We start from the raw sequence: 57,671 nt of genomic DNA, 5'->3' as shown, positions 1-57,671 counted from the left end.
TGGCAACTACCGCTAAGACGATAATTCCCAGAACATCATCAATTACGGCAGCACCGAGAATAATCTGCCCTTCTTTAGAATTGAGTCGCCCCAGTTCTGATAGCACTTTGGAAGTAATTCCAATACTAGTAGCAGTCAAAGCCGCCCCCGCAAAAATCGCCGGCACAGCACCGATACCAAACAAAGTCATCAGTCCCACGGTACCAGCTGCAAATGGAACTGCTACCCCCACCACTGCGACGATGGTGGCTTGGATACCCACTGCCATTAAGTCTTTTAAGTTTGACTCCAAACCGATTTCAAACAGCAGGATGATCACGCCCAATTCTGCCAAAACAGAAACGACCTCAGATTGTGCTGCAAACACCGCAGGAGTGGCTTCAGAAGATAAACCAGCAGTAGTTTGCAGAAAGGTCATAATCAAAGAATTAGAAGCGTCTGTGCCACCTTCTGGAAACACCAAAAGATGAAAAACCGAGACACCGACTACCACACCACCTACCAGTTCGCCTAACACCGGTGGCAAACCCACTTTGTTGGATAACTCCCCGCCAACTTTGCTGGCGAGGTAAACGACTATTAAACTCAGTAGCACCGCTGCTACTACCATTGAACTGTCTGCGGCTTCTGTGGCGCTAGCCAGCAGAGGAAAAGAAAAGTTGTTGGGATTTAACAAATGCATTGGGTTCTGTGAAAATCCTTCTCTTTGATTTTGACGCGTTTCTGAAAAACGTCCATCTATGGAGATATGTTGACAGGTTGTAAAAAATATGGGGCATTGGGCATTGGGCATTGGGCATTGGGCATTGGGTAGAAGAGGCTGCCAGGAGCAGAGGGGAAAAACTCATCCCCCCCCCCCCCCCACCCCCCCCCCCCCCCCCCCCCCCCCACCCCCCCCCCCCCCCCCCCCCCCCCCCCCCCCCCCCCCCCCCCCCCCCCCCCCCCCCCCCCCCCCCCCCCCCCCCCCCCCCCACCCCCCCCCCCCCCCCCCCCCCCCCCCCCCCCCCCATCTCCCCATCTCCCCAGCTCCCTCTCCCTCATCTCCCCATCCCCAGTAACTCTGTCAACCGCTGCCAATAAATTTGAGAAACTGGGACTACAGACAGTCGAGGAAGTCGCAGTAAGTCAAAGTCTGTAAATTTTTCATCTTGCTTAATTTGGGCTAAGGTGACTGGTTGCTTTACTCTTTGCACTGCCCGCACATCGAAAACTACTCGTTTGCTGTCGTTGAGTGCTGGGTCAATATAAGGTTGACTAATTATTTCTGCTACACCGATAACTTGTCGTTCTTTACCTGTGTGATAAATCAACGCCAAGTCACCAATTAGCATGGTGCGTATATGTTTGAGGGCTAGAGGATTGTTAACTCCATCCCAAGTTGTACTGCCGTCCCGTTCCAAATCGAAGTAAGAATAATTGTCGGGTTCAGTTTTCAGCAGCCAATACGCCATACCCAAATCTCCAAACAGATTGATGTAATTTTTTTAGTTTCCAAAAATGTAACCATTCCCGCTTTTGATGCTGGTGGTGTCAAAGTATAAACATACAAATCGTATCTAGCGATCGCATTTAAATTATGAAAAACTTGTGGTGGCTGTTAACTTTCAACAGTTACCAAAGGATTGCTATGTACGCTTAATTAAAAACATTTGTTCTGAGGAGTGCAAATCTTATGACTAGAGCCGCTTTATCCGGTTCATCTTTTCCATCTGCAAATTTGTGGAAAATACTGTCTTTAACGTTACTTTTATGTACAACTTTTACACTGCCTGCGTTGGCACAAGAAAAGGAGAAAATGTGGCGGACTTTGACTGTTAATGGCCGCGGAACCCAAGAAATTCCCACAACCATAGCGCAAGTCAGTTTGGGAGTGGAGATTCAGGCTAAAACTGCACAGGAAGCACAGCAAGAAGCCGCCCGTAGGTCATCGGCTGTGGTTGCGTTCCTGAAAAACCAAAATGTGGACAAATTACAAACCACTGGTATCCGACTCAATCCAGTTTATAGCTACACCAATAATGTGCAGCGGATTACAGGCTATGCTGCCAATAATACCGTGAGTTTTCGCATTCCCATTGAGCAAACTGGTACATTATTAGACGGTGCAGTGAAAGCCGGCGCAACACAAATTGAGGCTGTTAGTTTTGTTGCCAATGATGAAGCAATCACTAGGGCGCGAAATGAAGCATTAGCAGAAGCCACTCAAGACGCTAGACAGCAAGCTAATGCTGTTTTCAGTGCTTTGGGTTTGTCACCCAAAGAAGTGGTGAGCATTCAAGTTAATAATGCGAGTCAGCCTCCACGACCTGTGTTATACCGCGCCGAGGCTGCCAAATCAGATCTACAAGCTAATGTTTCTACCCCTGTAGTTGGTGGCGAACAGGAAGTAGAAGCATCTGTAACGTTGCAAATTAGTTATTAGTCATTAGTCATTAGTCATTAGTCATTAGTTTTTTGTCGTGACTGATGACTATTGACCAATTAGAAATTCTCTGGCGAAAAATCTCCGCCGCCTTCGGCATCGCGCTTAGAGCCTAATAACTCTAATTGGTCTACTCGAATAAATGGTGAAGAACGCAGTATTCCTGTTTGGCGATCGTTCCAACTGTTAAACTTCAATGAGCCTTTAATTCCAATTAGGCTACCTTTACGCACATAATTACCTGCAACTTCAGCTGTCTTATCCCATAATTCTAAATTAAACCAGTCGGGTTTATCGTTGTTGCGCGAGCGGCGATCGACAGCTAGTGTTAGCTTACACACAACTTTTCCAGACTCGTAATACTTCATCTCTGGGTCGCCGCCTACGCGACCGACGAGGGTGACAACATTGATACTCATGTGCGTTACCTTTTAGTACAATTGTACTGATTAATCTTGACTCCCATCATAGCTGATTACCAAACTATTGAAAATAATCCCTTAAAGAGTTAACAATATATTGAATTGAAAAATTATACATAAAACTGGGAGAAACACATAAAAGTATACGGATATACTAATTTCACGAGAGAATATCAAAAAATAGATGCCTGAGACATAGTAAATATTGCTGGGAATTATATAAAAATATAGTCTAGTTTACTGGACTCAGGATAGAAACAAATAGCATATAACACTATTAACTCTTAACAGTTGTAGTCAAAAAGTAGCACATAGGGGGCTTAGAGACGCGTGGGTCTTTTCAGGAACTTTCGCACATCATGGGATATGGGTATCGACCTCGGTACCGCAAATACTCTTGTTTATGTATCTGGTAAAGGTATTGTACTTCAAGAACCTTCAGTGGTTGCCATAGATCAAAATGAAAAGGTGGCTTTGGCTGTAGGTGAAGAAGCCAAGAAAATGCTTGGTCGGACGCCTGGAAATGTAATTGCTCTGCGCCCCCTGCGTGATGGCGTAATTGCTGATTTCGAGGTTGCCGAGCTGATGCTCAAAAGCTTTATTCAACGTGTAAATGAAGGTAGATCCCTAATTTTACCACGAATTGTCATTGGTATTCCTAGTGGCGTCACAGGAGTAGAAAGGCGAGCTGTGATGGATGCAGCTCAACAAGCCGGAGCAAGGGAAGTTTACTTAATTGATGAACCTGTGGCAGCAGCAATTGGAGCTGGACTCCCTGTTACTGAACCCACTGGTAACATGATCATTGACATTGGTGGCGGCACTACAGAAGTTGCGGTGTTAAGTCTTCAAGGTACAGTACTGAGCGAATCGGTACGCATTGCTGGGGATGAACTAACTGACTCCATCGTTCAGTATCTCAAGAAAATGCACAACTTAGTTATCGGCGAACGTACTGCGGAGGAGATTAAGATTCGGCTTGGTTCTGCGTATCCCACTAACGATGACAACGATCTCATGATGGAAGTCCGGGGCTTACACTTACTTTCTGGTTTGCCACGAACTGTAACCATCAAGGGGCCAGAAATCCGTGAAAGTATGCTGGAGCCGTTATCGGTAATTGTAGAAGCTGTGAAGCGAACATTGGAACGCACACCTCCAGAATTAGCAGCAGACATTATTGACAGAGGTATTATGTTGGCTGGTGGTGGCGCTTTGCTTAAAGGTATAGATACCCTAATTAGCCATGAAACAGGGATTGTCACCCACATTGCTGCCGATCCCTTAAGCTGTGTTGTGCTGGGGACAGGCCGTGTGCTAGAAAACTTTAAGCAAATGGAACGAGTTTTCAGCGCTCGCTCTCGCAATATGTAGCGAAAAAATATCAGACTTGAGTTCTATTTGAGTTCTATTTGGGTTTTATATAAATAGAATCCAGGTAGAACTTAATTATTAAGTATATAAAGGTATATATGGTTACAGCAAGGCGTTGGTGGGATCGTAAAGGGTTGCAAATCGGGGTATTAGCTCTAATAGCTGGTAGTGCTTGGATATTGCGGCAGACTCAAGGTGAGTTAATACTTGAGACATACTACACAATTACTCGTCCGTTGCAGATGTTACAGTCAGGGCCAACTCCAGAAGAACGCCTCAGAGATGCTCGGATATTAGAGTTACAAACTCGTATAGTAGATTTGGAAAGTGAAAAGAAAAAGTTACAAAATTTATTAGGTTATGTAGAAAAAGAACCACTGGCATCAAAGCCAATTCCAGCGCGGGTGGTGGGACGTAGTGCTGACCAATGGTGGCAACAAGTTACCTTGAATCGGGGTACTAATTCTGGGATTCAGGAAGGCTATATAGTCAAGGCGGATGGGGGATTGGTTGGTTTAGTAGAAAGTGTAACTCCCAATACTAGCCGGGTGTTGTTAATCAGCGATCTTAAGAGCCAAGTAGGTGTAACAATTAGCCGCACGGCCGCTAAAGGTGTTTTGCGAGGAGATTTTTCTGCGGACGCTGTGTTGGAGTTTTATGAAAAAGTTCCAAATGCAAAAGTAGGAGATTTAGTTTCCACATCTGCTTATAGTAAGAAATTTCCATCCGGGTTGGCAGTAGGACGAATCAAGTCGCTGGATTTAAAGAAACTCCCAGCCTCAGTAGCAAAAGTTGAGCTTTTTCCGCCGATACGCTTTCTAGATTGGGTAGCTGTCTATCCCAAGCCAGAAAACCAAGATGCAGAAACCCAAAAGTCAGCACAGCAAAAGTCTAAGTAAATTCTTCCTTGAAAATCCACAAAAAAATGAAGATTCCTGCATTTGTTGGCAGCAGACAAAAAAAGTCAAAATCATCAAAGCGAAAATCGAAAATCCAAATTCCACCGCTTTCTCGTTGGCATCCTGCTGTACGTAGGTTAATGGGTTTGATGGTGACAGTCTGTTCTGTGCTGTTATGTTTATTGTTGTTACCAACCCGCCTACCAGGTATGGAATTATTGGGAATTGGCCCAAACTGGTTGTTAATTTGGGTGGTGGCTTGGAGTGTGAAGCGCACAATGTTTAGCGGAGCATTGGCGGGGATTATTTTGGGGCTACTTCAAGATGGAATGACATCGGCATTACCCACTCATGCCCTAAGTTTAGGTATGGTGGGATTTTTGACTGGTTTGCTCCAGAAACAGCGCTTTATGGAAGAAGATTTTATTTCTATTGCTGTAATTGTCTTTGTAATGGCAGTTTTGGGAGAAACTATCTTTGCTTTGCAATTAACTTTTATGGGTGATGCCCACGGTGGTTACAGCTTACAACAAGCCGGAAATATTTGGATATATTACCAACGCGTCGCCCTTGCTTCAGCGATTCTGAGTAGTCTCTGGGCACCTGTGGTTTATTATCCCTTGAATGTTTGGTGGCAGCGGATGAAATTGTTGGAGCAATAGTTTGGGTGTTGATTGTTGATTGATGACTGATGACTGATGACTGTTAACTGTTAGGGTGAAATTCCATTCCCTCAGGACTTATATCAATTCTGTATGAAGATGCGCCAAACTATATGAGGAACAAACCGCAAAGGGCGCATTCGCGCAGCGTCTCGTCAGAGAAGGACACAAAGAAAGAAAGAAATAGGACTTACGCAACTGGCATATTATTTTAAGTTTGTAGTAAGGACTTTAGTCCTCTAATAAGGACTGAAGTCCTTACTACAAGCAAAAAAAATTGATTTTTTGTGACACTTGCGTAAGTACTGAGAAAGAAAGAACATTTGGCGCAGCCTCACAAAGAAATGGTATTACGCACAGCTAACGGAAAACTAACCACAGAGAAGCGTGCGTTGGGGGGTTCCCTGACTTGTTCGCCCTTGGCGTTTCCGTTCGCGTAGCGTCTTGCAGAGAGGACTTTAGTTCTAGCTTTGAGGACTGAAGTCCTCACTACAAACTTTTTATTATGTGTGATTTGGTGGATATGATGTAACTTTTTCTTGGAGAAAAGCATCAAATGTCAACTTATTTGGTAGCGAGGTTTGTGCACCTGGTTTTGTGGCGGCTAAAGCGCCTGCTGCTGCGCCCCAAATTACTGCCTGATGTAAGGATATTTTTTGAAAAAGTGCTGCTGCTAAAGCGCCGTTAAAAGCATCGCCAGCTGCTACTGTGTCTACTACATGAACTGGAAATGCAGGTACAAGAAAATTTTCCTGGGCAGTTGCACAAAAAACACCTTTAGCGCCTAATTTGACGATCGCACATTTCACTCCCCGTTGCAATAAAATCTCACCTGCTTTGGCTGCTGTTTCTTCTCCATCCACAGCAAAACCCACCAACTGTCCAGCCTCAACTTCATTGGGTGTGATAATGTCTATCAATGGATAAACTTCTGCGGGTAAATTCGATTGTGCGGGTGCGGGGTCAAGAATAACTTTGATGTTTGCGCTTCTGGCTGCTTTGGCTGCTGCAACCACCGCAGGAATGGGAATTTCTAATTGTAAAAGCAATGCTGTAGCTTCTGGTAATAAGCTAGATAATCTTTGTACATCTTCTTGATTTACGCGTCCATTTGCACCAGGAATAACAACAATTTGATTTTCTCCAGCTTGACTAACGGTGATGATGGCGACTCCAGAACTCACAGTTTCATCAACAAAAACATTGTTTGTCTGCACGCCAGATGCTTGCAAATTCTTGAGAAGTTCGACACCAAAATTGTCTGCACCAACACGCCCCACCATTTGAGTAGGAATTCCCAATCTGGCTAATGCTACAGCTTGATTGGCTCCTTTACCTCCGGAAACTTGAAAAAAATCTTCTCCGAGTAAAGTTTCTCCACCCACTGGTAACCGGGGTGCTGTGGCTACCAAGTCCATATTGATGCTGCCAAAAACGATGATGCCCATGCTGATTTTTGTTTAGCTGATGAGTTGCCTCATAGTATAGGACGCGATCGCAGTGCTTAAGTTGTTTGGAGTTAGGTATTTGGTGGGAACTGAATATAGCAAGAAGGCATTTTTTCTTATTCTTGACGCGGATCGGATTGGGGTGGATGCCAACCCGCTTCTACCCAAAAACCACGGGCTACTTGAATCGAAGGCTCATCCCGACGTTCATCATTAAAGTCAAAGCGATGGCTAGTAGTTCTCCCTGTAGGAGTTATACCTACAATTTTTCTCCCGTCTTTTGTCCAAATAAAATGCTCAGACCACTTTTGCTGACGGGGATGAAAAAGAGGGACTTGTTTTTGAGTTTTAGGATCAGTACCTACTGTAAAATTATAGTGACGCTCATTACAGCGATGACAAGCTAAAGCTAAATTATCCAGTTCATCTGAGCCACCCAAAGACTGCGGCATGATATGGTCAACAGTAAAACGGTCGGGACTCAAGTATTCTGGAGAATGGCAGTATTCGCACAGATACTCAGCTCGTTTTCTTACAAGTCTTCGAGTTTGTTCGGACACCATTTACTTTTCGCCGCTAGTTGAGCGTTAATCAAGGTAAATATTCGCTCTAATTCGGAGATACCTACATATTCAGCTTCTTCTTCAGAAGTGAGCGTATCAGCTTTTTTTTTCTGCAATAGTTCTTCAAAGCGAGACTGTAGCTCATCGGTAAATTTGAAAAGATAAATGTCACCGAATTCGCTCATCTTGATACCAGAAGACATTAAAGATGAGGGTTGAACCATCAATTGAGTAGTCATTGTCTGTTCGCAGTGCCTTTGGTTTTATTGTGCCTCAATTAATTGATGATTATATTGCTGTAGGCGAGTTCTATTAAAATTATTGATTTATCATATTAACATGTGTACTTCATGTACTTGCAAACTGCTATAAATGTTCTTCATCGGGGCAAAAACCCAATGAATACCTTTGGCAAAGTATTTTATCTATGCTTCTAAAATACTTAAAGAAAAATTTTATATCTCTTGGTGTAAGAACAGGAATCCCACGTAGTTTAGAAGTATAACTAATAAGATTTTCTCTTAAATACTGAAATCGATCATTTTTGTATCCAACAATACCATAGTAGTTTATGGGTAAACCCCCATTTTTAAAGTTCAATCATTCTAAACGTCTCAGCATAGCGAATGAGCTTTGATGGTCAAAATTTGAGAATGCCTCAAAATGCGATCGCCTTTTCCATCTCACTCACTTCCAACAAGCTATACTGCCAAATAGCACTTAACAAATCTTAAAATCCATCATTGCAAACATAGGATATGCAAAACACAGATGTAGTTATCATTGGTAGCGGTATTGGCGGTTTGAGTTGTGCTGGTCTTTTGGCGCGGTATGGCTTTGATGTGATAGTCTGCGAAAGTCATTCCATTCCTGGTGGTGCCGCCCACGCTTTTGAGGGCAATGGTTTCAAGTTTGACTGTGGCCCTTCTCTCTACTCTGGGCTGTCTTACAGTCCCTCCACAAACCCACTGCGGCAAGTCCTAGATGCCATTGGCTCGGAATTACCATGCGTTACCTACGATACTTGGGGTTGTTATTTGCCAGAAGGTTATTTTGACACCTCAGTTGGGGCAGAACAATTTTCTCAAGTGTTGATGAAATTGCGCGGTCGTGAGGCTGTAGCACAATGGCAGCAACTCCAACGGGTTATGGAACCACTGGCTAGTGCAGCAACGGCTATGTCACCGGCAGCATTACGCTTTGATTTGGGTGCAATTCAAACTGTGGGACGATTTGCCCCTTCTATGGCAAAACATATTGCAAGTATCATCAAGCTGACTGGGCCTTTCAGTCGAGTTATGGATGGTGTTGTCAAAGACAAATTTACGCAAAATTGGCTGAATTTGCTGTGTTTTCTGCTTTCTGGTTTGCCAGCAGATGGCACCATCGCCGCAGAGGTGGCATTTATGTTTGCTGATTGGTATAAACCAGGGGCAGTACTGGATTATCCCATTGGTGGTAGTGGTGCTTTAGTTGACGCCCTCGTCCAAGGATTACAGCGTCATGGTGGTAAGCTCATGCTAAGGGCACATGTCGAACAAGTTTTGGTGGAGGGTAATCGGGCGGTGGGTGTGCGTTTGCGCGATCGCCAAGAAATCCGCGCCCGCAAAGCAGTTATTTCTAATGCATCGGTTTGGGACACGCTGAAGCTGTTACCTGAAAATGCAGTATCAAAACAGTTCCGCGCTCAAAGACAAGCCACACCTGAGTGTGATAGTTTCATGCATCTGCATTTAGGTATTAATGCCGAAGGATTACAGCCAAATTTACAATGCCATTACGTTGTGGTGAATAATTGGGAAGCAGGGATAACAGCACCTCAAAATTTGGTGGTAATATCAATTCCTTCAGTTCTTGATTCATCCCTAGCACCACCAGGTAAGCATGTGATTCACGTTTACACCCCAGGGAATGAGCCTTATGGTATTTGGCAGGGGATGGATAGAAAAAGTGAAGAATACGCCAAACAAAAGCGATCGCGTGCTGAGGTTATGTGGCAAGCGCTAGAACGGGTTATTCCAGATATCCGTTCTCGTTGCGAAGTTACACTAGTTGGCACACCTTTAACCCACGAACGTTATCTGCGCCGTCACCAAGGTTCTTACGGCCCAGCAATTGCAGCTGGTTCTGGCATATTTCCCGGCCCCAGCACTCCCCTACCAGGGTTGTTGTGCTGTGGAGATTCGACATTTCCCGGTATTGGCTTACCAGCAGTCGCCGCTAGTGGGATGATTGCAGCCAACACTCTTGCACCTGTTAAGAAGCATTTAGAGATGCTTGAGCAGATTAAATGCGTTTAATAAGAATTCAGAATTCAGAATTCAGAATTCAGAATTTAGAATCAATTCAGGACTTACGCAAAATCATGAAAAAACTCTAACTCCTAACTCCTAATACCAATTTAATTAATGATTGCAACATATCCTTGGGTGAAGACGCGATGAATCGCGTCTCTACAAATGGTCTATTTGTCGCATTCTTTTTTCAAATTAGTATAACTCCTAACTCCTAACTCCTAACTCCTAACTCCCAACTCTTAACTCCTGAATTCATTTAATTTGTTGAGTACAAAATCGAACTGCTAACATAGCCGCACCGGCAGCTAAAATTGCTAAGGTACTTCCAGGTTCGGGTACGGCGGCAACTTTAGCATCAATTCGTGCGGTTCCAGCAAATAAACCTGCCAAACTTGAGTTACCAAGTGTCTCAGCAAATTCTGGAGAAATGAACAGTTGAACGTCAGCCAAAGCTAGAGTTAAATTTTGTTCGTCAAATGTCACAGATTGTGGAGCGCTCAAATCAAATAAAATTGGATTTGTAGAAGAAATTGTGTCTCTTAAAACAAGTCCGCTAGCATTAGGGACAGTACGTCCTGAAGCAAAACCAATTGAAAAGTTACCAACAGTAGTTTGCTGGTTGAAGGTAACAGTACCAATATGCTCGATTGTACCGAAGAGTGGAGTAAAACCTCCTTCGTCACTGAAGGTGAAGTTGGTAGCTGAATCGATTTGAAAGCCAACTAAATAATCGCTGGGAATTGGTGGGACTGTATCTTGAGTGCCTGTAATGATTAACCCGATATTTCTGAGAATATTTTCGTGGTCGCGATCGATACTGGTGACTCCAGATTCAACTTTAAAATTAGCAGCTTCTACTTGTATGGGTGCAATTGTTATACAAGCTGCTGTCATGCAACCCAAAATTCCTACAATGTGAGAAAAACGCATATATCATTGTCCTTATTTTCTGTGTTTGATTTTTGATAATTCAAAAGTTTTATTGAAATTGCATAACTCTAAAAAATAAACAACAGCTTTAGGTTGTTGACTGTTGACAGTTGAGTGTCAAGAGTAGTCATAAAATATCTTTGAAATTATAAATGTTTTGTATTTTTAAATCCGAGAAATCAGATAATATATTTCCATTTTTCCTTGATTTTTGGAATTTTATAATTTTTAGTATGTGTAGAGTGTTTGAGAAAAAATGTCTAACATCATTGCAAAATTTATGTATACACTATGGAGGCTACAGTGACAAAATTCAAGCATTAATCAAGCTAAATTTTATTTGTGTTTTTAGTGTTTAGGTGACTCGTCAGAGGATACATCAATCGAACTTTATGTTGGCTGGCAGCAATATTTCTAGATATTTGCTCACTTTTTTTATAGATTATCATACTTTTTCCCAGTCTATTATTAAATTGTTAATTCAATTTTGCAAATTGGCTATTTCGGCTGATAAACAACTTTCTAAAGAAGGGGATAATATGATTTTTAAAGTTTAAATAAAGTAATTGTCAATTTAATAACATATTTAAATTCATACAGATAATAATTAAAATTAAATTATGCGATCGCGAATAAACATCACTATTAATAGTTGAGCTTCCAGCTTGATAAATCAGGTATTAGACATAATATTTGCTCAAAAGATAGTTATGTTTAATCCAGCCGAATCACTATTATTTAGCTCTCAACTGATTATTGTGATGTAATCAACAATCAGTAAATATTTAATTAATTTAGAAGTTTAGGTTAAGAAGGAAAGCGATACCCTCAAGTTGAGTACTACACTTATAGAGCTAATGATGGAGGTAGTCCAGATAGAATAGTACTTCTGGCGTTCTCGAACAGTCAAAGATAGTAACTTGGGGAACTCCAAAAAATACGTTGACGGTTCACACTCAACAATCAACAGTCAACAATTAACAGTCTTCTATAGAATATTTTTTACTTGGAAGTCCTTTGGCGTGGGAGTGGAGAGTTAAAAATTATTATTCCCCTACCCCCTATTCCCGATGTCGCCACTATATACTTCCGTTTTTGGATAAAAGTAGAAATTAGAAAATTGACAGGGAGTCGCAAAAACGATATACCATATAGTGCATCATACGCAAACCGTTGTTTTATGCCTAGTGTTGAACTTGACGAAAAACGAGAGCATCGCATTCAAACAGAGATCGTTGTAGATGCTGAAGATAAAGAAGATCGGGCTATGGGTTGGTACTACTACCTAGAAGAAGCTCTGAATTTTCCGTTTATGGCTAAATGGACTAAGAAGAACCGTAAATCAGGTTCAGTAGAGGAAAAACCAGTCGAGGTTTTGGGAATGGCACCAGATGATGAGTGCTTGAAAGATATGTTTGTGGAAGTGGCTTATATTAATGGTAAGGATGATGATGTGTATTCTGCCAAGTTATCTGAAATAGTAGCCATTGATGTTGACAGTGAAACTGAAGAAGCGATCGCAGACTGGCTCTATTGGCTTGCTAGAGGCTATAAATTCTAAGACAAATTCCGAATCACGCGACAAGGATTGCCAGCAGCGATAACATTTTCAGGTATATCTTTTGTCACTACACTACCAGCACCAATGGTTGTGCGATCGCCAATAGTTACACCTGGACAAATAATTGCACCGCCACCAATCCAGACATTATTGCCAATGTTAATTGGAGCTGCTAGTTCTCTACCAGAAAGGCGAATTTCTGGTTCTGTAGGGTGATAAGCAGTGTAAATTTGTACGTAAGGAGCGCATAAGACGTTATCGCCGATACAAACTGTATTGCAGTCTAAAATTACACAGCCATAGTTTAAATATAATTTATCTCCAGCAAAAATATTACTACCATAGTCACAGTGAAAAGGTGGTATTATGGTTACCTTGTGACCAATTTTTCCAAATAATTCCTGCAAAATTTGTTGTCGTTGCTGTTGTTGTTCTTGGGTTGTAGAGTTGTACTGTCGCAACAGGCGACTGGCTCGTTTATTTTCGGCAGCTAATTCGGGATCTTCTGCTAGATATAATTCGCCTGCGAGCATTTTCTGTTTTTCGGTTTTTTCCATGACAGATTTATAACCAAGGGATAGCAGTAATTTTTGCACATTGCCTTGGTTAATCAGCTGCCAAGAGTATTTAACTTGCACATTTTTTCGTATTGGTTGTTAACAGTTGACAGTTAACCGTCAGCGGTCAACTAAAATATGGAATAGGTAGCTTTTCCTTGGCGCTTAGCTCGGTACATAGCGGTATCGGCATCCCGTAATAGGGTTGCAGGTTCTTCATAGCTATGACAATTCCACGCAATACCAATGCTGGCTGTAGTTTGTAGTTGATTTCCCTCAAGGCTAAGGGGTAACCTGAGGGAGTCTTGAATACGTCTAGCAACGTTGGTAGCGTCAGTCACATCTCTAATATCTTCTAAAAGAACGGTAAATTCATCACCACCAAATCTTGCTACAGTATCGCCGCTACGTAAGCATGACTCTAAACGTCTAGCGATCGCTACTAAAAAATCATCCCCTATTCCATGCCCGAAGCGATCGTTAATCTCTTTGAAGTTATCTAAATCTAAAAACAAAACTCCAAAATAATAATCGCTTTTGCGTTTGCTACGTTCAATCGCTTGTTTTAGTCTGTCTAGAAACAATATACGATTTGGTAATTCTGTCAATCCATCATAAAAGGCATTGCGGATCAATTGTGCCTCTGTTTCCTTACGTTTAGTGATGTCTTGAAAAACCAAAACTGCACCAGTAATATTGCCATCCCGATCCCGTATGGGTGCAACGTTATCCTCTATTGGTATTTCTTTCCCATCTTTGCTAATTAGCGTACAGTTTTCCGGTAGATTGAAAATTTCACCTGCTTCGATTACATCCATAGCTAAATTTTCAATTGCTTCTCCGACATCTTTATCAACTAAGCTCACAACTTCGACTAAATCTTTACCTAAAGCTTCGCTTTGTTTCCAACCAGTGATAATTTCTGCTGTTGGATTCATCATTTGAATGGAACCATTTGCATAGGTGACAATCACTGCACGTCCCATACTATTAATAATCGCTGTAAGTCTCTGTTTTTCCTCTTGTAATGTCTTTTCACTCTGGTATTTATACAGAGTCATTTCAATTACAAAATGTAAATCACTTTTAATAAATGGTTTGATTATATAGTTAAAAGGCTGAATTAATTGTTTTTTCTGTAATACTTTATATTCGGAGCGATTTATGATATGTACAACAGGTATCTGGAAATCATTTTCAATAATATCTACTACTTCCACACCGTTAATTTCCCCAGCTAGGCAGATATCAATTAATACTAAATTTGGTTGAATTTCTGCTATCTTTTTTATTACCTCTTCACCAGACTCAGTTATTTCTGAAACGATATAGCCTAACTTTTGTAAAATTTTTTTGATATTTGAGGCTAGGGTTTTTTCATCCTCAACAACTAGGATTTTGCGGGGGAACATGTTACGATAGCCTGTTTGCTAAGGTTGAGATTTCGCTGTTACTATTAGCTAAATCTAAAATTCATAATATTATCATAAACAATCTCTCAATACCTTGCTAAATAGCAAACAACAGTTTATTTACATCTGATAATTTCTGTGTTTTCTGAAGTTAATCTGACGATTATATGCGGTTAGTATCAAGTTATTAATACCGTAAATAAATCATGAGCAATCAAAAATCTATATTTACAAACATGCAATAATTATCTTGATAAAAACTAGAACCATTCAGTATAGTATTTATCCAAAAACTAATCAAGAATCCAATTTCACAAATTCACAGCATAGTAATTTTTCATTTTCTCCTTTTGAAGTGGGTTTTGAGAGAGAAACTTGTAAGGAGCTAAGCAGTAGAAGAAGGGCATGAATCATCTATAGCAATACCAAATAATTGGTGAGATATTACATATTAGGGTTGTTGACTGTTAACCGTTGACAGTCAACAGTCAACACCAATATTTTTGACAACTGAAATAGGATTGCTATATTTGCACGCTCCAGCTAAACCCTTGTTTTTGCTGGTTTATGGGTGTCGATGTCTAAAACACGGTTTGCGTTTTAGACATCGGACTTACTTTTAGTGAGTTCAATGCTGATTTTGCCACTAAAGTCTGGAATTGGTGCGCCAGGTTTGGTGAGAATGACTTGGACTTGTGTGATGCGATCGTACTGTTGGAGGATAGAATCTGCAATCACCGTTACAAGCTTCTCCACCAAAGCGAACTTAGAAGTTTTCACAAGATGTTGTACTAAGCTAATGACGCTGCGATAATCTAAAGTGTCTTCGATGGCGTCAGTCTTAGCCGCTGGGGAGATATCCAACCATAACCTCACATCAACCTCAAACCATTGTCCTAGCACCTGTTCTTCTGGCAGATACCCAGTGTAGCCATAGCCGCGAATTCCTGTTAAATAAATGCAGTCCATAAAAGTTTGAGAGCAAATTGTGTGCATTTTGTAGAAAGTGTAGTTGCGACGTTGCCATCCTTCCCAAAGTTGAATCAATTGGTGTCAACCTAGTAGTTTGCTTTCGTGACTTGGCTCTTTAAAGGGGAAAGGGGAAAGGGGAAAGGGGAAAGGTTTTAAATCCCTTATCCTTTAACCCTTTCCCCAGTCCTCACCCAGCAAAGATGACTTGCCAGAGTACTAGGCTTAGGGAAAGGAGCTTTTGAGCCTTGGAGGTTCAAAAACCGAGCCTTGGACTTTCCCGATCCCACTTTCCAAGACGGATTGTAAATTGAATTTTCCCAAACAAAATCTAAAATTTAAGATTGTTTTATAGCTATGTTTGATTTGATGCCGATCGCCTTTAAAAATGTTAATCAACTTTGGGCTTATATCTTAACAGAGACGCTAAAGCAGCTGGGATTGACTTGTGCTATTATTTGCCCTGGTTCGCGCTCCACACCCTTAGCAGTGGCCTTTGCCCAACAAGCACCTGAAATTGAAGCAATTTCCATCCTTGACGAACGCTCCGCCGCGTTTTTCGCCTTAGGACAAGCCAAAGCAACCGGACGCCCTGTGGCAGTTGTTTGCACCTCTGGTACAGCCGGAGCTAACTTTTTTCCAGCGGTAATAGAAGCTTCATATAGCCGCGTACCACTGTTGGTATTAACCACCGATAGACCCCCAGAATTGCGAGATTGCCACTCTGGCCAAACGATAGACCAGTTGAGATTATATGGCAACTACCCAAATTGGCAAGCCGAGTTAGCCTTACCCTCTGCTGATAGAGGAATGTTAGCTTACCTGCGGCAAATGGTAATTCATAGCTGGGAAACAACGCAAATCCCCACAAAAGGCCCGGTACATTTAAATATTCCCTTTCGCGATCCTTTAGCACCCGTTCCCGATGGAACTGACTTAAGTTTTTTACAATCCCATTTCCACCCTGAAGACTTCTTTGCAGGTATCGCAAACATTACCCAATGCCCCATGCCCCATGCCCAATGCCCTATCCCCAAAGAATGGAAACAATGCGATCGCGGCATTATTATCGCAGGTGTAGCCCAACCGCAGCAACCACAGGAATATTGTAGAGCGATCGCTCAATTGTCCCAAACTCTCAAATGGCCTGTTTTAGCAGAGGGACTTTCGCCACTGAGAAATTATGCCGAACTCAACCCCTGTTTAATTTCCACCTATGACCTGATTTTGCGAAATCAGCAACTAGCCAAACAGCTAGCACCGCAAATGGTAATTCAAATAGGAGAAATGCCCACTAGCAAAGAATTACGTAGCTGGATAGATACAACCCAACCCCAACGCTGGGTAATCGACAACAGCAACCAAAACCTCGACCCTTTGCACGGGAGAACGACGCATTTGCGGATGAGTGTAGAGCAGTTTTTTTGGGGAGATGAGGAGATGGGGAGATGGGGAGATGGGGAGAGAATTTCACCCAACCACCCCACCACCCCACCACCCTACCCCTCCCACACTTCCCCATCTTCCCCCGACTACCTCCGCCAGTGGTGTGCAGCAGAAGCGCAAGTGAGAACAGCTATTGAGCAAACTATGGGGAATATGGAGGAATTATTTGAAGGGAAAGCAGCGTGGTTAATTTCTCAAACGCTACCGCCAGGAACGCCGCTGTTTATTGCTAATAGTATGCCTGTGCGGGATGTGGAGTTTTTCTGGAAACCGAATAATTTAAAAGTGCGATCGTATTTTAACCGGGGTGCAAATGGCATTGATGGGACATTATCCACAGCTTTAGGAATTGCCCATCGCCAGCAAAGTAGTGTGATGCTAACAGGAGATTTAGCTTTGTTGCATGACACCAACGGTTTTTTAATCCGCAATAAATTTGTGGGACATCTGACAATTGTGTTAATTAATAACAATGGCGGTGGCATTTTTGAAATGTTACCCATCGCCAAATTTGAACCACCATTTGAAGAGTTTTTCGGCACTCCCCAAGATATTGATTTTGCTCAATTATGCGCTACTTATAATGTGCAGCATGAATTAATTAATTCTTGGGAACAATTGCAGCAAAAATTAAACCCGCTACCAACTACAGGAATTCGGGTTTTAGAGTTGCAGACAAATCGCAAAGTTGATGCCAAGTGGCGACAAGAGAAGTTAAGGAAGTTTGCGACAGATATTGTGATTTAACTATCCCTAAATAAAGTTGAGCTTAGTTAAGCCGCCCTAGTAATAAAACGGCTTAATTTAATTAAGCACCTTTTTCATCTAAAAGTTTTTTTATATTTGCCATAAACCCTTGTTGACTAAATTAGGTAAATAGTTGATATATTTTGTAAGACTATGAGTTTTACCAACACAAGATGTGGCATCTTCATTTATTATTCTTGAATGATATTCTTTAATTGGTTTACGTCCACAAGGATTATTACCTAGTTCAGCTAATTTAAAAGCCGTTTTTAATATAAAATCATCATCGTTATACACATTTATTAAACTTCCTTTTATTTTCGAGGCTACATAACCCCAATTTTTGCTACTATCTCTACGGACAGCACCACCTAGAAGAATTATATTTTCCAGAGAATGCCCTTTTACTGACCAATTATCCATACAATAATAAGCAACACGCGCACCCAGTGAATGAGCAACAAGAGAAATATTTTCTTCAGGAATTTGAGATTTAATTAGGCTTGGTAAATAATCCTTACCGACACATGCAGCACGGCTTTTACATTTATGCCAGTTCAAGATTACTAATTGAGAAGTACAACTCAATTTATTTGAAGCGTCCCAATATAATTGATATATAGAGTGTTGCCATCCAGCATAATTCAATGCTAAAAGCAAAGTATTGTCACGTACCTTATCCTCACTTAAATATCCATCTATAAAAACCAAAGCTTTGAAACTTCCTGGTGGGCTTGAAATAAGTCGCAGTTCAGGGCATTCCATTTATATATTCATCTGAAAAATTAGTCCTATTAATAGGATTTCCAGAACTATTATTTCTATATCAAAACTGGATCTAAGGAAGCTGACACAAGTGATGTACTTTACTTATCTGATAATTGCTGTAAACCGAATTTTCGCATTCTTCTTTGCGTCTTTGCGCCTTTGCATGAAACACTAAATCTTAGCGATCGCCTTTCGATTCCTAGTTTGCCCAATTTTTTATAAAAAATTAGTCTAAAAATTTTTAAAATGGACTTGAATCCATATGGCTTATAATCCATAATAAACTCATGACATGGGAAATTTCGTTTCATAATGAATTTCTGCCTGAATTCTATGAATTAAGAGAAGAAGTACAAGATGAACTCCTTGCACATGCGAAATTGCTTGAATCACAAGGGCCACTCTTGCGAAGACCTCATGTCGATACACTTAAAAATTCTCGACATAAAAATATGAAGGAACTTCGTTTTTATGCAGACGATGGTGTATGGCGAGTAGCTTTTGCTTTTGATCCAGAGAAGAAAGCAATATTACTTGTAGCTGGTAATAAAGCAGGGATAAGTGAAAAAAGATTTTACAAGCAACTTATTGCAAAGGCAGATAAACGATTTGACTCTCATATTGAGGATTTGAAGTCAAAAGGAGAATGAAGTTATGGCAAAAAAACTGAGTGATGTAATGGCAGAACTCCCACCTGCACGTCGAGCAAAAATTGAAGCCCGCGCTCAAGAGCTTATTGCTGAAAACATGACGCTTCAAGATATTAGAAAAGCCAGAAAGTTAACTCAGGAATCTATGGCAGAACAATTAGGAATTCGTCAAGATAGTGTCTCTAGGCTCGAAAAACGTGCAGACCTTTTGCTTTCTACATTGCGTAGTTATGTAAAGGCTATGGGAGGAGAGCTAAAACTTGTAGCAGAATTTCCTGATAGACCTCCTGTGATTATTTCTACATTAGGAGAATTAGACGATCGCTCTTTTGAAATAGAAGCAGAATAAGCGATCAACCTTCTCCTTTGCATTAAATTTACCCGCTTACTTACCTTCTAACCACCCTTCTAAATCAGCAAGTGTAGAGAAATCCAACAAAGCATCACCTAAAGCTTCCAACTGTTCCACTGATAAGCCTTGAATCTGGGACACAACTGTATCAGGAAGATTACTGACGCGCCGATTTAATAATCGTAAAACGATCGCTCTTTCTCCTTCAATCTTTCCTTCAATCTTTCCTTCAATCTTTCCTTCAATCTTTCCTTCCTCTCGTCCTTGTTCCTTCGCTTCCACAATAGCCCGTGGTTCCTCCAAATTTAGCCCCAACATAGTTTCAATCTCCTCTCGACTCAGGTTAGAAAACTTGTAAACAATAATCGTTGTAACTAAATCAATTATCGCTTGCTCTGATTGTTGCCGTGCTTGTTCCAGCAAAAACCGCGCCCCTTCTACTGCTTCAGTTTCAGCAGTCACATTTGTTAGCAACATTAGACCCAATCCCAAAGGTTGTTGTCGTAAATCTCCCAACTCATCGAGATAAACTCGCCTGACTTGTCCACTCTCCAGCAAAGCACGGTGAATTGTTAAATTTGATGGTTCCAGACTGCGAGAAGGAAAAATCAGCACTCCAAACCAGTCATCGTAACGAATAGAGTGACGGTAGAGAAACAAAAACAATTCGCTAAAGAAGCGATGATATAAATCTTCGTCTTTCTGAAACTGGACTTCAGCAAAGAAAACAACTTTAGAAACTGCATTGGCGGGAGGTAGAAAAACTCCATCAATGCGAAAGGCCGTTTCTTTAACCTCAACCGATTCAAACTGGTAGTCTGCTGCTTGTGGGGGTGGTTGGTCTACTAACTCAAACAGCAATCCTGGAAATTGTTTGAACAATTTGTAGAAAATGGAGTCCCGTCGCATTTTCGTCGCTAATGAATTACCAGCCCTGATTGTAAAGCTTGAGACATTAATCTTAGCGTAGGCGTAGCTCACACTTCGACAAGCTCAGTGACCACCGCAGGTATCGCAACTCCCCACGTCCGCGATAAAATTCTCGAAGCAACAGCACACTCCATACCAATGCAAATCAACTGGGAAACTGCCAAAACCTACGAAGATATCCTGTATCAAAAAATCGATGGCATTGCAAAAATCACCATTAACCGCCCCCACAAACGCAATGCTTTCCGCCCCAAAACTGTCTTTGAACTTTACGATGCTTTTTGTGATGCTCGTGAAGATACCACTATTGGTGTTGTCCTATTTACGGGATATGGGCCGCATACTGACGGTAAATATGCTTTCTGCGCTGGCGGCGACCAAAGCGTGCGGGGACATGCTGGTTATGTCGATGATAGTGGCGTCCCTCGGTTGAATGTGCTGGATTTGCAACGCTTGATTCGTTCCATGCCGAAAGTAGTGATTGCTTTGGTAGCTGGATATGCGATCGGTGGCGGACATGTCCTACACTTGATTTGTGACCTTACCATTGCCGCCGATAACGCCATTTTCGGACAAACTGGGCCGAAAGTCGGCAGTTTTGATGGTGGTTTTGGCGCTAGCTATCTAGCTCGCATTGTAGGGCAAAAAAAAGCTAGAGAAATTTGGTTTCTTTGCCGTCAATATAATGCACAACAAGCTTTAGAAATGGGATTAATTAATTGCATCGTCCCAGTGGAACAATTGGAAACTGAAGGTATTCAATGGGCGCAAGAGATTTTAGAAAAAAGTCCCATCGCAATTAGATGTCTCAAAGCAGCATTTAACGCTGACTGTGACGGACAAGCTGGTTTACAAGAACTCGCCGGCAATGCCACCCTACTGTATTACATGACAGAAGAAGGGTCTGAAGGCAAAAAAGCCTTTCTCGAAAAACGTCCGCCAGATTTTCGCTCTTTTCCTTGGTTGCCATAAAATTGCAAAAATCGCACCTTCCTGAAGGGTGCGATTTTTGTAGATGTCAATGTTTACAGCACTAAAAATCTTAAAAACAAATTTTATTTTAAGCAGACTAGGAACTTAGTCCAGTAATAATGAGTGACTAAATAAGCACAGCTTCAGTTTTAGCTTCTTAGGAATTAGAAACAGCTGTTTCCTCTACAAGAGCAAGAGCAGCATGATCTAAATCTGAGACAAAGGATTGAGAAGAAGCTAAAACTGGTTTTGCATCTGGCAAACCCCAAGCATCCTCTAAAGTTTCCCAAGAAGGTGCAAAGGGTGGGATCGCCAGAGCGCAAGCCTTCCAGCTTGCTTGAACTGGCGCTCCCAATTGCTGACACGTTCCGCCACGACGGCCTTCTGGCTGGTAATGGCGGCAATATCTACAGGCAGATGCTAAAGATTTAATAGGTTTCATTTGGGTTCATCATTAGTGCCGTTTATGGCTGAATTTCACCCTTATATTTTGCTTCTATATATAAAGAGGTACGAAAGGCTAAAAATCATTATTTACTCTAGGTTTCAGCGATCCCAAGGAAAAAATAAATTTTAGAATATTTTTATATTCCTGTTATATTTTTCAATGTTTTATGGAGTGGATACCTATAGATTTTGGCTAAAAATTATTAGGGATCAATGTTAAAAGTAAGATTTTTGATTTCTCGATTGTTTTAATTTCTTCCTTAAGGATAGCTGAAGCTTGATAATTAGAGATATTATGGTGTGCTTTTACATGGCACTCGGCACATTTTAGCAGTAATAACTTCCCAGTCATCAGTCATCTGTCATCAGTCATCTATCACCAGTCACCAGTCACCAGTTAACAGTCTACACTCCATCTAACTTAGTAGTTGAATTTATTGGCTTCAAAATTGCTTAGCAGCACAGATGCAACAGACTGTCCAGCGCTGAAGTTCACCTGGTGGGGTGGGGGATTGACATTGGGGACAAAGGGGTAAGCCATGCGATCGCTCTTGTACTAACTTAGTCCAATGACCAAAAGCTGCATTTGCATCTTGGATACTGGGTATAGTGTCGGGGCTGCTGCTAATGCGATCGCCAAGGTAACTTGGATGTTCATGGGGCAAAATTGTTTGTTGCTGTTTTCTTTCCACAGATGAGTGCTGCCAGCCAGCAGTGGAAAAACGAATATCAACCAACGGCGTTGGCAGCTTTTGATTCAACTTTAAAAGCAAAGACGCCCGGCCAAAAGTCAGGTTTTGCGCCCAAGCTGCACTAGAAGTTGCTACCCACAAAACATCGCGCTGAATCGATAACGGTCGAGTATGTCTAGCAGCCACAGGCCCAACAACCTCCGCCCAACACTTGAGCAAGCGTTGAAATGGTTGCTCCTGCCATTTAGCCTGCTTTTCTAGGATGCCTAAAATATCATTAACTGATTTGAACGACATTGTTAAAACATAGGGAGACAAGGGGCAGGGGAGATGAGGGGCAGAGGGAAAATAACTCAACAGTCAACACTCCCTGCTTGCCCAATACCCTATTTCCTATTCTCAAGATAGACCTTCATGAACTATCCTTCACAACAAAGCCTAAAAATCTCTATTTCCTAATCCCCATGCCCAATGCCCAATGCCCAATGCCCAATGCCCAATGCCCAATGCCCTATGCCCAATGCCCCATGCCCACTTCTCAGTAATTTTCGCTAATATTGGCACAAATATGTCTAAAGTTAATTCCAGTAATCTACGTTTGAGGTATTGAGGTAATGACTGAAAACCCCCTGAATAATTCCGGTAATCAATCGCCTAAGACACCTGGGTTGAAGCCAGCACTGGCAGCAGCACTAGCGAGTTTAGAGGTGCCCCTAGATCGAGAATTAGCGAGATACCGACGCACGCGAACTGGTTCAGTATCCTCGAACCAATCCCGTGTTGGGAGTTACATCAACAGTCAACCTCAGCAGTTCACCGCTGTTTCTACGGCATCGGGTACAACTGGCATATCAGTGGCGGAAACTAAGATCGATGTACCACCACTTCCACCTGTGTCCGTACCTGTGAATCCTCAGATCGCTCCAGCCTCATCTGTAGTCAAAATTGATGAATCACCGATACCAGCACCTCCTAATCCTCTGGTGGAATCAGAACCAGTGACGGTAAATACTGAGATACAAGGTAATGTAAATCATGTACAGCCCAGTTTGGATTCTGGTAAAAAACAAACTGAACTTCCACCACCGCCGCCTAACTTTAGTACCAGTATCGTACCAACAGTTGTAAAAGATACTAAAGACGAAAATCTTGTGCAGCCGGATGATGGACTCAAGCAACCAGATGACTATCTGGAATCTAGTGAAGCGCTGCTGCGGAGTCTTACAGAAGAACAACCACAAACTAAAAAGCCCAATACAAATAATTATGGTGACAGTCTGCTATCACCTTTGGGCATCGGCTCGATGTTGCTGCTATTGGTGGCAAGTTTGACTTTGGGTTATGTAGTTTTCAATCCTAAAAGCTTGCCCCAGTGGAATTTAGCCAAGTTGTTTAATAGTAACCCACCAACAGCACCGGAAAATACTCAGCCAGTGGCTAGTAATGTCCAATCTCAGATCCAGACACCAACCACATCTGTGCCCAAGTATCCTAATCTGGCTGCTGAAGAGTTTCCGGAAGTGAGAGACCCTAATGATGTAGTTGGCTTAAAACCGAAAGCTCAAACAACGCCTCCAGTTGTCACCAATCCAGTTATTCCCCAAAATCCTATAAATACTCAACCTCCATTACGTGAGGCTGTCACACCGCTAAAACCAACAAGTCCCATCGCCATTGCACCAGTACCCACGGCAAAGCCCTTACCTCTTGCGAGTTTGTCCTCGACGACTCCAAAACCAAAAACTTCACCTGAGCCAAATGCAGAAATCAAACCATCTACAGATGGGTTTTATCATGTAGTGATAGACAATCAAGGCCGTGCTTTAGCCTCAGCACGGGAAATAATTCCTGATGCTTATTTATCACCTGATAAACAATTGATTTTTATGGGTGCTTTTAAGACTAAAGAGCAAGTACAAAGACACATACGATTATTAGAATCCAAAGGAATTAAGGCACGAGTTCAATAGCCGTGAGTCGTAAAAATGTAAGATACCATGAGATAACGGTGCTAAGTGGGAAATAGGGAGTAGGTAGAGATGAGGATTAACCCTTGTCTCTACGAAGTGCAGATGCAAGAGATGTAAAATCTTGGTTGTTTAGTACGCTACTACAAAAATTCTGATACTTAGGAGCGTTCGACTAGCGGCGATCGCCACCTATTATGAATGAAACAAACATTTTCTTTACCCATTCTCTACTCCCTATTCCCCGCGTTTTTGAAGAGTAGTGGTTATTTAGCACTCAATACGGGCTAAACCCCCGGCTACCGCTAGCAAGACTCACTACTGAGTTTCGTGAATGGAGAGCAGAGATGGAGTTAATTAAGCGTATCCTGCGGGTGATTCGTGCTAACATCAACAGTTTGATTAGCAGTACAGAAGATCCAGAAAAGATTCTGGAGCAAACTGTGATGGAAATGCAGGAAAATTTGGTGCAGTTGCGCCAGGGTGTAGCACAAGCCATCGCCACCCAAAAACGCACTGAACGACAAGCTGCTGCTGCCCAATCCCAAGCAGAAGAATGGTATCGCCGCGCCCAGCTAGCACTGCGACAAGGTAATGAAGTCTTAGCACGGGAAGCTTTAACAAAGCGTCAAGCTTATAAAGAAACGAATATAGCCTTATCCAATCAAATAGAACAACAAAATGAGATTGTGGTTAGGCTAAAAAAGGATATGCGATCGCTAGAATTAAAAATTGGCGAAGCGAAAACTAAAAAGGATATGTATATTGCTCGTGCCCGTTCTGCTGAAGCTTCCTATCGCTTACAAGAAATGCTCGATGGAGTTTCTGCTACTAGCAGTCTCAACGCCTTTGAACGGATGGAAGAAAAAGTTTTGCAGATTGAGGCAAAATCAGAAGCCATTGCTCAACTCAGTAGCGATGACTTGGAAACACAATTTGCTTCCTTGGAATCTACTAATGATGTAGATGCCGAGTTGGCAGCTATGAAGGTGCAAGTTTTAAATGAGGCAGAAAACACACAGCACAACAACCGCCTCTTGGAAGACAACCAGAAAATCGAGCAGCCTCTCCAACAGCAGCTACCCAAAACACAAGACTCTTAAAGTTCGGTGAATTGCCACGGCTTCGAGATATCTTAACAATTAAGAGTTGTTGGGAGGTACCGATCCAAACCGGAAAGATTACATTGAAATAGGTAGCTATTAAAAAGTAAAAAAGCTAACTGTCCAACAAAGAGCGTAAACCAAAACAAGGAAAAACAAAGTTATGGGATTATTCGATCGCATTAAACGAGTTGTTAGTGCTAACCTTAATGACCTAGTAAACAAAGCCGAAGATCCAGAAAAAATGCTAGAGCAAGCCATCCTGGAAATGCAGGAAGACTTGGTTCAACTGCGTCAGGGAGTAGCCCAGGCGATCGCTGCTCAAAAACGCACTGATAAACAGTATACTGATGCTCAAAATGAAATCAATAAGTGGCAGCGCAATGCTCAATTGGCACTGCAAAAAGGTGATGAAAACCTCGCAAGACAAGCCCTAGAGCGTAAAAAGACTTATACTGACACCGGCGCTGCACTCAAAGCTAGCTTAGATCAACAAAGCATTCAAGTTGAAACCCTCAAGCGCAACTTAATCCAGCTGGAAAGCAAAATTTCTGAGGCCAAAACCAAGAAAGAAATGCTCAAAGCCCGGATTACCACTGCTAAAGCCCAAGAACAACTCCAAGGTATGGTACGTGGAATGAATACCAGCAGCGCGATGGCTGCCTTCGAGCGGATGGAAGAAAAAGTCTTGATGCAAGAAGCCCGTGCCCAGTCAGCAGGAGAATTGGCAAGCGCCGATTTAGAAAGTCAATTTGCCCAGTTGGAATCTGGTAGTGATGTTGATGATGAATTAGCTGCTTTGAAGGCGCAAATGCTACCACCCGCCGCTCCACAAAATCAACCCCAACTACCACCCCAACAACCAACCCAACAACAAACCGCTGCTCCCAAGTCTAATGATGTGGTTGATGCTGAGTTGGATTCCCTACGCAAGCAATTGGATCAGATGTAAAATTGCCAAAAAACTTACTTGAGCCAGTCCCACGCCTATTGGTTGTGGGATTTTACGTTTTTAGTCATTTGTCATTTGTCATTTGTCATTTGTCATTTGTCATTTGTCAAACAGGAAGTGTGGGAGGATAGTGAAGAAATCTTTCCCCCCTCTCTCCCCACACTCCCCACACCTCCCCACCTCCCCACCTCCCCATCTCCTCATCTCACCTCAGATTTTGGATGTTGGGACAAATTGTATCCTCCTGCTGATCTTCTAAATTCTTCCAGCCCGAAAGCAATCCTTGGATTTCGGAGCGTAAGGTTAATAACTGATCGATTTGGCGATCGATGTCTAAAAGCTTTTGTTCTAGCTTTTCTTGAATCTCACCACAAGGTACTTGTCCTTGGTCATAAACTTGAAGAATATCTCCAATCTCTTCTAAGCTAAGACCAAAGTTTTGTGCCCTTTTAATGAAAGCTAAACGAGTTAACACATCTAATGAAAACTGGCGAAAGCCTCCTTCTGTTCGCTTTGATGATTTGATTAAACCTAAACTTTCGTAATAACGAATTGTGCGAATGGGAATTTTACTTAAGTTGGTTACCTGGCCGATTAAAAGTAGTTTGTTATCTTGAGCTAACACGGTAGTTTTCCCTTTTTTGTGATGATTATTACATTATTTGAATATAAAATTGCTAAATATTTTAGTAGTTTGTCGCTAACATCATTGGACTGCAATTTTTCATTTATTGGGTAAATCCTTGTCGTAGTACTGAAAGTAACTGTTTGTTTATAGTTCCTATGTTACTTGTAGATCGAACGCTTCACTACAAGTGAAACTATAAAAATGAATCTCAATTCCCAGACTTTTAATTCAACCCGTAAACCTAAAAATTTTAATAATCCAGAGCGTTTTATTGAAGGATGGTATTGGGTAATACCCTCTACAAATCTGCTGGTAGGTGAAGTAAAATCTGTCACGATTTTGGGTAGGGAGTTAGTGATTTATCGGGGAAAAGACAAAAGAGTAGTGATTTTTGATGCCTACTGTCCGCACATGGGCGCTCACCTTGCTGAAGGTAAAGTAGAGGGAAATGCACTACGTTGTTTTTTCCATCACTGGAAGTTTGATGCTGAAGGAATGTGTGTTGATATTCCATGTTTAGAGACGCCGCTTTCTTTGAAGTTACAATCTTGGCCCACTGCTGAAAAATACGGGATGATTTGGGTTTGGACTGGAGAAATACCACAACAACCGCTACCTTTTGTTCCAGAATTAGAACAAAAAGAGTGCGATGTGAGCATTCATTCTCACTTTTTCATGAATTGCCATCCCAATGTGGTGATGATTAATGCCATTGATGCTCAACATCTCAATACAGTCCACAGATTGCCTGTAGAAGTTGTCTTTGAAAGACACCAACTCAACGAAAATGCAATGATCTTCACCAACATTGCACCCCTCAAAGAAAATTCATTTGTCATCAAGCTCATCCGTCTTTTTTACAAAAATACCATTACTTATAGTATTTGCTATTGGTACGGTAGCATCGGCATTGTGACATTCGGCCCCGATTTTTTCCATGTTCACATGATGTTTGCTGTCCGCCTTAATGAAGGGGGAAAAGCTGAAGGTCAAATTTTGTTGATGGTTAAAAAACGTAAGGGGATTTTTGGTTGGTTATCCAATCGAGTTGTGTTGTGGTTGACTAAGATTGCAGGTAAGTACTTTCTGATGGGTGACATCAAAGTTGTCCAAACTATTCGCTTTGATTTGAAGACCCCAATTAGAGCAGATTATTCAATTATGCAGTTTATCAATCATGTTGAAAAACAACAGGCTCGATTCTGGGGGACTTGGGAACAAACGCGATCGCGCGATGATGAAAGCAAAGCCAAGCGCGAAAGATGGCGAGATAGTATGAGTAATGATTAAGTATCAGAATTCAGGAGTCAGAATTCAGGAGTCAGAATTCAGAATTCAGGAGTCAGAATTCAGGAGTCAGAATTCAGGAGTGAAAAGCTTGATATTTGGCTGGAAAAGTTAGGTATTATACTTGATTTAGTTGCAAATTGCTCAATCACTAAATAAAAGTTAAAAGTTGAAACAAATAGTTTTAACTTTTAATTTATTTTTTCCTGGGCATACGATATAAATAAAAAGAAGTGGCAAAGCCACTTCCTAATTCCCAGGTAGAACCTAAGTCATGAGTATAACGACTACAAAAAATTGAAATAGTATAAACAAACACCAATTTGTTGAATATCTCTGTTTTCCTTGTATTCTGGCTTAGGCAATCATTATTTCTGTCAGGCAAATAACACTATATTTAATAAATTTTGCTGTTCCAATGCCAATTTTGGTATCAGTCAACAAATGAGATATTGAGCAGCCGATTATTCTTGACTAGGATTCAATACAACGATGATTTCTGCGAGTGTAATTCCTAAAGGTTTCCAATGGCGATTACTGGAAGAAAAAGTAGTATCTCCTAACACTGCTTGGTAGTCGTTGGGAAACTTTTCGGAGGCATTAGTAGCAGCGTCTACTCGCAAAATCAGTTTACCTTGATAGCGGGATAATTTGCTGCTATCTAACAAAATTGTGCCGCCGTAATCCCAGCCTAATCCATAGAGTTTAAAGTTACCTAATTTCTGGCGTAACTGGCTTAAGGAGGTTCCGACACCGATACCTTCACGAGTTTTCCAAGCGGAACCCAAGTTACGCACATCTAAAGGTTTGGTACGGGTTTTATCACTCCAGACTACCAAAAGCGATCGCCCCCGATCTAACTTTAATTGAGTAGCGGCAAAACTACCGATTCCTTCAGCACCGGAAATGGTTTTATCAACCACACGAGACGCACCAAACAATTTTACTAAATCTCGTTTGGTGGTTGTGCGTGTTATTGGCCCTACTCTTTCCCCAGGAATAATCAGGGTGTCTGTCAATGGTTGTGATTGTGCAATAGTAACTGAATTATCGATTTTTTGGGGTAATGCAACTGCTTCTTTTGCTGAGTAAATTACCAGCAACGCTAACGTAGCTGTAGCGATACTTTTAATATGTGACTTCACAATATACCTCAATGAAATCCGATTGGGGATGTTTCTTCAATTATTACTTTTCAGTTTTAACTTCTACAATTTCCCAATTACGGATTCCTGATTTTCTCAAAATTTTATGAAGAACAATTCAGAACGGGCTAAACGCCCCGCTACCGCTAACAGGAGTCAGAATTCAGTATGAATTGGAGTCCGACTGGTTGATAGCGCAGCGGTAGCGAGTCTTGCCTACGGCACGCTGCGCGAACGAGCATCGCGTTTGAATATTGGTTTAAAATTCAGGCGAATTGTGGGCGAAACCAATTTTAGACATTATTCCTTATTAAAACTCTATCCTTTTATGGATAGAGTATCCACAAATTCTGAATTCTGAATTCTGACTCCTGAATTCTGACTCCTTTTTATTTCATCACCCTAGTTGCGTTGAAAATTGCCAGCAACGCTACTCCAACATCTGCAAACACAGCTTCCCACATTGTCGCTATGCCGAAAATACCCAATCCAATAAATACACCTTTAATTGCTAGGGCAAACCCAATATTTTGCCAAACTATTTTTCTGGTTTTTCTGGCAATTTGAATTGCTTGTGCTACTTTTGATGGTGCATCTGTGATGATGACAATATCGGCAGTTTCTATGGCTGCATCGGAACCTAAGCCGCCCATTGCCATACCAATATCTGCTCTAGCAATTACTGGGGCATCATTAATTCCATCTCCAACAAAGGCTACTTTAGCATGTTTTTCGGTGGTGCTGAGTAATTTTTCAATGGCGTTGACTTTTTCTTCTGGTAATAACTCTGCTTCGTAGATATCTATGCCTATTTCTTGAGCAATTCGAGAAGCGATCGCTTGATTATCTCCTGTCAACATTACTGTTTTTTCTACACCCATTTTTTTGAGTGTTTGGATTGCTTCTCTAGCATCTTCTTTGAGTTCATCAGCTATTACTATATAGCCAGCGTAGATATTATCTACTGCTAAATGAATAACTGTACCTTCCACTAGGCAATTATCATGAGCAATAGCTTCTTGATGTAATAAGCGATCGCTACCTGCCATTACTACTTTATTTGCAACTTTGGCTCTAATTCCACAACCTGCTATCTCTTCATAATCTTTGACATCAGATGCATCAATATTATTACCGTAAGCATTGCGGATAGATTGGGCTATGGGATGATTAGAATGGGATTCTATTTTAGCCGTTAATTCCAATAATTCTTCTTCAATAAAACCATTTTTTGGTACTATTTTTGTGACTTGAAATACTCCTTTGGTTAAAGTTCCAGTTTTATCAAATACAACTGTTTTGACTGCATTCAGACTATCTAAAAAAGTAGAGCCTTTAACTAAAATTCCACGCTTTGCCGCACCTCCAATACCTCCAAAGTAACCTAATGGAATACTTATAACTAATCCACACGGACAGGAAATAACTAATAAAATCAGGGCACGATAAATCCATTCTGAGGAAGTTGCACCAGAAATAAATAAAGGAGGCAATAAAGCAACGCCTAGAGATGCAAAAACTACTATCGGCGTATAATATCGAGCAAATTTAGTAATAAATTTCTCTGTTGCGGCTTTTTTGCTTTTGGCATTCTGCACCAAGTCTAAAATCTTGGCAATGGAAGATTCATCAAACAGTTTTGTTACTTGAATAGTTAGAACGCCGATTTTATTGATTGTTCCAGCTAAAACTGTTTCTCCCGGCTTCACACTTCGCGGTACAGATTCTCCTGTTAACGCAGATGTATCAATTTGAGAATTACCTTGGAGAATTTCACCATCTAAAGGAATTTTTTCTCCAGGTTTAACGACGATAATATCTCCAATTTTTACTGTGTCTGGTGATACTTTTTTCAATCCTTGTTCTGTTTGGATATTTGCATAATCTGGGCGGATTTCTAATAAAACTTTGATAGAATTACGAGAACGGCTGACGGCAATATCTTGGAATAATTCGCCAATTTTATAAAATAACATCACTCCCACAGCTTCGGGTAATTTATGAATGGCGATCGCTCCTAGTGTTGCTACTGTCATTAAAAATGTTTCGTCAAATATTCTACCTCTAAGAATATTGCGTCCAGCAGTTTTTAAAACACTCCATCCACTTAATAAATAAGCAGGAATGAAAACTAAATACTCACCTATTGAGTAGAGTGTATTATGCAATTGATTTTCAAAAATTACACCTGGTGCATACAAACTTAAAATCCTTACTAAAGGAAATATCTCATTTTTGAGGTTGAATTCTCCCCCGTGGTTGTGATTGTGGTCATGGTTATGATTCTCATCATGATGATGGTTATGATTCTCGTGATGTTCGTGTTCGCAACTGCAACAACCTGAAGATTCTGAATGTAGTTTTTGCTTCATTTTTTTGAGAATTGTAAGTTATTGGATATAGAACCTTTCTTTAAAGGTAATGAAAAAAATTAATTTTTACAAGTTAATAATTTAAGAAAGATAATCGATATCAATAAGTCGGAATTCAGAATCCAGAAGTCAGAATTCACAAGGTTTAATGTTAAATTTTGCAATTGATTATTAGCGATTACTCAGATTACCAATTTCTCAAATATTTGAATTTGATAATAAGTATTAATCTCACGTAAGATGCTTTCGGAGATGAGGGAGACAAGGGAGCAGGGGAGATGAGTTTTTCCCATCTGCCTCCTGGAACCTCTTCTGTCCAATGCCCCATGCCCAATGCCCAATGCCCAATGCCCCATCCCCAATTCCCAATTCCCTAAAAATTTAAAATATCTAATGATTCTTCTATTTCTAAATCTAATATTCTTTGTTTTGTATCTTTCAAGGCTTCTAGCTTACCTTCTTTGCGATAGATATCTGCGGCTGTTTGAAAATCTTCAATTGCTTGCTGTTTTTCTGTTATTTCTAAACGAAGATTGGCGCGATTATAATAAGCATCTGCATAATTAGGGTTAAGTTGGATTGCTTGAGTATAATCTTCAATTGCTCCTTCTAAATCTCCTGAGTCAGAACGAGCATTACCACGGTTATAATAAGCATCTACATAATTAGGATTAATCTGTATTGCTTGGGTATAGTCTTCAATTGCTCCCTGAAAATCTCCTAAATCAGAACGAGCATTACCGCGATTATTATAAGCTACAGCATCTTGAGGATTAACTTTGATAGCTTGGGGAAATACTGGTGGAGTTCCTAATAAATAACGAGCAATACCACGATTTTTATAAACATCAGCATAATCGGGATTAATTTTAATGGCTTGGGTATAATCTTCAATGGCTCCTTGATTGTCTCCTATATGAGAACGAGCTTCAGCACGATTTTTATAAGCCACGGCCAGATTAGGATTAATTCTAATAGCTTGGGTATAATCATTAATTGCTTCTTCTAATCTGCCAATTTGATATAAAGCCAAACCTCGTTTATTGTAAGATTTAGCATCGTGAATATTTATCTGGATTGCTTGAGAATAATCTGCGATCGCCGCTTCATAATCGCCTATTTGATAGTAAGCTAAACCTCGTTTATAATATAATTCAGGGTGACTATGATTCACTTCTATAACTTGACTATAGCCAGCTATTGCATTTGTATATTCTGCTTTTTGGAAAAATCCATCAGCTAATTTTAGATAAAGCAAATTTAAATCTTCATCGCGAGAATGTAAATAACTCTCGATATCAGCTTGAAACCCAGATTTGAGCAATTGATTATTAGCTGGCTGAGGTAGAGTTTCTGGTTTTGGTAAATATTTATAAGTCGGTGGTTTTTGCCTCAAAGAATGATGATTGCTAGAAGATTGTAGCTGTTCTAAATAGTAAAATAAGCCACCACCATAAAGTAATTGATCTATGCCAAAAGATATTCTACCAGTCTTCAGCTTAATCATGCGGGTTGGGAGAAAGCCAGCTAAAAAAAGGTGATATTCAGATTGTGCTTCACTCACATCTTCTTGAATTAAAATGCAAACTACAACTGCATTTTTTTCAACTTCTTCAGAACTAATTGACCATCTAACTCTGTCAATACTACCGTGACGAGATTTAACTTCAATACCAATAGATGGGTCACAAGTCAAGGTAAAATCTATTTTACCATCGCCGCCGAATCGTTTTTCATAATCGACTTCAGTAATAAAATCAGCTAAGCGTTCCTTGACAACTTCTTCACCGAGTTTTCCTTTAAGATAGTTAATAAAAACATCACGAACTGGCAAAACACGCTTATATTTCTCAGCCATTTGCCAGCAAAATTCTCTTAGTGCCTTTAGCCTCTCTCCAGAAATTATAGTTAATTCACTATGTTGACCTTCTGTTTCACAATGAAGCAGACAACCAGATGTTAGCCTTTTGATAAAATCAGACTGTAGCGATCGCAGTAGCGTAATCCAGTCCATTTTGATTGCTGCGAATCTTTTGATGAGATTATTCTATTAAAATATTCATTTGGCGTAAACCTTTTAATTTGCTTGGGTGATGTTCCCAAAAACTGCTTAATCTTATATATTAAATCTTAATTTAAATTAATGCAATTACTTTTACACAAAGCGAGTGTATTACGACATATAGCAGTCAGATTTGATTAATGAACTGAACTGTATAGGCAGGCAAGAGGCAATAGGCAATAGGCAACAGGGTTATAAAAGAGTAAAGTGTACGGAATTTTGTTCAAAAATCAAATGAGATTGCTATATTAGCTTTTCGTCGTATATGACTGATTTTGGCAGTTGAATTTGAGTAGTAAATTATTGGTAGATTTGCCGGAGTTCTTCTAAGGTATTGACAGTTTTGATACTGGAGAGAATAGCATTTAATATCTCTATGTTTTGTATCTGGGAAATCTCTGGTAATATTGTTAACCCTTCGTTGCCAATGCCAAATTTAATCTCTAAAGTAATTTCAATACCTTTAAATAGTCCTTCTCTTATTCCCTGTCCAATACCCTTGCTTTGAGTAGTCTTGCGAATCTTGGTTGTAAGTTGAATTGTATAGTGCGAGTGCGATCGCTGGGAATAATACATGAAACATTAATTCGCCAATTACCAAATGTCCCAAAATCAAAACCCCAACCCAAACCCCCACTCCAGTCCCCCCTCCCCGCAAGCGAGGAGGGGGCTAAATTATTATTGTCAGTATTAATAACTTCATTCTGAATTCTGAATTCTGGGTTCTGAATTCTTAAGAACAACTAGTCAGGGCTGCACCACATTGATCTTCTCTTTTCAGCCAGCCCTTGATACCTTGATATTCTATGTGCGCCCAATCTCCGCGACAGCCTAACAATTGGACTGGCGTATTAGCAGGAATTCTTCCGATTGTTCGGCTTTGTTCGTTGCTATTGGCATAAATCTCTACGCCATTAGTACCATAGCCTTGAGTTGATAAACCTAAGTTTGGCACAAATACCCATCCAGTGCCTTGAAAACCATCACTAGGATTAGTAATCTGTACCCAATTTTTCACAGCAGCAACAACTTGAACTGTTTGATTAATCGGTATTTGCCCTAAAATTCTGTGCTTTGTACTTGCACCAGTTCGCACATTTAAACCTTGTGGATCTGTATCTGTGACATAGGCAAAAATATCACACTTTTGTAGTTTCTTGGATTCTGCTAAAGCTATTTGATTAGCTATACCATTATGGAGCATTACACTAATACAACTGAATGCCAATCCTAACGCTAACTTTTTTGTAAAATTGTTGACTTTTTTGGTCATATTTTTTCCAATTATTTGGCATCAGTAGTTAAATATGAGTTCTTTTACTATCTCATAAGGCAACCCCAATATAGCTAATGCGCGCTAAAAAAGCATAAAGCAAGAGTGCTTGTTGAGTGTTAACTGTGAACTGTCAACACTTTAACCAGAATAATTTATGTTTTTGGAGTTCACTTATTTGTGAGTAATCTCTCAAAACAGCAGTTATCTAAATAACTGCTGTGACAAACATCATATTATTTCATATCGTAGCCAAACAGGTTTGGGTCAACTTCTCCTAATTGCAACTGTGCCAAACCATACTCAGCCCAGCGTCTATCTACCATCGCCGCCACATCTGGATCTGATTCTAAAGTTGCGCCCCATTCATGATCTGTTTCCGGCGGAATCTTTGTGGTAGCGTCAATTCCCATACGTCCACCCAAGCCAATTTTTTCGCTGGCAAAATCCAAACTATCAAAGGGTGTGTTCGGTAAAATAAATACATCTCTTACTGGGTCAACTTTAGAACTAATTGCCCATACAACTTGACGCGGGTCGCGAATATTTATATCTTTATCCACGACAATGACAAATTTGGTGTAAGTAAATTGTGGTAAGGCACTCCAAAACGCCAAAGCCGCCCGTCTTGCTTGTCCCGGATATGCTTTGTCAATGGAAATAATCGCCGCTTTATAACTCAAAGCTTCCATTGGTAAGAAGAAATCGACGATTTCGGAGACTTGTTGCCGCAGAATAGGTGTATAGATGCGATTAAGTGCGATCGCCATCATCGCTTCTTCTTTGGGTGGACGACCGCTAAATGTTGTTAAGTAAATCGGATCTTTGCGGTGTGTCATGCAGTTGAAGCGAACCAACGGCGAATCCTCAACGCCACCGTAATAACCCATGTGGTCGCCAAAAGGCCCATCCGGCAAAACTTCCCCTGGTGTAATCGTTCCTTCTAAGACAAATTCTGAATCTGCGGGAACTTCCAAATCTACAGTTTTGCACTTAGCCAACTGCACACCCGAACCGCCATAAAGTCCGGCAAACAGCCACTCTGATAAATCTACAGGAATGGGCGTAGCTGCTGCCATGATAATTAAAGGATCTACACCAAGTGCGATCGCCACTTCTAATTTTTTCCCACGTTCAGCCGCTTTTCGCAAATGCCTCGCCCCACCCCGCACCGATAACCAATGAACCGTCATCGTATTTTTTGATTGTAGCTGCAAACGATACACTCCTACATTGGGCGTACCAGTCTCACAATCCTTGGTAATTACCAATCCCAGCGTGATAATCTTGCCAGCATCACCAGGATAAGGACGTATCAAAGGCAACTTATTTAAATCCAAATCATCGCCTTCAATCACAACTTGCTGACAAGCCGGGAAAAAATCCCGCCCCGGTTTCGCCTTCACCACATCAAACAAAACCTTACCAAAATCTATCGCCTGGGAAATCTTCTTCGGTGGTTTTGGTTGTTGCAGCATACTCAACTTTTTCCCCAGAGTTTCCAATTCCTCTGGATGCTGCATATTCATCGCCCAGCAAATTCTTTCCACAGTTCCCATCAAATTCACCGCCACCGGGAAAGAAGCACCTTTGACATTTTCAAACAACAACCCCGGCCCACCTTTCTGTAGCATCCGGTTAGAAATCTCAGCAATTTCTAAATCTGGGTCAACTAAAGCTGTAATTCGCCGTAATTGTCCTTTTTCTTCTAGAATTTTAATGAATCCCCGTAAGTCTCTGGCCATAGTTCTTGTAAAGCAGATTATTTAAGAAATGTGAAGCGCTTTCTTATATTATTAGTCATTCGGGGTGTTGGGTGATGACTGATGACTGATGACTGATGACTGGGAAATTATTATTCTTCCCTACCGCCCCATCTCCCTTGTCCCCCTTGTCTCCCTTGTCTCCCTTGTCCCCCACTCCCATCTAGCCTTTACTGTAAATTAACCTGTTTCTTAACTTTTCTTAACTAAGTTTTACAAACATTTTAGTTATCCTAACTGAGGATAGGCATTATTTTTGATAAATAAGCACTAACCTAATCAAACATGGCCAGAATAAACTATACCTTCCCGGCAGGCGGTCTTGTTATGTGACCCCTACTGGGTTTATTTGTTACAAGCTTTAGAACGACACAAATCCTTGTGCCTTCTACCCTCTGGTTTTCTTCGTAAAGGGTATACAGGAAATCATGGTTAACAGGTAATTTATGAATCAAGCTAATCACCATGTAGGAATTTCCCGATTGTTCAACATTATTATTGTTGTTGTATTAAGGCTAATTTCTTACTTTTTTATACTATTTTTAATTCAGCCCAAACTCTTACTTTATCCCTATGCTGACATTGGTGGCGTTCTTTATCCATTAACAAGATTGACCTTACCAGTATCAATATCGTAACAAGCGCCAACAATTTTGAGTTTGCCAGCATCGAGCAATTTTGCTAATATTCCTGAGCTTTCTTGTAATTTTTTCGCCTGATATTTAACATTGGCTTTAACTGCTTCATCACTAGTATTATCAGTTGTTAATTTTAGATTTGCTAAAGCAGGCTTGATACCTTCAACAACAAAACCAATTCTGCCAGGAAGTGGTTCGTTTTTAATTGCTTCTGCGACTGCACCGCATCTTTTATGACCTAAAACTACAATTAACTGCGAACCTAATACAGCTGTAGAATATTCCAAACTACCTATAGCCGTGTCACTGGCGACATTACCAGCCACTCGCACAACAAATAAATCTCCCAGCCCTTGATCGAAGACGATTTCCGCAGGTACTCTAGAATCTGCACAGCCTAATATAGCGGCAAATGGATACTGAGCTTTAGCAACTAATCGTAGATGTTCTAGTGTTTGATCGGGATATTTGCGTTGTTGATGAACAAATCTTTGATTACCATTAAGCAAGCGTCTAATAGCTTCATTAGGACTCACTGGATTAGGGTTAACTGAATGAACGTCAGCCGCCGCAGCTTGTTGTATATCCCAAAAGCGATGTCCAAAAGCAACAGCCCCAATACCCATTACACCTACGAATTTCAATAAATCACGTCGTCCTATGAATCCATTAATTTGACTCATCAATACTACCTGATAACATTATTCTTAATATCAGGAACATATCAGATACAAATAGAATGCAAGAGTACCCTTTTACACGGTTTAAGAGTTATTTAATAAAACAGAATTCAGAATTCAGTAGTCAGAATTCAGTAGTAAAACAAGTTTGATGCTTGGTGTTAAAACTAAGGTTGCGTACTTGAAAAACTAGAATTTGCTGCATTTAGGGAAAAATAGCTTTTTCTAAAGTACTTTTGACAAACTGATATACTTCTGGTTCATCTGAGGCTCTTGGCCCTGCAATATTCAGAGTTACTATTTTATATTTGGAGATAAATAATAATAATTCACTGACAGTATTTAAAGTGAATCCTTGACATATATGTATATAAGGTTTGTGATATTTTTGAGTTAATTGAGCAGTTAATAAAGTGCCAGCAAAAAGTTTTTCAGTGATAGAAAATATAATAGTTCCATCAGAGTCGCGGACATTCCATTCAGTGCGCTGGGAATATTCGGTCGATGGTGTTTCAGTGAGGTTATAACATATATGAATTACACCATCTTCTGCTTTACGCCCTTGAGGACACCAGCCTCCGTGAGGAACTTTATGAGCTATAGCCCAATCGAGAGCTGCGCGGTCTGCTCCTGTTTGGCCGCCAGAAACTATTTTTAAGTTCTTAGACATTTGGAAGTTTGATAAAATTTTGAAAATCAGTCAATTATGATTCTCTAGTTTAGATTGTGAATATGAGGGCGATCGCTATGATTTAGTTTTGATAATAATCTCACCTTTGTTGTTAATTTTTACCGGATTTTTAGGAAAAGCTTTATTATTCAAATAACGCATAAGTTTGAGTGTCCTGAAATGGCGATCGACTTGAGGAATTCCCTGCTTATCCATGCGAATGGGAATAATTTTACTTGATACCAAATTGCCAGATGAGTTGATTTTGACTTCTAAAATTAGCGAGTCGCCAGCTTGAGCATTTGTAGATAAAGTCCGATATCCTAAAAAATTTCCTAAAGAATAAGCTATGATTTTATTCTTATAGATTTCCATTGCTCTAGGAACGTGAGGCCCGTGTCCCAGTACTAAATCTGCTCCAGCATCAATCATTTTTCTGGCAAAATTAATTGAATTACCTCGATTTTCTCCATAAAAAAATTCTGTCTGATTTTTAACGTGTAATGCCTCCGTTCCTTCTGCTCCAGCGTGCATCGATACTATTACAATGTTGGCATTCTTTTTGGCTTGCGCTACAAGTTTTTCGGCTGCTACTAAATTATGGATAGAATTATACATTTCATAAGGAGAAAAACCAATCATTCCCACAGGAATATTGTTAGCTTTTAGATAGAGAATTTGATTTTTATGACCTAATGTAGCAATGCCCGCAGCCTCAAGATTCTTTTTTGTATCTTTGAACCCTACCAAACCAAAATCCATTGCATGATTATTTGCCATATTGAATACATTAAAACCAGCTTTAGCAAATAACTGGGCGTATGCAGGTGGAGAACGAAATGCAAAAACTTGTTCTCGATTAATATCTTTAGTAGTGTATGGATGATTAGTTAAACTACTTTCAAAGTTACCAAATAAGATATCAGATCCTTGTAAGTGAGTTCTCACAGATTTTGGTAAAAGTTGATCTTGAAAGCGGGGCAATCTGTAGTTAGGAAAATTAGTACCAGGAATAATATCTCCAACAGCTTTAATGGTGATAGTGCCTGCAAAGATTTGTTTTTTTAATGTTGGTTCCCTAAATTCAGGTATGGTCAATGGTAACAAGCCAGATTCAACAGGTGTAGTAGCAGCGTTTGTTCGCTGTGATTGCCCCAGCCGAATCACCACTCCCACGCCAATACCTAAATAAAAACATACACCAACAAAAGCGAACGAAACTGCTCGCCCCAAGCTTGTATCTGCCATCGTTCACTCCTCACACGATGGCATTAGTTTATCCTAAAAATCTGTGTTAGCAATGTATATTTTAGTGTTTTCTAACAAATATCAAGCTAAGTAATTACTGAAGTATGGTGATTCTCCCTCGAATGCAATATATCTGGTAACTATAGTTAAAAGAGAACAGGGAACGGCTTAGTACAGCTTTGCACAAGGTCGTGGCGAATTGAGAGTTTAAATTTAAACGCAAAGGTAAACGCAAAGGTAAACGCAAAGGGGTGCAGAGAATTAGCTACGAATTAATGAATGTTGTACTTAGTCAAAGCAAAGACTTGTGATTTTTAGTATGGCTTTAAGATAGTGTTTTGAACGGAGAGGGGGGGATTCGAACCCCCGTTGGGTTTCCCCAAAACGCATTTCGAGTGCGTCACCATGAACCGCTCGGACACCTCTCCAGATATTTATTTAGAGATTTGAAGTTTATTGACATTCAAATCTTGCAATGTTGGGGATAATGTTTAGCGCGTCCCCTTTGCTATTATAGCATTCAAATTATTCCAGCGATCGCTCAAATTCAGCTTTACAAAGCTATGTAGACATACACAGACATCACATTTCACAAAAGACTCAAAAGACTAATTAAAAAGGCTGAAGAATTTTATGCCATTCTCCAGCCTTTATGCTTTAGACCTTAGACTTTAAACAGTCGTGATGTCTTTTTCTTTTTCTGCCAATGATGCATCTATTTTGGCGATGTACTCATTGGTGAGTTTTTGCAAGTTGTCTTGCTGGTCTTTTGATTCATCTTTGGAGATTTCAGACGCCTTTTCCTGTTTGCGAATCGAGTCTAGAGCATCGCGACGGATGTTGCGAATGGCAACCCGACCTTCTTCAGCATACTTAGCGGCTGTTTTGACAAATTCTTTACGCCGATCGCTCGTCAAAGGCGGAATATTCAGCCGAATTACGCTACCATCATTACTTGGTGTTAAACCTACATCCGAAAGAGAAATTGCTTTCTCAATGATGTTTAAAGTGTTGCGCTCGTAAGGCTGAATCAGAATTGTTGAAGCATCTGGTGTGCTAATATTTGCCACTGATTTTAGGGGTGTCGGCGAACCGTAGTAGTCCACCAAGACTTTATCTAGTAAACTCGCATTGGCGCGACCAGTGCGAATTGTGTTAAATGCTCGTTGAGTCGCCTCAACAGTTTTTTGCATCGTACTCTCAGCTTCAGCTAATTTCACAAGAACCTCCCACAAGGGTGCCGATGGTTTCTCCCAGGACTGCTCGGTGGATGTTACCTCGCACCGTTAAGTCAAATACCAAAATTGGGATGTTATTTTCTTTACACAAGGCAATCGCAGTACTATCCATTACTCGCAAATCATGAGCCAAAACGTGCGTGTAGGTGAGGGTCTTATAACGCTTGGCGTTAGGATGAATTTGAGGATCGGCGTCGTAGATTCCATCTACCTTGGTGGCTTTAAAAATCACTTCAGCTTCAATTTCTGCGGCTCTTAATGCGGCAGTGGTGTCTGTGGTAAAGAAGGGATTTCCAGAACCAGCGCCAAAAATTACCACCCGCCCTTTTTCAAGATGACGGATGGCACGACGACGAATATACGGTTCCGCTAATTCTTGCATCGCGATCGCAGTTTGTACCCGCGTTTGCACTCCTATTCGCTCCAGCGAATCTTGCAGCGTCATGGCATTCATTACCGTGGCAATCATTCCTACATAGTCAGCGGTTGCCCTATCCATCCCCGCCGATGCTGCTTTGACGCCACGAAAAATATTGCCGCCGCCAACAACGATGGCGATTTGAGACCCAGTGGCTACCACCTCTGCTATTTCCTGGGCTATTTCTTTCACCACTTCTGGATCGATGCCATAGCCCATGTTGCCCATTAAAGCTTCACCGCTCAGTTTGAGTAAAACCCGTCGGTAATTCGTTCCCATGAAGTTACGCTTTATCAAAAAAGTTGCAATTGCCTCCAATTTAAGATAGCAGTTAGAGGGACTATCTATGTCTAGTTACGCCAAATCAATGTAGTACCTATTGGTTCTGTTTGTGGTATAGCTATTTCTTGACCAGCAAACAAACACCCGATCGCTGTTTTCAAATAAGTCTGTCCCACAAATGATGGATCTTGGGGGCGATCGTCAATTTGACCTTTGTAGCGTACTATGCCTGTACTATCTATCAAAAACGCCATTGGTGTTTTTATAGCCCCAAAACTGCGGGTCACATCTTGGGTTGAGTCCCACAAGTAAGGGAAATTCAACTCGTGACGCTGGGCAAAAGCTTTCATATTTTCAAAGGTTGACCCGGAGTCGCTACCATTCATCCCAATCAAGGTGAAACTTGAAAGAGCAAATTCCGCTTGAATCTTTTTAAGTCTGTCTACATACAACTCTACATAAGGACAGTGGTTACATATAAAAACCACGCCCACTGCACGGAACTTCTCAAGATAACGGCTAAGATGGTGTACTTGACCATCAATTCCTGGGAGTTCAAAATCTGGTGCGTAGCTGCCGATAGGAGTATCAATTGTTTCTAGTATATTCATCTTTTCTGGCTCGCAGGACTAGGAACAAGAAAAATATTGTGAAATTCAGCGTCAGTTTCCAGTTGCAAACCACCCCTTAGCCGATGCCTCATGTCCAACAATTTTATGAACCAACTTGGCGATCGTAAATTGTGAAACTACTGAATCTAGCACTGATACCAATTCCATCACTTTTATAATTGTTTTTTTTGTTGTATGTGTTACTTCCTTCACGCCAGGTATATTACCAAGTGTAAAGTATCACAAGTAGTATGGTTATCGAAGTTCAAGGATAGCATCACAGTCTAAATGTGTGCCAACATGGCGAAAATTTGATTGAGATCGGAGAAACTATGGTTCCTAATACTGACATAATCTAATTTGTGAGTAAATTAGCTTTACCAACAATACGAACACTGCCTATGCTCGATAAAACTATTAGCATAACGCTAGTATTAAATGCCTAGAAGTTTTTGTGTCGTATGTCTAAATTATCACTAGACCAAAAGATTTAATTTGAAAATCTGATAAATTTTAGGGACTTCCAAGTAAAAAAATATTCCATGAAAAGACTCTTAACTGTTAACCGTTAAGGTTTTACAGTCAACAGTCAATAGTCAACAGTCAACAGTCAACCACCATATGCCGTTGTTTATTTTTAGAATTTCCTGAGGCAAAATCAAAACAATTTTGCTTGATTTGAGTGCTAGAAATTTCATACCGTTGCGTTCATCGAATTCCCTATGACAATCTCAAGTTCAAACACAGCGTTTACGTCTACAAAAACCTGGATTTGGCAAGGTTTTAGTATTTGCTATCAATGCAGTGGAACCACTGGCCCAGCTGTCGTTCTGGTGCATGGATTTGGGGCTTCTTGGTGGCACTGGCGAAAAAATATTCCTGCATTAGCAGAGAATTGTCGTGTTTATGCCATTGATTTGATTGGCTTTGGTGCTTCAGCCAAACCCAAACCTGGTGAAAAAATTGCCTACACCTTAGAAACTTGGGGAGAGCAAGTGGCAGATTTTTGTCGCGAAGTGGTGGGTGAACCAGCTTTTTTAGTTGGAAATTCCATTGGCTGCATTGTAGCCATGCAAGCAGCGGTGAGTCAGCCAGATATTGCTTTGGGAGTTGCTTTGCTCAACTGTTCTCTAAGGTTGTTGCACGATCGCAAACGGGTAACTTTACCCTGGATTCGGCGTACAGGAGCGCCTTTACTGCAACGGGTATTGTCTATTAAACCAGTTGGTGAATTCTTTTTCAATCAAGTCGCCAAACCAAAAACAGTACGCAAAATTTTACTCAAAGCCTACGCCAACGCAGAAGTAGTTACAGATGAATTAGTAGATATTCTGACTGCTCCAGCCAGCGATCCTGGTGCTGTAGCTGTATTTCTAGCATTTACTTCTTATTCCACAGGGCCTTTACCAGAAGACCTTTTACCGTTGTTACCTTGTCCGGCAATTATTTTGTGGGGAGCAGCCGATCCTTGGGAACCTATTGAATTAGGTAGAGAATTAGCTAATTTTCCCCAAGTACAAAAGTTTATTCCTTTAGAAGGAGTGGGGCATTGTCCCCAAGATGAAGCACCAGAGTTAGTTAATCCGATTTTACAAGACTGGATTCGGGAGCGATCGCAGTTCCTAAACTCGGCAAAATTAGAAGCATAATTTTTGCCCAGCTACATCCAAAATATCCATAATCATTAATTTTATGTAGGGTGTGTTATGCCGTAGGCTAACGCACCTTGAATTTTTTATAAAAGAAAGAAAAGACAGGAGGCAAAGAGTAGAAGGGAGAAGGAAGAAAAAGGTATAAACCAAACCGAATTATGGGCAAAAAATTTAAAAAAATTTATACATTAAGTAAGCACCCATGCTGGCAAAATACCTTCATGGGTGCTAAATCAAAGCTGCATAACTAAGTTACACAACCAAAAAATAACCTAAGTTAGTCTTCATCGAATTCTTTCTTCTTGGCTTTGCCTTCATAGTAGAAGTCCTCACCTTTAGGGAACAAGTAGAAGTAACCTTTTTTGAAGTCTATGTCTCTATCTCTTTTACCACCAGTCAGAAGCTGTTGGTCTTCAGTGGATAAATCCACAAGTAAATAAGATTGGGTAGCTTGATTCAACATGATTAATGACCTCCCTTACAAATGTAGGTGTGTAGACATATATGGTTTCAACATAACTGTCACTCACCTATAGTTTTTTATAAACTTATTTTTTGATGATTTAATTGTCCTAAAGTTATAGATTCAGAACATTCAAATTTTAATATAAAATTCATCTCAAGTTATAAACATTATTTAATAAATTACTACTATCGGTTAATGAAATAATATTTATTTCATTAAACCTATAAAATAGTAAATTAATTTGATTTTTTAAATTATAAAAAACATAAAAACATTTTTACTTTTACATAAATGTGTAAAAGTAAAAATGTTTTTTAATAAACGATTTATTTGTTGGTAAATATTTTATTGAGAATATTTACAATAGGCTGATTGATGAGATTTGCCAAGGAACTAAAATTTGGTATGGAAAAATCTAAGTTTAGGGAAGATGCTAGGTTAAGTTGTGAGGTTATATATTTGGATTTTTGTGAAGAAACATCACCATTTGCAGTCATTAATAGGTTGCTTGCTGAAGTTTCAGTTTTAGCTTGCTGGAGTAAAAAATTACTTACACTTGGTATATTCTGTCCAGCCACTAGGCTTTCTTGTTCTTCTGGCGATAAATCTTGGAAAAATTGAGAATTGTCGGATTGGATATTTTCAGACATAGTTTTATTTGCTTAGCAGCTATTTTTTACAGTGATAAAAACTTTAAATGCTCTCCTTGCTGAGAGAGAAAAGTTTCAGGAGTACCTTGTATTTGCACCTGACCTTTATCTAGCATGACAATCCAGTCGGCTCGATTAATGACACTGGGACGATGGGTGATTAAGATTGTGCTTTTGCCTTGTCGGTATTCCAGGAGTCGGTCTAGTACGTGAGATTCGCTGACTGGATCGAGTCCGGCGGTTGCTTCGTCTAAAATGAGTACGGGTGGATTAGTGAGAATACCTCTAGCGATCGCTAATCTTTGTCTTTGTCCGCCAGAGAGATTCGCCCCAAATTCCCCCAAAACAGTTTGATATTGATTTGGAAGCTGACTGATAAACTCATCTGCATCTGCAATTTGACAAGCTTTGACAATTTCTTCAAAGGAAATGTAAGGCGTTCCTAAGCGGAAGTTTTCCAAAATCGACCGACTCCAGAAATGAGGTTCTTGGGGTACATAAACTACTTGTTGTCGCAAACAATCCAAGGAAAGGTCTTGAATGTTATAGAAGCCAATGCGAATATTGCCAGAGTTTAGCTGATATAAACCTGCAATCACTTTCGCCAGAGTACTTTTACCACAGCCTGATTTACCAATTAAAGCAGTTACTTTTCCCCCAGGAAGCTTGAGAGAAAAATCCTCTAATAAATCAACTCTTCCTGGGTGATGAAATTGCAAATGAGAACAGCGAATATCTGCATCTCCAGAAATTTGAGCAACTGGCTTTTGACTACCTCCAACTACTTCCGGCGTTGCATCAATAACTTCTAATAAACGAGACACTGCTGTGTGAGAGCGAAAGTATTCATCGATAAAGTTAATTAAAGAGTCAATTAAATTTAGGACATTCACCTGTAGGGCGTTAAAAGCCAGCATTTGACCGATGCTCAATTCTCCTTGAATTACCAAAATACTTCCTAACCCAAGTAAAATTACTCCGCCGAGAGTAGCCAAAAGTTTAGCAATTGTACCGTTAATAATTCCGATTTGGATAGTACTAAAAGTCAAATTTGCTAGACGACCAAAACGGCTTTGGAATTCATCCCAAAATTGCGGTGCAGCATTTGTGGTTTTAAGTACCTGCGCTCCCTTAAAAGTTTCTACCAAAATTCCTTGATTTTCCGCCCCCAAAACCAACAAATTTCGCGTTTTTTGTTGCAAGATGGGTAAAAAAGGTAAGGTAGATACAGTCATTAACCCTGCAAACAAAATAACTGCTAATGTTAGTTTCCAGCTATAAAATAACATCAAGCACAAAGATATCACTGCAATAAAAAACTGGCTGGGTAAAAGAACCACAATTTGCGATACCAACTGATTAATTTCATTGATATCTCTTAGTCGGCTACTGATTTCCCCACTGCGACGAGCTTCGTAATAATTGAGGGGTAACTGAAGAATTTTTCGCGCAAACTCCAAAACTAAGCCTAATTGCAGTCGTTGACCAAAATGAGCAATCATGGTGCTTTGTAATACTTGCAGACAACTGCTAAACAAGCTCATGACTACAACAGCTGAGACGACAACAGTAAGTAACTGAGTATCACCGCGTACAAGGACATCATCTGTAAGTAGTTGGATTAAAACCGGAGTACCTAAAGCCAGTAAACCCAGAACAATATTCAACGCTAAAACTTGAGTCAACAACCCACGATAAGGTAATATCCGGTGAAAAAAGCGTACTAAACCACCTTTTGCTTCTTCTTGGGGCTGCTGAAAAAAGCGGTCTGGATCTGGTTCGACTAATAACATTACCCCATTCCAAGCTGTGGTCAACTCTTCTCGGCTGACATAACGAATACCTACAGCTGGGTCTGCGATCGCATAATTTTTTCCCCGTTGGTCGTATAAAATAACCCAATGGTGACCACGCCAATGGATAATTGCTGGTAGTTGTATTTCTTTAATTTTGTCTACAATGGCAGGTGCAGCCTTAACTGCCCTAGCATTAAAACCTAGAGCCTCAGACCCACGTTTTAAACCCAGCAAAGTTGTACCTAACTGTCCAGTTCCAACTGCATCTCGACAGCGATTGATACTTAAAAAACGTCCATAATGTTTGCAAATTGCAGCCAAACATGCTGCTCCACAGTCCTCTTCACTTAACTGTAAAACACACTCGTAATTTTTACCGAGTTTAAATAAATTAAACATGTTAACCTTGACTGTTGATTGTTGACTGTTAACTGTTGACTGTTGACAGTCACCACTGACATTTTTCACCACTCAAATACAATTGCGATAAAAATATTATTCATTCTGACTCCTGAATTCTGAATTCTGACTCCTGAATTCTGACTTCTGACTTCTGACTTCTGAATTCTGAATTCTGACTCCTGACTTCTGACTCCTGACTCCTGACTTCAAAATTCTGTGATAAATCTGGCTTTTCTGAGAATGAATTGAAGTACAGTTTCTTGGCGAGAAATAATATCAGATCTACCTTCCATGCCAGATTTGAGATAACATTTGCGATCGCCTCTACCAACATATAGAGTTTGTGGTTCAATAGTTACTTCGTAGGCAACTACTTGGGCTACACTTGGATTTGCATTATTTTTGGCAATTGGTAGGGCGTCTGGGGCAATTGTTTTGACGCTACCGTTGAGAGTACCGTAGTCTGGATAGGGACAAGCAGAAACCTGCATTTTGACTTGTTGTCCTGGTTTGACTTTATCAATGTCATGAGCTGGTACGCTAGCTTTAATTAATAAAGGTGCATTGAGAGGAGCAATTTGAGCAATGGCTTCGCTTGGTTGGACTACTTGTCCGGGGTTGCGAAGATTTAATTCCAGCAGTGTTCCAGTGATTGGCGATCGCACTATACTTCGATTGAGGTCGATTTGGATCTGTTGCATTTCTTTAGTGTTGCGATCGATTTCCTTTTGAATTTCGAGGCGCTGCTGGAGTAGAGTTTCTCGTTCTTTTTTCAAAGCGGCTAAGGTAGCTTCTCCTCTGGCTTGTTCCTGCTTAATCCGTTCGGATGCAACAGTTACAGCAGAATAAGTAGGATTAATGGCGGTTTTGGCCTTTTGTAGGTTTGTTTCGGCCACCTTTAAGGCTTGTTCTTTTTCCTCTAGAATATTTTTGGCGTTGTCTTTAACTTGTTCTAGCTTTGCTTGAGCCGTTTTAATAGCTTGTTCTTTTTCCTCCTGGAGATTTTTAGCGTTGGCTTGAGCTTGTTCTAGTTTCGCTTCGGCAGATATAATTGCTTGTTCTTTTTCTTCAAATAGATTTTGAGAAACGGCTCCTGATGCTACTATTGGCTGTAAGCGATCGCGTTGCACCCTAGCTAAAGTCAAAGCAGCTTCCGCTTCTTGTACAGTGGCCGTCAAAACTTTTTCTCGTTGTAATCGTTCCCGTTGAACTTTGGCTAAAGTTAAAGCAGCTTTGGCTTCTTCAATAGCTGCTGTAAAGAATTTTTGTTGTTGCGATCGTTCTTGTTGCGCCTTTGCTAAAGTCAAGATTGCTTGTGCTTGTGCCATTTCAGCTGTAGCGATCGCTTGCCGATCTTCATAGTTGCGTTGCGTACCGTCTAATTGGGCTTGTGCAGCCATAATCGAGCGATTATTTAAACTTATCTGCGCCGCAATCTGAATTTCATTTTGACGCAGTTGAGCATCAATTTGAGTTAGTTGCAATTGACTTTGCCTAATATTACTTTCTAGTTGACTTTTTTGAGTCTGGAGATGGGAACCATCAATTTGAGCAATAACTTGTCCCTGAGTCACCGCTTGATTTTCCTGAACATTAATGTTTTGAACGCTTCCACTCATAGCAGACTGAACAACCCGTAATTCTCCCGCCGGTCGAATAGTTGCAGGAACTTTCACCGTAACGTTGTAATTTAAAACAGATGTTAAAGTCACCCCTACTACAAAAGTAGTCAGCAGAGCTCCCGCACCAATGCTAGTCCACTTGCTGATGCGGGGAAGAAATTCGTTAGCTTCAACTAAGTGGAGTTGTTCTGGTAATGGTTCGTTAAACCTATTCCAAGAATAGTTTTCTTTAGGGCGTGACAAACTCACGACATTACACCTTTTGTATGAATTAATACTTCAAAATCTGTAAACTCTTGATAAATGGAAAAAATCAAACATTTGAAACCAGATGGTGTATGCCCACAGTGTAAATGCGTCCTTCTACAAATCTGTTGCCTGTTTGCCGTTCACTGTTCCCTTTTAAAGACTACTAGAGTCTGTTTGATGAATTGTGCAAGACCCTTGCTGAGGAATTTATCGCTCAATTTTCAGCACTCAAGTAGCGATTACAAACTTTTACAAAATATTCAAACTCGAACGTATGTTGTCCATAGTAGGCAACACCATTTTCCATAATTGTTTATAATCAATGAAGGGGGAAGAAAAAGGCCTGTGCGATGCGCCAGAATCACCTTTTTCATATTTTTGACGCCCACAATGCGTTGATAAAATCAAGAAGAACGCTCAAACTCTCTCAAAGTCCTCACTTACATTGAGCGAGTCGTAGAAATCTTCTGTCCCCCTTTTATCTGCAAACGAAAATTGGAAAAATTTGTTTGTTTGCAGAGTCAATTTTTACAAAAGCTTTGGCATTATTGAGCCTTACAGCTACGAACTCTGGGAACTCCAAAAAATAAATTATGCAGGTTCCTGTCGTTGACTGTTGACTGTCAACCGTCAACAGCTAACAATCTTCTGTGCAATATTTTTTTACTTGGGAGTTACTCCTACATTTTAACTGCCAAAAAAAGAAGTAAAATGCAAAATTAATTCTTAATTATTGGCTGCTTCAAATATCAAATTCATCCATTTATTTCTAAATTTAGATATCCAGAACAGCTTGGCGTCACAGAGAATTTGGATGATAGTCCTGACTTAACAAAGTTGTTGATGATGGCGGGTCAAAAAATTTTGTGAAGTATTAGTAAGGTTATTTCTGTGGTCAGTAGAGAGGGCAGTTTTCCTTACTAGCTGACAAATACTTGTTGTACTTATCTCTGAAATCAAAGATTTTGGAGGCTAATAGTCTGTCCCAAAAGTTTTGAAAGGTTCGTAGTAAGCACTTTAGTGCTTATAAAATCAAGGACTAAAGTCCTGACTACGAACATTTTTATCCAGTAGAATCGATGGGACAGACTACTAACTTATGCAGTTTTCCCAAAGCTATTTAGACAGATTACAAGCTTATGCAAATGTGAAAACTTGAGAAAGCTCTGGAATCAGCAACTGATTCCAGTGCTTAATAACGAAGAAACTTGAGCGTTTATATTGCAGTTAATCGCTGTTACAAAAATTTGAGTAGACTGAAACCTGCAATATCAACTATTGGGATCAAAGTTCCAGATTTTGATATTGGAAAATAGTTGAAACATTGATTAGTTCTTGACTCTTAACTTTTTGACAGCCACTATTCTAATTAGCTGCTTTATCTCAAACGCTCTAGTTAAACAGATAATTGGGGTTACTTAGCGAAGCGTCTCAAAAGACGAGGTACACCTTCTCCTCCCAGGTTCAGAGTATCTTGCGCTCCAGTAATTAACCTACTCTTATTTGCTAGGGAATTAGAACTGCTACCTTGGGGGCCGGAACTAGTTGTTCCTTGTATAAATCCCTGGCTTTGACCGTAGATACTGCGACTATTTTCTGAATCAACGCCGCCGGCTAACAGCTGTTGTTGCTCATCAGATAAATCGAGTAACAACTCTGATGCAATTATTGGATATGACATGATTATTGGCCTCACTTACAAAATCAGGTGTTTCACCACCTAAGACCCAACTATAGGGATTGTTTGTCAGGATTTCATAAATCTTGAGACATAATTGAAAATTGCATTTTTGTTTCTCAAGGTAGATATAAAATCTTGTATTTCTTTTAGATATGAGAATGCGCTAGAGCAGGTATGGTCAATATTTGGCGTTTTTGAAAAGATTTGGAATATTTGCACACATATTAATGCCTTATGCCTTATTCATGACCTCAAGAAATAATCTCCCTGCCTAAGTCCTTGAAATAATGGGATGATTGGGATTGATACTCAGTTGCACTCAAATAAAGTACTCTCACTCCCCACTTCCAGTTAAAGTTATTTTTTCGCTAAACAGACTCTACAACAGAAGTGCCAAAACGATAACCTTTGCCATAAACTGTGTGAATCAGCGTACTTTCTTTACCTACCTCAATCTTACGCCGTAGCAAACGAATTAATGCAGCTATGACGTTGCTACTGGGTTGTTCTTCTTCTGGCCACAAAGTTTGCATAATCTGGGAATGAGTCAGCAGCTGTCCGGTATGTTCCATAAAATATTGCAATAACTGACTTTCTTTTTGGGAAAGTTCAATTATTCGTCCTTGGCGATAGGCTACTTGGTTTTCACAATCGAGTTCTAAATCAGCTACAGTCAAGCGTCCGGTGGTGGTTTCGTATGTTTGGGAACCAGAACGACGCAACAAAGCCCTGACTCTCGCTAGCAATTCTCGCAGTTCAAAAGGTTTGACTAAATAGTCGTCTGCACCAGCATCTAAACCTTCTACACGGTCATCTAGGGTATCTTTGGCTGTAAGAAATAGCACAGGAGTTGTTTTGCCTTGGCGTCGCAATTCCTGACAAATTTGTAACCCTGTTTTTCCTGGCAGCATCCAATCTAAAATTAGCAGATCGTAGTTACCGACTCGTGCGCGATCGCTACCGCTTGTACCATCATAAGCGGCATCCACAGTATAACCCTCACGAGTTAACAAGCGACTCAATGGTTGAGTTAATTCAACTTCATCATCAACTAATAAAATTCTCATGCTGCTTGTGGTAAGCATATAGAGATATTCTCAATGTTATTCAACCGCAAATACGCAGGATACGAAGAAAAATAATGCTGACTGTTGCATTACCAAAAGGGGAACTTCTTAAACATAGCATCCGATTGCTACAAGCTGTAGGGTTGGATTTCAGTGCTTTTTTAGATTCGGGAAATCGCCAACTGCAAATTCCTGATGCCAAGGGACTGGCAAAAGGGCTATTGGTGCGGGCGCAGGATGTACCTGTTTATGTAGAATATGGTCAAGCACAACTGGGTATTGTTGGTTACGATGTGCTGCGGGAGAAACAGCCGCAAGTTGCCCACTTAGTGGATTTGCAGTTTGGATATTGTCGGATGTCCGTGGCGGTAAAAGCATCGAGTTCTTACCGATCGCCCCTAGATCTGCCACCACATGGTAGAGTTGCCTCAAAATATGTCAATTGCGCTCGTGAATATTTCCAAAGTCTCGATTTACCTGTAGAAATAGTGCCGCTATATGGTTCAGTAGAACTAGGGCCAATTACTGGGATGTCAGAAGCGATCGTGGATTTAGTTTCCACAGGGCGGACTTTACGCGAAAATGGTTTGATTGAAATCGCTACTCTGTATGAAAGTACGGGGCGATTAATAGCCCATCCCCTGAGTTACCGTCTCAATACTGGCAATTTGAGTGATGTGATTAGTAAGGTGCGGGAGACTGTTTTGTTAGGGGTTTAATAGTCATTAGTCATTGGTCATTAATGACAAAATTCAAGATTTGTGCTGCGTTAGGACTAACGTCCATAACGCACGATTCTTCAGTAAACTTTTACTAGCGATCGCGCCACCCCAACTCAAAGATATTGCCATCAAAATTTGATAAACACAAATGCACAAGCCGAAACAGATGAAATCAGGAAACCCCAAGCAAGTCCTGAGTAACGGCGAATAGCATTAGCTTTAAACAAAGTAATCGCCGCAGTTATACAAGCGCCCAAAAAGCAAATTAAATAAGTTTTAGACCATACGATAACTGCCATTACCTGAATATCAGCGATTACGCTAGGAACGACAACTGCGGTAGGGCTGGGTTTATTGTTTAACAGATCCAAAAAGGTTAAAAATAGAAGGATCGCTGGTATGAAAAGCGATCCGATAATTGCAATCTTTCGGTATCCTCGTACAGTCCGACAACGAGTGAATGAGATTATAACTGAGCATAAACCTACAAAATTTACGATAGCCCAAACGCTTAAGATAATTAAAAAGATTATTCCCATAGATAATACAAGTAGATAAAGGTACACCTGTTAGTCATCAGATTTCAAGGTTATTTGCCAAATATCAGTACGTCAATGCTTATATTTTTTTTTACTTTTATTTGTTGAGTATGATATCTTCTCGAAAAGTATTCTTTATACAGCAGATTTCGGCTTTGTGAGGTAAATGAATACCCCACCCGCGAAGACAGCGCACTATAATCTGCAACAAGCGAATCTTTTTATGCATATAAATGTGTATTTGTAAATAATATCAGTCCAAAATTTGTTTACACTGGGATTATGGCGATCGCGAAAGTCGGCGGCGTAAACACAATAGCTGACTGCTGGGCATGGCTTTTCTCAAATGTGAATCTAGCTTTTAAAAAAAGGCCTTATGCCTTGTTCTCAAAACTTCGCTGAATAACCAGAAGCACACAGATAGTTAACTAATGTTAAAAAGAGTTAATCTATTTGTGAAGTAGTTACGCTGCTGACTGAATATCATAATTGAGATTTTTTAATAAAAGTTAATGAATATTGGAGACACAACTAGAGAACAGGCGAGGCTAGAAGCCTTGCGTCAGTATCAAATTCTTGATACTGAACCTGAAGAGGCCTACGATAATCTCGCTCAGTTAGCCGCTTTTATTTGTAATACTCCTATATCTTTAGTAAATTTTATTGATGAAAAGCGTCAATGGTTTAAGGCAAAAGTCGGTTTAGATGTATCAGAAATGCCCCGCAGTGTTGGGTTATCTTACCTTTGCCAACAGCAGCGTAGCGTTGTTGTGGTTCCAGATACCCTGGCTGATGAAAACTTGGCGCAGAACGCGGTAGTAGTTGGCTATCCCTATGTGCGTTTTTATGCTGGCGTGCCTTTAATCACTCCCAAGGGGGATATGTTGGGGACTCTGTGCGTCATTGACCAAGTTCCCAAACAATTAAATGAAAAACAAATTCAGGCGTTGATGGCTCTGAGTCGCCTAGTGATTGACCAGCTCGAACTCAGGCGTCATATAGCTGAGGTATCTAAAATTACTGAGAAACTAATAACGCAGGAACAAACAGCAAGAGCAGAATCAGAAGCAGCTAGAACCCGGATTAATAATTTGCTTGAAAGTATCACTGATGCCTTTTTTGCCCTGGATAAAGAATGGCGATTTACCTATGTTAATGGTCAAGCAGAACAGCTGTTGCAAAAAACCCAAAATCAGCTTTTAGGTAAAAATATTTGGAAAGTTTTTCCCAGAATTATTGGTACAACATTTGAAAAGCAGTATCGTCAGGCAGTAGCACAACAAGTAAGTGTGGAATTTGAGGAATTTTATCCACCCCTCAACGGCTGGTTTCAAGTTCATGTCTATCCAGGAAAAGACGGCTTATCGGTTTATTTTCAAGACATTACTGAACGACGCCAAACAGCACAAGCACTTCGAGAAAGTGAAGAACGTTGGCAATTAGCATTGCATGGAAATAACGATGGTATTTGGGATTGGAACCTCAAGACAAATGAAGTGTTTTTCTCAACTCGCTGGAAGCAAATTTTGGGTTATGAAGACCAGGAAATTTTTAATTGTTGGGATGAATGGACAAAATTAATTCATCCTGATGAGCGAGATTTAGTACTTGAAACCTTCCAGGATCACTTTGCCAAGAAAACACCATTTTATGTTTGTGAGTATCGAGTCCAATGCCAAGACGGTAGCTATAAATGGATTTTAGATCGAGGACAAGCGCTTTGGGACGCATTAGGTGATGTAGTGCGGATGGTCGGTTCTTATACTGATATTACAGATCGCAAGCAAACAGAAGAGGAATTAAAGCGGCAAAATTTACGATCGCAATTATTTTCCGAAATTACTGTTAAAATCCGAGAATCTTTACAAGTCGATGAAATTCTCCAAACCACTGTTACTGAAGTCCAAAAACTACTGCAAGCTGACCGAGTTTTAATTTTTCAACTTTGCCCTGACGGTTCGGGAACAGTGGTACAAGAAGCTGTACTACCTGGATGGCCGGTAATTCTGGGGAAAAATATTATCGACCCCTGTTTTAAAGAAGAATACCTCGAAAGATATCGCCAAGGAAGAATCAGTGCCATTGAAGACATTCAAACTGCGTATATTCAACCTTGCCATCGAGAATTTCTAGAGCAGTTTGCCGTCAAAGCAAACCTTGTAGTGCCCGTTATTGTCAGAGAAAACATTTGGGGTTTATTGCTAGCTCACCAATGTGCAGCACCTCGAAAGTGGAATAACTTTGAGACAGAATTGTTACAACAACTCGCCAACCAAATTGGCCTTGCTGTATCTCAGGCACAACTATTACAACAACAAACCTGCCAAAGTCAAGAACTGGCGCGTTCCAACGCCGAATTAGAACAATTTGCCTACGTAGCTTCCCATGACTTGCAAGAGCCATTGCGGATGGTAACCAGTTATCTACAATTGCTTGAACGAAGATACAAAAATCAACTCGATACTAATGCCGACGAGTTTATCAACTACGCAGTAGATGGCGCGCGGCGGATGCAGACACTAATTAATGATTTGTTGAATTACTCCCGCGTCAGCACCCGCGGACAGCCCTTTAAACAAGTTGATTGCAATGCGGCTGTTAAACAAGCGATGACAAATCTGCAAATAGCGATCGCTGACAGTAAAGCAATTATCACCCAAGATAGTTTACCTGAGATTGTCGCTGATGCCACCCAATTAACACAAGTATTTCAAAACCTCATCGGTAACGCCATTAAATTTTGTCAAAATCAGCAACCGCGAATTCACATTGGGGTAGGGAATAGGGAGTCAGGAGACAAGGGAGAGGGGGGAGACAAGGGAGAGGGGGGAGACAAGGGAGAGTGGGGAGACAAGGGAGAGTGGGGAGACAAGGGAGAGTGGGGAGAAAATTCTGCCTTGTCCCCCTTGTCCCCCTTGTCTGCCTTGTCCCCCTTGTCCCCCTTGTCTGCCTTGTCCCCCTTGTCCCCCTTGTCCCCCGCGTCTTCTTCATCTGCCAACGAATATGTCTTCTGGGTACAAGATAATGGCATTGGTATAGAACCCCAATATGCTGAGCGTATTTTTATAATTTTTCAACGCTTGCACACCAGAGATAAGTATTCGGGTACTGGTATTGGTCTGGCAATTTGTAAGAAAATTATAGAACGTCACGGTGGGCGTATCTGGGTTGAATCGAAACCGGGTCAAGGCTCGACTTTCTACTTCACAATTCCAGATAAAAGCTACTAAGCAATCGTAAACATGCAAACGCTTATGCCTATTGAGGTTTTGTTAGTAGAGGACAATCCTGGGGATGCCCAACTGACACGCATAGCCTTAGAAGATAGCAAAATCTCGATTCACCTGAACGTGGTAGAAGATGGTGTCGAAGCAATGGCATTCTTACGAAAACAAGGAAAATATGTTGAAGCAGCCCATCCAGATATTGTACTGCTGGATTTGAATCTTCCTAAAAAAGATGGCCGGGAAGTATTGGCAGAAATTAAAGTAGATGATAACCTCAAGCGCATTCCTGTAGTGGTTTTGACGACTTCCCAAGCCGAAGAAGATATCCTCAAAGCTTATAATCTGTCTGCAAACTGTTACATAACTAAGCCAGTAGACTTCGATCAATTCGTTAAAATTGTAAAATCAATCGAAAATTTTTGGTTTGCGATCGTAAAACTGCCACCGGAGTGATGGCAATGGCAGGAAAAAATATAAAAGTTTTGTTAGTAGAAGACAACCCTGGTGATGTTTTTTTGTTACAGGAGTTTTTAAAGGAAGTTAACACAGTCATAGTTGATTTAATGCCAGTTGAGCGGCTTTCCAAAGCACTCAAGTACTTAGAAACAGAAATTTTTGATGTTATTTTGTTAGACCTTTCCCTACCAGATAGTCAGGGACTAAAAACCTTTGTGACTGCTCACCAACAGGCAAAAGCAACTCCAATCATTGTGCTAACGGGTATAAATGATGAAACCTTAG

54 protein-coding genes and 1 tRNA gene (2 of these 55 only partly in view) are annotated in these 57,671 nt (G+C 40.5%); 20 read left to right on the top strand and 35 right to left on the bottom strand.

Annotated features, from left to right (window positions below):
• Both VF06_RS19180 and VF06_RS19170 read right to left on the bottom strand, forming a co-directional pair.
• Positions 1-682 carry the 5' portion of a cation:proton antiporter gene (locus VF06_RS19180; protein WP_099070661.1) on the bottom strand. It extends 773 nt beyond the left edge of the window, so 682 of the gene's 1,455 nt are visible here — the first part of the coding sequence; its start codon is at positions 680-682; its stop codon lies beyond the left edge, outside the window.
• A 355-nt stretch (positions 683-1,037) separates the two neighbouring features.
• Entirely contained in the window at positions 1,038-1,451 is a 414-nt protein-coding gene (locus VF06_RS19170) for an EVE domain-containing protein (protein ID WP_099068784.1), read from the bottom strand.
• Between the two features lie 221 nt (positions 1,452-1,672).
• Between VF06_RS19170 and VF06_RS19165 the strand changes: the two genes are divergently transcribed.
• Positions 1,673-2,422: an SIMPL domain-containing protein gene (locus VF06_RS19165; protein ID WP_099068783.1), complete on the top strand. Its 750-nt coding sequence runs from the start codon at positions 1,673-1,675 to the stop codon at positions 2,420-2,422.
• Between the two features lie 59 nt (positions 2,423-2,481).
• Here the strand turns inward: VF06_RS19165 and VF06_RS19160 are convergent, their stop codons facing one another.
• Positions 2,482-2,841, bottom strand: a complete 360-nt coding sequence (locus VF06_RS19160; RefSeq protein ID WP_099068782.1) for a single-stranded DNA-binding protein — start codon at positions 2,839-2,841, stop codon at positions 2,482-2,484.
• A gap of 369 nt (positions 2,842-3,210) precedes the next feature.
• On the opposite strand from VF06_RS19160, the gene VF06_RS19155 reads away from it, so the two are divergent.
• The 3 genes from VF06_RS19155 to mreD all read left to right on the top strand — a co-directional run bounded on the left by VF06_RS19155 (position 3,211) and on the right by mreD (position 5,779).
• Positions 3,211-4,218, top strand: a complete 1,008-nt coding sequence (locus VF06_RS19155; RefSeq protein ID WP_099068781.1) for a rod shape-determining protein — start codon at positions 3,211-3,213, stop codon at positions 4,216-4,218.
• 98 nt (positions 4,219-4,316) lie between these two features.
• The gene (gene mreC / locus VF06_RS19150) at positions 4,317-5,117 is read left to right on the top strand and encodes a rod shape-determining protein MreC (RefSeq protein WP_099068780.1); all 801 of its coding nucleotides are present in this window, start codon (positions 4,317-4,319) and stop codon (positions 5,115-5,117) included.
• Positions 5,118-5,143: 26 nt separating this feature from the next.
• Positions 5,144-5,779 carry a rod shape-determining protein MreD gene (gene mreD, locus VF06_RS19145; RefSeq protein WP_099068779.1) on the top strand — a complete coding sequence of 212 codons (636 nt, stop codon included), beginning with the start codon at positions 5,144-5,146 and terminating at the stop codon, positions 5,777-5,779.
• Between the two features lie 503 nt (positions 5,780-6,282).
• Here the strand turns inward: mreD and rbsK are convergent.
• The 3 genes from rbsK to VF06_RS19130 form a co-directional block, all read right to left on the bottom strand.
• Positions 6,283-7,227: a ribokinase gene (gene rbsK / locus VF06_RS19140; protein ID WP_099068778.1), complete on the bottom strand. Its 945-nt coding sequence runs from the start codon at positions 7,225-7,227 to the stop codon at positions 6,283-6,285.
• Between the two features lie 116 nt (positions 7,228-7,343).
• Positions 7,344-7,790, bottom strand: a complete 447-nt coding sequence (locus VF06_RS19135; RefSeq protein ID WP_099068777.1) for an HNH endonuclease — start codon at positions 7,788-7,790, stop codon at positions 7,344-7,346.
• Positions 7,760-8,029, bottom strand: a complete 270-nt coding sequence (locus VF06_RS19130) for a hypothetical protein (protein WP_099068776.1) — start codon at positions 8,027-8,029, stop codon at positions 7,760-7,762. The genes VF06_RS19135 and VF06_RS19130 overlap by 31 nt, the downstream gene beginning before the upstream one ends.
• A 519-nt stretch (positions 8,030-8,548) precedes the next feature.
• Here VF06_RS19130 and VF06_RS19125 point away from each other — a divergent pair.
• Entirely contained in the window at positions 8,549-10,090 is a 1,542-nt protein-coding gene (locus VF06_RS19125) for a phytoene desaturase family protein (RefSeq protein WP_099068775.1), read from the top strand.
• Between the two features lie 249 nt (positions 10,091-10,339).
• On the opposite strand, the gene VF06_RS19120 is transcribed toward VF06_RS19125, so the two are convergent.
• Entirely contained in the window at positions 10,340-11,017 is a 678-nt protein-coding gene (locus VF06_RS19120; RefSeq protein ID WP_099068774.1) for a PEP-CTERM sorting domain-containing protein, read from the bottom strand.
• Positions 11,018-12,197: 1,180 nt separating this feature from the next.
• Between VF06_RS19120 and VF06_RS19115 the strand changes: the two genes are divergently transcribed.
• On the top strand, positions 12,198-12,578 hold the full coding sequence (locus VF06_RS19115) for a calcium-binding protein (RefSeq protein ID WP_099068791.1): 381 nt from the start codon (positions 12,198-12,200) through the stop codon (positions 12,576-12,578).
• Here VF06_RS19115 and VF06_RS19110 read toward each other — a convergent pair.
• The 3 genes from VF06_RS19110 to folB all read right to left on the bottom strand — a co-directional run bounded on the left by VF06_RS19110 (position 12,575) and on the right by folB (position 15,516).
• A complete protein-coding gene (locus VF06_RS19110; RefSeq protein ID WP_099068790.1) occupies positions 12,575-13,135 on the bottom strand; it encodes a sugar O-acetyltransferase in 561 nt (186 codons plus the stop codon). The genes VF06_RS19115 and VF06_RS19110 overlap by 4 nt on opposite strands.
• A gap of 131 nt (positions 13,136-13,266) precedes the next feature.
• Positions 13,267-14,547, bottom strand: coding sequence for a diguanylate cyclase domain-containing protein (locus tag VF06_RS19105; protein ID WP_099068773.1), 1,281 nt, complete (start codon positions 14,545-14,547; stop codon positions 13,267-13,269).
• Positions 14,548-15,147: 600 nt separating this feature from the next.
• A complete protein-coding gene (folB, locus tag VF06_RS19100; protein WP_099068772.1) occupies positions 15,148-15,516 on the bottom strand; it encodes a dihydroneopterin aldolase in 369 nt (122 codons plus the stop codon).
• 357 nt (positions 15,517-15,873) lie between these two features.
• Here folB and menD point away from each other — a divergent pair, with 357 nt between their 5' ends.
• On the top strand, positions 15,874-17,709 hold the full coding sequence (gene menD / locus VF06_RS19095) for a 2-succinyl-5-enolpyruvyl-6-hydroxy-3-cyclohexene-1-carboxylic-acid synthase (RefSeq protein ID WP_099068771.1): 1,836 nt from the start codon (positions 15,874-15,876) through the stop codon (positions 17,707-17,709).
• Positions 17,710-17,799: 90 nt separating this feature from the next.
• Here menD and VF06_RS19090 read toward each other — a convergent pair whose 3' ends face one another.
• Entirely contained in the window at positions 17,800-18,474 is a 675-nt protein-coding gene (locus VF06_RS19090; RefSeq protein WP_099068770.1) for a DUF726 domain-containing protein, read from the bottom strand.
• 290 nt (positions 18,475-18,764) lie between these two features.
• Between VF06_RS19090 and VF06_RS19085 the strand changes: the two genes are divergently transcribed.
• Together VF06_RS19085 and VF06_RS19080 are read left to right on the top strand one after the other, a co-directional pair.
• Positions 18,765-19,127, top strand: coding sequence for a type II toxin-antitoxin system RelE/ParE family toxin (locus tag VF06_RS19085; RefSeq protein WP_099068769.1), 363 nt, complete (start codon positions 18,765-18,767; stop codon positions 19,125-19,127).
• Positions 19,128-19,131: 4 nt separating this feature from the next.
• A complete protein-coding gene (locus VF06_RS19080; RefSeq protein ID WP_099068768.1) occupies positions 19,132-19,476 on the top strand; it encodes an XRE family transcriptional regulator in 345 nt (114 codons plus the stop codon).
• Positions 19,477-19,512: 36 nt separating this feature from the next.
• On the opposite strand, the gene VF06_RS19075 is transcribed toward VF06_RS19080, so the two are convergent.
• Positions 19,513-20,388: an Rpn family recombination-promoting nuclease/putative transposase gene (locus VF06_RS19075; protein ID WP_099068767.1), complete on the bottom strand. Its 876-nt coding sequence runs from the start codon at positions 20,386-20,388 to the stop codon at positions 19,513-19,515.
• 159 nt (positions 20,389-20,547) lie between these two features.
• Between VF06_RS19075 and menB the strand changes: the two genes are divergently transcribed.
• The gene (menB, locus tag VF06_RS19070) at positions 20,548-21,381 is read left to right on the top strand and encodes a 1,4-dihydroxy-2-naphthoyl-CoA synthase (RefSeq protein WP_099068789.1); all 834 of its coding nucleotides are present in this window, start codon (positions 20,548-20,550) and stop codon (positions 21,379-21,381) included.
• 157 nt (positions 21,382-21,538) lie between these two features.
• Here menB and VF06_RS19065 read toward each other — a convergent pair whose 3' ends face one another.
• Positions 21,539-21,823, bottom strand: coding sequence for a hypothetical protein (locus tag VF06_RS19065; RefSeq protein ID WP_099068766.1), 285 nt, complete (start codon positions 21,821-21,823; stop codon positions 21,539-21,541).
• A 448-nt stretch (positions 21,824-22,271) separates the two neighbouring features.
• The gene (locus tag VF06_RS19060) at positions 22,272-22,817 is read right to left on the bottom strand and encodes a DciA family protein (protein WP_099068765.1); all 546 of its coding nucleotides are present in this window, start codon (positions 22,815-22,817) and stop codon (positions 22,272-22,274) included.
• A gap of 77 nt (positions 22,818-22,894) precedes the next feature.
• Here VF06_RS19060 and VF06_RS40985 point away from each other — a divergent pair, with 77 nt between their 5' ends.
• The 4 genes from VF06_RS40985 (at position 22,895) to VF06_RS19045 (ending at position 26,542) form a co-directional block, all read left to right on the top strand.
• Positions 22,895-23,065, top strand: coding sequence for a hypothetical protein (locus VF06_RS40985; protein ID WP_180267581.1), 171 nt, complete (start codon positions 22,895-22,897; stop codon positions 23,063-23,065).
• A gap of 69 nt (positions 23,066-23,134) precedes the next feature.
• Entirely contained in the window at positions 23,135-24,490 is a 1,356-nt protein-coding gene (locus VF06_RS19055; RefSeq protein WP_099068764.1) for a hypothetical protein, read from the top strand.
• A 344-nt stretch (positions 24,491-24,834) separates the two neighbouring features.
• Positions 24,835-25,590 carry a PspA/IM30 family protein gene (locus VF06_RS19050; RefSeq protein ID WP_099068763.1) on the top strand — a complete coding sequence of 252 codons (756 nt, stop codon included), beginning with the start codon at positions 24,835-24,837 and terminating at the stop codon, positions 25,588-25,590.
• A 163-nt stretch (positions 25,591-25,753) separates the two neighbouring features.
• A complete protein-coding gene (locus VF06_RS19045; RefSeq protein WP_099068762.1) occupies positions 25,754-26,542 on the top strand; it encodes a PspA/IM30 family protein in 789 nt (262 codons plus the stop codon).
• A 205-nt stretch (positions 26,543-26,747) separates the two neighbouring features.
• Here the strand turns inward: VF06_RS19045 and VF06_RS19040 are convergent, their stop codons facing one another.
• Entirely contained in the window at positions 26,748-27,167 is a 420-nt protein-coding gene (locus VF06_RS19040) for a heavy metal-responsive transcriptional regulator (protein ID WP_099068761.1), read from the bottom strand.
• 204 nt (positions 27,168-27,371) lie between these two features.
• Between VF06_RS19040 and VF06_RS19035 the strand changes: the two genes are divergently transcribed.
• On the top strand, positions 27,372-28,460 hold the full coding sequence (locus VF06_RS19035; protein WP_099068760.1) for an aromatic ring-hydroxylating dioxygenase subunit alpha: 1,089 nt from the start codon (positions 27,372-27,374) through the stop codon (positions 28,458-28,460).
• A gap of 461 nt (positions 28,461-28,921) precedes the next feature.
• On the opposite strand, the gene VF06_RS19030 is transcribed toward VF06_RS19035, so the two are convergent.
• From VF06_RS19030 to VF06_RS18970, 13 genes are all read right to left on the bottom strand, one after another.
• Positions 28,922-29,602, bottom strand: a complete 681-nt coding sequence (locus VF06_RS19030) for a hypothetical protein (RefSeq protein WP_099068759.1) — start codon at positions 29,600-29,602, stop codon at positions 28,922-28,924.
• Between the two features lie 389 nt (positions 29,603-29,991).
• Positions 29,992-31,974, bottom strand: a complete 1,983-nt coding sequence (locus VF06_RS19025) for a heavy metal translocating P-type ATPase (RefSeq protein ID WP_099068758.1) — start codon at positions 31,972-31,974, stop codon at positions 29,992-29,994.
• Positions 31,975-32,347: 373 nt separating this feature from the next.
• The gene (locus VF06_RS19020; protein ID WP_099068757.1) at positions 32,348-33,988 is read right to left on the bottom strand and encodes a tetratricopeptide repeat protein; all 1,641 of its coding nucleotides are present in this window, start codon (positions 33,986-33,988) and stop codon (positions 32,348-32,350) included.
• A gap of 348 nt (positions 33,989-34,336) precedes the next feature.
• Positions 34,337-34,612 (bottom strand): hypothetical protein, encoded by a 276-nt coding sequence (locus tag VF06_RS19015; RefSeq protein WP_244918004.1) that lies wholly within the window; start codon positions 34,610-34,612, stop codon positions 34,337-34,339.
• Positions 34,613-34,769: 157 nt separating this feature from the next.
• On the bottom strand, positions 34,770-35,309 hold the full coding sequence (locus VF06_RS19010; protein ID WP_099068756.1) for an SH3 domain-containing protein: 540 nt from the start codon (positions 35,307-35,309) through the stop codon (positions 34,770-34,772).
• 236 nt (positions 35,310-35,545) lie between these two features.
• Positions 35,546-37,054 (bottom strand): UbiD family decarboxylase, encoded by a 1,509-nt coding sequence (locus VF06_RS19005; RefSeq protein ID WP_099068755.1) that lies wholly within the window; start codon positions 37,052-37,054, stop codon positions 35,546-35,548.
• A gap of 613 nt (positions 37,055-37,667) precedes the next feature.
• Positions 37,668-38,393 (bottom strand): carbonic anhydrase, encoded by a 726-nt coding sequence (locus VF06_RS19000; protein ID WP_099068754.1) that lies wholly within the window; start codon positions 38,391-38,393, stop codon positions 37,668-37,670.
• Between the two features lie 202 nt (positions 38,394-38,595).
• A complete protein-coding gene (locus VF06_RS18995; RefSeq protein ID WP_099068753.1) occupies positions 38,596-39,060 on the bottom strand; it encodes a putative molybdenum carrier protein in 465 nt (154 codons plus the stop codon).
• Positions 39,061-39,135: 75 nt separating this feature from the next.
• The gene (locus tag VF06_RS18990; protein ID WP_099068752.1) at positions 39,136-40,308 is read right to left on the bottom strand and encodes a CapA family protein; all 1,173 of its coding nucleotides are present in this window, start codon (positions 40,306-40,308) and stop codon (positions 39,136-39,138) included.
• 343 nt (positions 40,309-40,651) lie between these two features.
• A tRNA-Ser gene (locus VF06_RS18985) sits at positions 40,652-40,736 on the bottom strand.
• A 243-nt stretch (positions 40,737-40,979) separates the two neighbouring features.
• Complete coding sequence (gene frr / locus VF06_RS18980; protein WP_099068751.1) at positions 40,980-41,528, bottom strand: ribosome recycling factor; 549 nt, start codon at positions 41,526-41,528, stop codon at positions 40,980-40,982.
• Entirely contained in the window at positions 41,515-42,243 is a 729-nt protein-coding gene (gene pyrH, locus VF06_RS18975; RefSeq protein WP_099068750.1) for a UMP kinase, read from the bottom strand. Before pyrH ends, frr begins: the two co-directional genes overlap by 14 nt.
• A gap of 71 nt (positions 42,244-42,314) precedes the next feature.
• Entirely contained in the window at positions 42,315-42,857 is a 543-nt protein-coding gene (locus tag VF06_RS18970; RefSeq protein ID WP_099068749.1) for a thioredoxin family protein, read from the bottom strand.
• A gap of 722 nt (positions 42,858-43,579) precedes the next feature.
• Between VF06_RS18970 and VF06_RS18965 the strand changes: the two genes are divergently transcribed.
• The gene (locus VF06_RS18965; RefSeq protein WP_099068748.1) at positions 43,580-44,506 is read left to right on the top strand and encodes an alpha/beta fold hydrolase; all 927 of its coding nucleotides are present in this window, start codon (positions 43,580-43,582) and stop codon (positions 44,504-44,506) included.
• Positions 44,507-44,786: 280 nt separating this feature from the next.
• Here the strand turns inward: VF06_RS18965 and VF06_RS18960 are convergent, their stop codons facing one another.
• The 6 genes from VF06_RS18960 to rppA form a co-directional block, all read right to left on the bottom strand.
• Positions 44,787-44,972, bottom strand: coding sequence for a hypothetical protein (locus tag VF06_RS18960; RefSeq protein ID WP_099068747.1), 186 nt, complete (start codon positions 44,970-44,972; stop codon positions 44,787-44,789).
• A 329-nt stretch (positions 44,973-45,301) separates the two neighbouring features.
• Positions 45,302-45,625, bottom strand: coding sequence for a hypothetical protein (locus tag VF06_RS18955; RefSeq protein ID WP_099068746.1), 324 nt, complete (start codon positions 45,623-45,625; stop codon positions 45,302-45,304).
• A 26-nt stretch (positions 45,626-45,651) separates the two neighbouring features.
• A complete protein-coding gene (locus VF06_RS18950; RefSeq protein WP_099068787.1) occupies positions 45,652-47,820 on the bottom strand; it encodes a peptidase domain-containing ABC transporter in 2,169 nt (722 codons plus the stop codon).
• Positions 47,821-48,029: 209 nt separating this feature from the next.
• A complete protein-coding gene (locus tag VF06_RS18945) occupies positions 48,030-49,694 on the bottom strand; it encodes a beta-barrel domain-containing protein (protein ID WP_099068745.1) in 1,665 nt (554 codons plus the stop codon).
• Between the two features lie 1,414 nt (positions 49,695-51,108).
• Entirely contained in the window at positions 51,109-51,375 is a 267-nt protein-coding gene (locus VF06_RS18940; RefSeq protein ID WP_099068744.1) for a CTB family bacteriocin, read from the bottom strand.
• 368 nt (positions 51,376-51,743) lie between these two features.
• A complete protein-coding gene (gene rppA / locus VF06_RS18935) occupies positions 51,744-52,442 on the bottom strand; it encodes a two-component system response regulator RppA (protein ID WP_099068743.1) in 699 nt (232 codons plus the stop codon).
• Positions 52,443-52,516: 74 nt separating this feature from the next.
• Here rppA and hisG point away from each other — a divergent pair, with 74 nt between their 5' ends.
• Positions 52,517-53,161, top strand: a complete 645-nt coding sequence (gene hisG, locus VF06_RS18930) for an ATP phosphoribosyltransferase (protein ID WP_099068742.1) — start codon at positions 52,517-52,519, stop codon at positions 53,159-53,161.
• A gap of 131 nt (positions 53,162-53,292) precedes the next feature.
• On the opposite strand, the gene VF06_RS40980 is transcribed toward hisG, so the two are convergent.
• Entirely contained in the window at positions 53,293-53,463 is a 171-nt protein-coding gene (locus VF06_RS40980; protein WP_180267345.1) for a hypothetical protein, read from the bottom strand.
• 752 nt (positions 53,464-54,215) lie between these two features.
• On the opposite strand from VF06_RS40980, the gene VF06_RS18925 reads away from it, so the two are divergent.
• The 3 genes in view from VF06_RS18925 to VF06_RS18915 are tightly spaced (at most 24 nt apart) and all read left to right on the top strand, a layout consistent with a single transcriptional unit that may run on beyond the window.
• Positions 54,216-56,933 carry a GAF domain-containing protein gene (locus VF06_RS18925; protein WP_099068740.1) on the top strand — a complete coding sequence of 906 codons (2,718 nt, stop codon included), beginning with the start codon at positions 54,216-54,218 and terminating at the stop codon, positions 56,931-56,933.
• 24 nt (positions 56,934-56,957) lie between these two features.
• Complete coding sequence (locus VF06_RS18920) at positions 56,958-57,383, top strand: response regulator (protein WP_371411846.1); 426 nt, start codon at positions 56,958-56,960, stop codon at positions 57,381-57,383.
• A 5-nt stretch (positions 57,384-57,388) separates the two neighbouring features.
• Positions 57,389-57,671: the start of a hybrid sensor histidine kinase/response regulator gene (locus VF06_RS18915; RefSeq protein WP_099068786.1), read on the top strand. The gene runs 1,997 nt beyond the window's last position; 283 of the gene's 2,280 nt are visible here — the first part of the coding sequence; the start codon lies at positions 57,389-57,391; its stop codon lies off the right edge, out of view.

The organism is Nostoc linckia z4, from assembly GCF_002608075.1.
Taxonomy (GTDB): domain Bacteria; phylum Cyanobacteriota; class Cyanobacteriia; order Cyanobacteriales; family Nostocaceae; genus Nostoc; species Nostoc linckia.
The sequence above is the reverse complement of the archived record's forward strand: the minus strand, read 5'-3'. Positions and strand labels throughout refer to the sequence as shown.

Excerpts from the sequence above, each read along its gene's own strand:
- VF06_RS19170 (WP_099068784.1), bottom strand. The coding sequence starts at position 1,451 with ATGGCGTATTGGCTGCTGAAAACTGAACCCGACAATTATTCTTACTTC.
- VF06_RS19165 (WP_099068783.1), top strand. The coding sequence starts at position 1,673 with ATGACTAGAGCCGCTTTATCCGGTTCATCTTTTCCATCTGCAAATTTG.
- VF06_RS19160 (WP_099068782.1), bottom strand. The coding sequence starts at position 2,841 with ATGAGTATCAATGTTGTCACCCTCGTCGGTCGCGTAGGCGGCGACCCA.
- VF06_RS19155 (WP_099068781.1), top strand. The coding sequence starts at position 3,211 with ATGGGTATCGACCTCGGTACCGCAAATACTCTTGTTTATGTATCTGGT.
- mreC (WP_099068780.1), top strand. The coding sequence starts at position 4,317 with ATGGTTACAGCAAGGCGTTGGTGGGATCGTAAAGGGTTGCAAATCGGG.
- mreD (WP_099068779.1), top strand. The coding sequence starts at position 5,144 with ATGAAGATTCCTGCATTTGTTGGCAGCAGACAAAAAAAGTCAAAATCA.
- rbsK (WP_099068778.1), bottom strand. The coding sequence starts at position 7,227 with ATGGGCATCATCGTTTTTGGCAGCATCAATATGGACTTGGTAGCCACA.
- VF06_RS19135 (WP_099068777.1), bottom strand. The coding sequence starts at position 7,790 with ATGGTGTCCGAACAAACTCGAAGACTTGTAAGAAAACGAGCTGAGTAT.
- VF06_RS19130 (WP_099068776.1), bottom strand. The coding sequence starts at position 8,029 with ATGACTACTCAATTGATGGTTCAACCCTCATCTTTAATGTCTTCTGGT.
- VF06_RS19125 (WP_099068775.1), top strand. The coding sequence starts at position 8,549 with ATGCAAAACACAGATGTAGTTATCATTGGTAGCGGTATTGGCGGTTTG.
- VF06_RS19120 (WP_099068774.1), bottom strand. The coding sequence starts at position 11,017 with ATGCGTTTTTCTCACATTGTAGGAATTTTGGGTTGCATGACAGCAGCT.
- VF06_RS19115 (WP_099068791.1), top strand. The coding sequence starts at position 12,198 with ATGCCTAGTGTTGAACTTGACGAAAAACGAGAGCATCGCATTCAAACA.
- VF06_RS19110 (WP_099068790.1), bottom strand. The coding sequence starts at position 13,135 with ATGGAAAAAACCGAAAAACAGAAAATGCTCGCAGGCGAATTATATCTA.
- VF06_RS19105 (WP_099068773.1), bottom strand. The coding sequence starts at position 14,547 with ATGTTCCCCCGCAAAATCCTAGTTGTTGAGGATGAAAAAACCCTAGCC.
- folB (WP_099068772.1), bottom strand. The coding sequence starts at position 15,516 with ATGGACTGCATTTATTTAACAGGAATTCGCGGCTATGGCTACACTGGG.
- menD (WP_099068771.1), top strand. The coding sequence starts at position 15,874 with ATGTTTGATTTGATGCCGATCGCCTTTAAAAATGTTAATCAACTTTGG.
- VF06_RS19090 (WP_099068770.1), bottom strand. The coding sequence starts at position 18,474 with ATGGAATGCCCTGAACTGCGACTTATTTCAAGCCCACCAGGAAGTTTC.
- VF06_RS19085 (WP_099068769.1), top strand. The coding sequence starts at position 18,765 with ATGACATGGGAAATTTCGTTTCATAATGAATTTCTGCCTGAATTCTAT.
- VF06_RS19080 (WP_099068768.1), top strand. The coding sequence starts at position 19,132 with ATGGCAAAAAAACTGAGTGATGTAATGGCAGAACTCCCACCTGCACGT.
- VF06_RS19075 (WP_099068767.1), bottom strand. The coding sequence starts at position 20,388 with ATGCGACGGGACTCCATTTTCTACAAATTGTTCAAACAATTTCCAGGA.
- menB (WP_099068789.1), top strand. The coding sequence starts at position 20,548 with ATGCAAATCAACTGGGAAACTGCCAAAACCTACGAAGATATCCTGTAT.
- VF06_RS19065 (WP_099068766.1), bottom strand. The coding sequence starts at position 21,823 with ATGAAACCTATTAAATCTTTAGCATCTGCCTGTAGATATTGCCGCCAT.
- VF06_RS19060 (WP_099068765.1), bottom strand. The coding sequence starts at position 22,817 with ATGTCGTTCAAATCAGTTAATGATATTTTAGGCATCCTAGAAAAGCAG.
- VF06_RS19055 (WP_099068764.1), top strand. The coding sequence starts at position 23,135 with ATGACTGAAAACCCCCTGAATAATTCCGGTAATCAATCGCCTAAGACA.
- VF06_RS19050 (WP_099068763.1), top strand. The coding sequence starts at position 24,835 with ATGGAGTTAATTAAGCGTATCCTGCGGGTGATTCGTGCTAACATCAAC.
- VF06_RS19045 (WP_099068762.1), top strand. The coding sequence starts at position 25,754 with ATGGGATTATTCGATCGCATTAAACGAGTTGTTAGTGCTAACCTTAAT.
- VF06_RS19035 (WP_099068760.1), top strand. The coding sequence starts at position 27,372 with ATGAATCTCAATTCCCAGACTTTTAATTCAACCCGTAAACCTAAAAAT.
- VF06_RS19025 (WP_099068758.1), bottom strand. The coding sequence starts at position 31,974 with ATGAAGCAAAAACTACATTCAGAATCTTCAGGTTGTTGCAGTTGCGAA.
- VF06_RS19020 (WP_099068757.1), bottom strand. The coding sequence starts at position 33,988 with ATGGACTGGATTACGCTACTGCGATCGCTACAGTCTGATTTTATCAAA.
- VF06_RS19015 (WP_244918004.1), bottom strand. The coding sequence starts at position 34,612 with ATGTATTATTCCCAGCGATCGCACTCGCACTATACAATTCAACTTACA.
- VF06_RS19010 (WP_099068756.1), bottom strand. The coding sequence starts at position 35,309 with ATGACCAAAAAAGTCAACAATTTTACAAAAAAGTTAGCGTTAGGATTG.
- VF06_RS19005 (WP_099068755.1), bottom strand. The coding sequence starts at position 37,054 with ATGGCCAGAGACTTACGGGGATTCATTAAAATTCTAGAAGAAAAAGGA.
- VF06_RS19000 (WP_099068754.1), bottom strand. The coding sequence starts at position 38,393 with ATGAGTCAAATTAATGGATTCATAGGACGACGTGATTTATTGAAATTC.
- VF06_RS18995 (WP_099068753.1), bottom strand. The coding sequence starts at position 39,060 with ATGTCTAAGAACTTAAAAATAGTTTCTGGCGGCCAAACAGGAGCAGAC.
- VF06_RS18990 (WP_099068752.1), bottom strand. The coding sequence starts at position 40,308 with ATGGCAGATACAAGCTTGGGGCGAGCAGTTTCGTTCGCTTTTGTTGGT.
- pyrH (WP_099068750.1), bottom strand. The coding sequence starts at position 42,243 with ATGGGAACGAATTACCGACGGGTTTTACTCAAACTGAGCGGTGAAGCT.
- VF06_RS18970 (WP_099068749.1), bottom strand. The coding sequence starts at position 42,857 with ATGAATATACTAGAAACAATTGATACTCCTATCGGCAGCTACGCACCA.
- VF06_RS18965 (WP_099068748.1), top strand. The coding sequence starts at position 43,580 with ATGACAATCTCAAGTTCAAACACAGCGTTTACGTCTACAAAAACCTGG.
- VF06_RS18960 (WP_099068747.1), bottom strand. The coding sequence starts at position 44,972 with ATGTTGAATCAAGCTACCCAATCTTATTTACTTGTGGATTTATCCACT.
- VF06_RS18955 (WP_099068746.1), bottom strand. The coding sequence starts at position 45,625 with ATGTCTGAAAATATCCAATCCGACAATTCTCAATTTTTCCAAGATTTA.
- VF06_RS18950 (WP_099068787.1), bottom strand. The coding sequence starts at position 47,820 with ATGTTTAATTTATTTAAACTCGGTAAAAATTACGAGTGTGTTTTACAG.
- VF06_RS18940 (WP_099068744.1), bottom strand. The coding sequence starts at position 51,375 with ATGTCATATCCAATAATTGCATCAGAGTTGTTACTCGATTTATCTGAT.
- rppA (WP_099068743.1), bottom strand. The coding sequence starts at position 52,442 with ATGAGAATTTTATTAGTTGATGATGAAGTTGAATTAACTCAACCATTG.
- hisG (WP_099068742.1), top strand. The coding sequence starts at position 52,517 with ATGCTGACTGTTGCATTACCAAAAGGGGAACTTCTTAAACATAGCATC.
- VF06_RS40980 (WP_180267345.1), bottom strand. The coding sequence starts at position 53,463 with ATGGCAGTTATCGTATGGTCTAAAACTTATTTAATTTGCTTTTTGGGC.
- VF06_RS18925 (WP_099068740.1), top strand. The coding sequence starts at position 54,216 with ATGAATATTGGAGACACAACTAGAGAACAGGCGAGGCTAGAAGCCTTG.
- VF06_RS18920 (WP_371411846.1), top strand. The coding sequence starts at position 56,958 with ATGCCTATTGAGGTTTTGTTAGTAGAGGACAATCCTGGGGATGCCCAA.